The organism is Nocardia sp. CA-135953 (genome assembly GCF_050955735.1).
Lineage (GTDB): Bacteria > Actinomycetota > Actinomycetes > Mycobacteriales > Mycobacteriaceae > Nocardia.
Window position 1 is genome coordinate 1,715,043 of record NZ_CP192082.1, and the last position, 57,671, is coordinate 1,772,713.

The following is a 57,671-nucleotide window of genomic DNA, read 5'->3' on the forward strand; positions in this document are numbered from 1 at the left end:
GGTCACGCTACCGAATTGCCTTATGTCTTCGGCAATTTCGGCACCTTGAACCACGATCCCACCTTCTGGCTCGGCGGCCGCAAGGTAGCGATGGAAGTCTCCGGTCGCATGCAACGCCGCTGGCTCGCCTTCGCAACCCACGGTGTTCCGGCCGCCATCGACGGCTCCAAACACTGGCCGCCCTACCGCCCCGGCACCCGCAACACACTCCTGATCGACAACATCGACCGGGTAATCGACGACCCGGACCGCGACCTGCACACCGCCTGGGGTGAACAGGCCGTCGGCTTCAGCTGAGTCCCTGGGGACTACACGTCTGTGGAGAAGCGGATGCCGCCGTCCGGGATGTCGACGCCGGGCCAGATGCGGGCGCCGCGCAGTAGTTCGCAGCGGGCGCCGACGTTGGCGCCGTCGCCGATGACGGCGTCGCGGACGAGGGCGCGGGGGCCGATGCGGGCGCCGAAGCCGATGATGGAGCGTTCCACGGTGGCGCCTGCTTCGATGCGGGCGCCGTCGAAGAGCACCGCTCCGTCGAGGCGCGCACCTGCGCCGACTTCGGCGCCGCGCCCGACGACGGTGCCGCCGATGAGCAGCGCGCCCGGGGCAATGCCCGCACCCTCGTGGACGAGAGATTCACCACGCTGTCCGGGCAGGGCCGGGGAGGGGGCGATGCCGCGGACCAGGTCGGCCGAGCCGCGGACGAAGTCTTCCGGCGTACCCATATCGCGCCAGTAGGAGCAGTCGACGTGGCCCTGCACGCGGGCACCTTCGGCGAGCAGCGCGGGAAACACCTCGCGCTCCACCGACACCGGCCGCCCCGCCGGGATCTTCTCGATGTATTCGCGCCGGAAGACGTAGCAACCGGCATTGATCTGATCGGTCGGCGGATCCTGCGTCTTCTCCAGGAAGGCGGTGACGCGCCCCTCCTCGTCGGTCGGCACGCAGCCGAACGCGCGCGGATCGCTCACCCGAACCAGATGCAGGGTCACATCCGCATGCGTGGACTCGTGGGTGTCCAGGATCGCACCGAGATCGGTGCCGCCGAGCACGTCGCCGTTGAACACCATGATGTTGTCGGCGCGCAGCTTGGGGAGCACATTGCGGATGCCGCCACCCGTGCCGAGCGGTTCGGTCTCGGTGACGTACTCGAGGTCGAGGCCGAGGTCGGCGCCGTCACCGAAGTGTTCCTGGAAGACCTCCGCCTTGAACGAGGTGCCGAGCACGACGTGGGTGATTCCGGCGTCCGCGATGCGGGCGAGCAGGTGGGTCAGGAACGGCAGTCCGGCCGTCGGCAGCATCGGCTTGGGCGCCGACAGGGTGAGCGGACGTAACCGCGTGCCCTGGCCGCCGACCAGAATCACGGCGTCGGTGCCTGCATTTCCTGCCATCATGCTCCCTGTTCACAGTGGATCGTGTGCTCGGTGGTGCGCGTCACCGGACAGACACCAGTTTCAGTACCCAGCGACACGGGTTCGGCACTGTTGTGTGCCGAACTTGTGACGTTAGCTCTGGGCTTCCCGCGCCTGTTGACGCAGCGCAGATCGAACCGCAATTCGGGAACGGATCGCAAGTCCGGCCCGCAACGCCAACCGCAACGGCGCCTGCCACCAGTGCGGATGCCGATCGGCCTGGAATCGGTACGCGCTCGCGTGGTGCGCGGGCAGCATCACCTCGGGATGGCGTCCGGCCGCATGCCCCTTGGCATGGGTGACCTCGGCGTCGGGCACGAAGACGTTGTGCCAACCCGCCTTGCCCATCCGGTCGCCGAAGTCCACGTCCTCCATGTACATGAAGTAGCGCGAGTCGAAGCCGTCGATCGAATCGAAGGCCGCCCGCCGCACCAGCAGGCACGAACCGGACAACCAGCCGACGGCCCGCTCGGAGATCTGCTCGTTGTCCTGGCGGTAACGCAGGGTCCACGGATTCGACGGCCACACCGTGCCGAGAATGGCGTGTCCGGCGCCGTCGAGCAGTCCGGGCACCGAGCGTGCGGACGGGTAGACACTGCCGTCGGGTTCGCGCACCATCGGTCCGAGCGCGCCGGCGCGCGGCCAGCGCTTGGCGGCGGCGAGCAGTTTGTCGATGGAGTCGCTGCCCCAGCGAATATCCGGATTGGCGATGACGATGAATTCGACGCTCGGATCGATCTCCGCGACCGCCCGGTTGATCGCACCGCCGTAACCGATATTTCCGCCGGTCCGCAGCAGTCGCACGTGTGCGTTGGCCTCCGCCGCCAGCTCCGGCGCACCGTCCACCGAACCGTTGTCGGCCAGGATCACCTGCGGTTTTTCGCTGGTGGCAGCGGCCAGGGTGGTAATGAAGTGCTCGAGGTGCTCGCCCGGTGAATAAGTCACCGTGACGACGACAAGGCCACCAGGGGCAGCAGATCCGGAATCGTTCACGACCGCGCCTCGCTGACCCTCGGCTCCGTCGTGCGCGATTGCGCGCTGTGTTTTTGGTTCACTCGCTGTCGCTCCCTCACGGGCATGCAGCCTACTGTGACAACCCCGACAGCGCGTCCCCGAGTGCGACCTCCCACCGGCGCAGTGGAGTCAGTCCGGCATCGGCCCAGGAACGGTTGGACAACACCGAATATGCCGGGCGCCGTGCGGGTCTCGGAAATGCGGTCGAGTCACACGGGCGCACCCGAGTCGGATCCGCGCCGATTCCGGCGAATATCGCCCGCGCGAATTCGAACCAGCTGACCTGGCCGGCGTTGGTGGCGTGCAGCACTCGTGGCGCATCCGGCCGACCCGCCAATTCCAGGAGTCCGGCGGCCAGATCGGCGGCGTAGGTCGGGGAGCCGAGCTGGTCGTCGACCACGTCGAGGGTGTCGCGTTCGCGTTCCAGCCGCAGCATGGTCGCGACGAAATCGCTTCCGCGCCCGGTGTATACCCACGCGGTGCGCACCACGTGCGCGTGCGGCGCGGTTGCCAGCACGGCCTGTTCGCCGGCCAATTTGGATCTGCCGTAGACGGTGGCGGGTTCGGTCGGGTCCGCGGTGTCATACGGCTTGGCGTGAGTTCCCGCGAACACATAGTCGGTCGAAATATGGATCAATCGGGCATCCACCTCCGCACAGGCGGTGGCGAGTACCGCCGGTCCGGTCGCATTGACCGCGAAGGCGGCCTCGGGATCGGATTCGGCCTGGTCGACGGCGGTGTAGGCGGCGCAGTTCAGCACGACATCACCCGGTTCGAGTGCGGCGCGCACAGCATCCGCGTCCGTGATGTCCAATTCGTCGCGACCGAAGGCGTGGGCATCGGGTGCGCGGTGCAACAGTTCGCGTCCCAACTGCCCACCGGCACCGGTCACGACGAGGCGCGCGGCTACGGTCGATGAGGGCGATATCGCGGTCACGGGCACGAGTCTGGCACGCCGAGGCACCTGCGGTTGTGGTCCGCCGCAGTAGCCGTCGGTTAGCCTCGGGGCAAGCAAGACGGGGGCTATCGGAGGCGGGGCGGTCGAGTCAGCGACGTGTCGGCTTCCACGAACCGGCGCTGCGCAGTCGGTACATCAGCTGGGAGCGCGCGGGCAAGCGCAGCAGGATGCTCGGTTTCGGCGAGAGGATGCAGTGGTGCCGCAGAAGATGAGGGCGACAGCGTCGTCGCGACTACCCGCAGCCGGGAGCGGCCTGGGTCCGCTGCGCGCGTTCGTCGCGGCCGGCGCGGTGCTGGTCCTGCTCATCACCGGATTCGCCTGGCACAGCGTCGACTCGCTGATTTCGAATATCGAACGCATCGGCGGCCTCGGCCTCGGCGGCGGCAGCGACGGCGCCGTCGACATCCTGCTGGTCGGCGTGGACAGCCGCACCGACGCGCACGGCAATGCGCTCAGCAGCAATGAGCGCGCCATATTGCATGCGGGCGATGAGGTCGGCACCAATACCGACACCATCGTGCTGGTTCGCGTCCCGAACGACGGCCGCTCCGCCACCGCCATCTCCATTCCGCGCGACTCCTATGTCGACATTCCCGACATCGGCACGAGCAAGATCAACTCGGCCTACGGCACGACCAAAGAGGCTCAGCGCCGCAAGCTGATCAACCAGGGCGTCTCGGAGGCCGACGCGGAAAAGCAGTCCACCCAGGCCGGTCGCCAAGCGTTGATCAAGACAGTGGCCAACCTCACCGGCATTACGGTCGACCACTACGCCGAGGTCAGTTTGCTCGGGTTCGTGCTGCTGACCGACGCGGTCGGCGGGGTCGATGTCTGCCTGAACAATCCCGTGGACGAATGGATGTCCGGCGCCGACTTCCGGGCGGGTCGTCAGAAGCTCGACGGCCCACAGGCTTTGAGCTTCGTACGCCAGCGCCACGATCTGCCGCGCGGCGATCTGGACCGGATCGTGCGCCAGCAGGTCTTCATGGCGCGGTTGGTCGGCCAGGTCCTCAGCGCCAAGACACTGAGCAATCCGGGCAAGTTGCACAATCTCAGCGATGCGGTTGGTCGCACCGTCGTGCTGGACGACGATTGGGACGTACTGGCGTTTCTGCAACAGTTGAAGGATCTTTCGGGCGGTCAGGTCAGTTTCGAGACGATTCCGGTCGCCGATCTCAACGACACGACCAGCGATGGTGAATCGGTCGTCCGGGTGGATCCGAGAGCGGTGAAGTCGTATGTGGCGTCGCTGGTCGACGGCAAGTCGGAGGATCGTGCCGAGCCGACGATCGATCCGGCATCGGTGAGCGTCAGTGTGTTCAATGCGAGTGGGATCGGCGGGCTCGCGGGGCAGGTGGCACAGGCGTTGACGGCCAAGGGATTCCAAGAGGGAATGGTCGGCAACTACACCGGGTCCAGCGTCACCAGCAGTCGAGTGCTCGCGATGGATACCTCGAATCCGAAGGCCAAGGCGGTCGCGAAGGCGCTCGGCGGGCTGACAGTCATCGCGGACAGCACGTTGTCCCCGGATTCGGTCAGCGTCGTGCTGGCAAGCGACTATTCTGGTCCGGGCTCGACCGCGGGCAGCGTGTTCGACTTCTCCAGAACGTCGAGCACCGCAACGCCCGTACCGCCGGCTCCACCGATCGACGCAGGCCAGAACGGACCGAAATGCGTGAATTGACCATGCGTGAATTGACCGATGCGTGACCACGACCACGTGCTGACACTCACCGAGGCGGTACTCGATCCGATCCTCGAGCGCGACCCGGCCGGTCCGCGCGTCACCTACTACGACGATGCCACCGGCGCCCGGATCGAACTCTCCGGGCTGACCCTGGCGAACTGGGCGGCCAAGACCGCCAATCTGATCCGCGACGAATTCGGGCTGAGCCCGGGCGCGCGCGTCGCGGTGCTGCTGCCCGCGCACTGGCAGACCGCCGCGGTGCTGCTCGGCTGCTGGTGGGCGGGGACCGAGGTAGTGCTCGGGCCCGATCCGGATGCCGATCTGGCGCTGGCGACCGCCGAGCGATTGGACGAGACCGACGGTATTCCGGAGGTCGCCGCGCTCTCGTTGGATGCCTTCGGCATGCCGGTGCGGGATCTGCCGATCGGCATCACCGATTTCGCCACCTCCGTACGGGTGCACGGCGACCAGTTCATGCCGCGCGGCGCCGGGGTGGCGCTGGGCGGGATGCCGGTCTCCGAGGTGCTCGCCGAGGCCAGAAAATCCGCTGTGCTGCAAGGGTTTTCCGAGGGCGACCGGGTGCTTTCGAACACCTCCTGGGATACCCCGGCCGAATTGATCGATGGTTTTGTCTCGGTGCTGGCGGCGGGGGCCGCACTGGTGCAGGTGGTCAATCCGGACCCGGCGCTGCGCGAGCGGCGCATCGAATCCGAGCGGGTCACCGCCCAGCGCGGCTGAGCTCCTACCCTGGTATAGGTCGGCGTCCGACCATGGGACGTTCCACCCTGGCCGGGGAGTACGTACGGTGGAATTGTCGCGCAACGATGGGGTTGGTGAAGTGATGAAGCCGCAGTATTGGTTCCGGTGGTTATCGGTGCAGGGTGCGCCGCGGTTGGCCCTGCGCACTCAGGCGCGGCGCGGCGATCCGTTCGCCCAACTGATGGGCGGACCGGATGGTCTCGCGGATCCCTATCCACTGATCGAGCGGCTGCGCGGACAGGGGCGGCTGCAGCGCACCGCGATCGCGTGGGCGAGCTTCGACCATGAGCTGTGCCGAGTCGTGCTGCGGGACAACCGATTCGGTGTGCGCACCACCGACAGCTTCAATATTCCGAAGCCCCTGCAATTGCTCGCCGAGCGACTTCCCTTGCCGCCCAATCCGGTTGAGCCGCCGTCCATGCTGGTCATCGACCCGCCGGAGCATACGCGGATGCGCAAGCCGGTCGCGTCGGCCTTCACCCCGCGTGCGATCCGCCGATTGCGGGAACGGGTCGAGACCGTCACCGAGGAATTGCTCGGTGCGCTGCCCTCGGGCGGTTCGGCCGATCTGATCGCGTCGTATGCCGCGCAGGTGCCGATCGCCATCATCTCGGAAATGCTCGGCTTCCCGGAAAAGGACCGAAAGCTATTCCTGGACTGGGGCGATCGGATGACGCCGCTGCTCGATATCGGGATTTCCTGGCGGGCATTCCGGCGTGCGCTCGGCTCGATGGAGGTGATGAACGATTACCTCGACGGCCATATCGCGCGACTGCGCCGCGAACCAGGCGACGATATCCTCAGCAGTCTGGTCACCTCGGGTGAACTCGACGATTTCGCCCTGAAGGCGACCGCGAGCCTGTTGATGGGCGCGGGCTTCGAGACCACGGTCAACCTGATCGGCAACGGCGTCGCCCAATTGGTCACGCATCCCGAACAATTGGATCGATTGCGCGCCGAACCGGATCTCTGGCCGAATGCGGTCGAAGAGGTGCTGCGCATCGATGCGCCGGTGCAGACGACGGCGCGGATCGCATCGACCGACTTGGAACTCGAGGGTGTGCGGCTGCACAAGGGCAATACCGTGGTGCTGTCGCTGGCAGGTGCGAACCGCGATCCCGCCGTCTTCGCCGATCCGGATGTCTTCGATGTAGGACGTTCGAATGCCAAGGAGCACTTGACATTCAGTAGCGGCATCCACGCTTGCCTCGGTGCGAGCCTGGCCCGCATGGAAGCCACCTACGCGCTGCAATCCTTATTCGAGCGCTTCCCTGACCTGCAGCTCGATGGGGCGCCGCAGCGTCGGAAGTTGTTCACGCTGCACGGATATGAGCGGATGCCGGTTCGGCTCGGTCGCCGGGCCAGCACCCCGGCTCCCGAGCCGACGACGGTCTGAGGGCTATATGCCGTGCCGATGATCGCCCGTAACGGCCTCGCACACTTGCGCTTCGGTTTCGGCGGAGAACGGTTCGCGGTAGGCGGCAACGGCTCGACGGGTTTCCTCGGCGACCAGATCGGCGTTGATCTGAGCTCCGGCGGCCGCGCCTGCTGCTGAAGCCGCGCCGACCTGGGCCGTCAAGTCGGTGACATTGCCTGCGGCCCAGACGCCGGGCACATCGGTTCGACCGGTGGCGTCGGTCACAGGATCACCTCCTCGAAACGATCATGCCGCCCTGTCGCCGATACCGGCAAGCAAATTTGCCAATATGGCAATCTGGTTGGCATGGACAACGACCTCGGCCAAGCCCTCGACGCGGTCGGACCTCGGTTACGCGCGCTGCGCCGCCAGCGCGAAACCACATTGGCCGACCTCTCGACGGAAACCGGCATCTCGGTGAGCACCCTGTCGCGCCTGGAATCCGGTGCCCGCCGCCCGACCCTCGAATTACTATTGCCGCTGGCCAAGGCGCACGGCGTCACCCTCGACGAACTCGTCGACGCCCCACCCACCGGCGACCCGCGCATCCACCTGCGCCCTACCACCCGCCACGGCATGACCTATCTGCCCCTGACCCGGCGAGCGGGCGGCATCCAGGCCTACAAACTGGTGATCCCCCCGAATATCCGCCGCGAGCCCGACCCACGAACCCATGAGGGATACGAATGGCTCTACGTGCTCAACGGCCGCCTCCGCCTGATCCTCGGCGAACACGATGTAGTCCTCACCCCTGGCGAGGCCGCCGAATTCGACACCCGCGTCCCGCACTGGTTCGGCACAGCCGGCCCCGACCCCGTCGAATTCCTGAGCCTTTTCGGCAAACAAGGCGAACGCGCCCACCTCCGCACCACCCCTAAACCCCGCCCGAACTGACAAACCGCACTGCCCATCCGTACTAGCGATTTATTCCGGGCGGATTTTCCAGATGTAGCGGGTTTTGGGTCGGCCGGCTCGGCCGTAGTCGGATTTGCGGTCGACGAGGCCGTCGTCGGCCAGCTTTTCCAAGTAGCGCCAGGCTGTAATGCGCGAAACGCCGACCGTGCTGGCTGTGTCGGCGGCGGTGAGGCCGCCGGGGGCGTCGCGGACGGTGCGGGAGATTTCGTCCAGGGTTTGGGGGGCAACGCCTTTGGGAGCGGTGGCGCGTTGGTCGGAGGTACGTAGGGCGCCGAGGGCACGGTCGATGTCCTGTTGGGAGATGGCGGTTTCGCCCGCGGGCAGGGCGGTGCGGAATTCGCGGTAGCGTTCGAGTTTGTCGCGGAAGGCGGCGAAGGTGAACGGTTTCAGCAGGTAGAGGACCACGCCGTAGGAGACCGCGGTGCGCACCATGGCCAGGTCGCGGGCCGAGGTGATGGCAATGACGTCGGGGCGGGGCGCGAGGCCGGTCAGGGCGGCGGCCACCTGGAGGCCGCTGGCATCGGGAAGTCCGATATCCATGAGCACCAGGTCGATCGGCGCATTCTCGGCGGCGGCATCGGCGGCGGCGCGCATGGCCTCGCGACCGGTGTGCGCGACCGCGACCGCGCCGAAGCCCGGAATCCGTTCGACGTAGGCGCGGTGCGCCTCGGCGATCAATGGCTCGTCCTCGACGATCAACACTCGGATCATCGCGCACCCTTTCGTGGGATCGTCACGGTCACGGCGCTTTCCGGATCGCGTTCGGTGCCTATCACGCCGCCGTGCCGGTCGACAAGGCGATGGACCAGTGCCAGCCCGAGGCCATGATGATCGGCCTTGGTGGAGTAGCCGCGTTCGGCGGCGCGGGCGAAGGTTTGCGCCGACATTCCGGGCCCGCTGTCCGCGACGCGCACATACAGTGCCGAATCGTTCGCCGATCGCACCGAATCCAACGCCGTCGCCGGCTCGATGGCAACCGCCGGATCCGGTGCCAGCGCCGGATCAATCACGTCCGACGAATCCTGTTGACGCACAGTAACTTCCACCCAGCCAACCGAGCCGTCGGCGGCTGCGTCGATGGCATTGTCGATCAGGTTTCCCACCAGCGTCACCGTCTCCTGCGCGGACAGCGGCGCGGTCGAGTCGAGTGCCGTGTCCTCGGTGATCGTCAGCTCGATGCCGCGCTCGGCGGCCTGGTTCACCTTGCCGAGCAGCAGTGCGGCAAGTGCGGGATCACCGACCGAGGCGAGTAGCCGATCGATAAGGGCTTGGGACAGTTGAAGTTCCGCGGTCGCGAATTCCACTGCTTCTCGATAGCGCCCCAACTCGACCATGGTGATCACGGTGTGCAGCCGGTTGGCCGATTCGTGCGCCTGCGCGCGCAGCGATTCCGCGAAACCCCGCACCGAATCGAGTTCACCCATTACGGTGCGCAATTCGGTGTGGTCGCGAATGGTGATCACGGTGCCGATCGGCCGCCGCTCCCAGGTGACGACGTCCTGATTGACCAGCAGAATCCGATCCGTGGTCACATGCATCTCGTCGCGGACCACCTCCCGGCTCATCCGCTGCATCGAGATCGGCAGATCCGCGCGCGCGACGGGCCCATCGGGCAGATCGAGCAGCCTGCGCGCCTCATCGTTGACGACTTCGGCACCGTCATTGTTCGGACCGAACACCACCAGGCCCTCGTGGATCGAATGCAGCACCGCATCGTGCTGTTCGTACATCGTGCGCAACTCATGCGGTGCGAGACCGTGCGTCTGCCGGCGAATCCGGCGACTGAGCAGGAACGAACCCGCCGCCGCGACCACCAGCCCCGCCGCGGCCACGCCGAGAATCAACGGCAATTGCGTGCCGACCTGAGCGCCGATCCGCGCCCGAGTTACGCCCGCCGACACCAATGCGACGATGCGACCGTCGTCGTAGACCGGTGTGACCGCTCGAATGGAGGGCCCGAGCGTTCCGGAAAACGTCTCGGTGAACGTCTCCCCGGCCAGTGCCCGATCGATATTGCCGCTGAACGGCTGCCCGATGCGTTCGGGTGTGGTGTGGGTGTACCGGGTCCGATCCGGGGCCATCACCACGATGAAGTCCATCCCGGTCGCTATGCGGGTCCGTTCGGTCACCGGTTGCAGCAGGGCGGTGGGGTCGGCGGTGCGTAGCGCTTCGAGGGTGGAGGGTGCCTGTGCGACCGTCACCGCGACATCGGTGACCTCGCGCGAGGTGGTGACATCGCTGTGATGCCTGGTGTCCAGGACGGCTAGCACCGCCCCGATTCCGATGACCAACCCGAGCACCACGAGTTGGAGCACGAAGGCCTGTCCGGCCAGCGATCGCCGACCGCGTCCCCCGTGTTTGTCACCGCGCAACACTTTCTATCCCTCGTGCCATTTGAACGTAATGCACCAAAGCGTGACCGCGGTCACCTCGGGCAGCCAACATTGTGCACGTGAGGGCGTGAGTCACCTCGCGCCGGTACCACTTGAAGAGGACTTCACCCGCATGAGCGATAGCATCGACCGAACAACGGACACCGCCGAAACACCACCGCGGCCGGTGCCACGCGACCGCACCCATTGGCTCTATCTGGCCGTCATCGTCGCCGTCATCGCGGGAATTCTGGTCGGCTGGAAGGCCCCCGAATTCGGTCAGGACGTCGGCCCGCTCGGCACGATGTTCGTCAATCTGATCAAGATGATGATCGCGCCGGTCATCTTCTGCACGATCGTGCTCGGCATCGGCTCGGTGCGCTCGGCCGCCAATGTCGGCAAGGTGGGCGGGCTTGCGCTCGGCTACTTCCTGGTCATGTCGACAGTTGCGCTCGGCATCGGGATGGTCGTCGGCAACCTGCTGGAGCCGGGCTCCGGCATGAATATCGCCAAGACCGCGAGCCAGGGTGCGAAGCTGGCCGATCAGGCGCATGCCGCGGGCGGTACCTGGGAATTCATCCAGAGCATCATTCCGACCACGCTGTTGTCCTCGCTGACCGCAGGCAGCGTGCTGCAGGCGCTGTTCATCGCACTTCTCGTCGGGTTTGCGCTGCAGGCGATGGGCAAGACGGGCGAGCCGATCCTGCGCGGTGTCGCATCGCTGCAGAAGCTGGTGTTCCGGATTCTGTCGATGATCCTGTGGCTGGCCCCGATCGGTGCGTTCGGCGCGATCGCGAATGTGGTCGGCAAGACCGGACTCGATGCGGTCAAGCAACTCGCGCTGCTGATGGTCGCGTTCTACCTGACCTGTCTGGTGTTCATCTTCGGCGTGCTCGGCGTGCTGCTGTGGAGCGTGTCGCGGGTTTCGGTCTTCAAGCTGGTCCGCTATCTGGCGCGGGAGTACCTGCTGATCCTCGGCACCTCTTCTTCGGAGTCGGCGCTGCCGCGGTTGATCGCCAAGATGGAGCATCTCGGCGTCGAACGGACCACGGTCGGTGTCGTTGTGCCGACCGGATACTCGTTCAACCTGGATGGCACCGCCATCTACCTGACCATGGCGTCGCTATTCATCGCCGATGCGATGGGCAAACCGCTCAGCATCGGGGAACAGGTCGGCCTGCTGTTGTTCATGATCGTCGCCTCCAAGGGCGCGGCGGGTGTTACCGGCGCGGGTCTGGCCACCCTGGCCGGCGGATTGCAGAGCCATCGTCCCGAACTGCTCGACGGCGTCGGCCTCATCGTCGGAATCGACCGTTTCATGTCGGAAGCCCGTGCGTTGACCAACTTCTCGGGCAACGCCATCGCCACGGTGCTGGTCGGCACCTGGACCAAGACCGTCGATGTGGACCGAGTGCACACGGTGCTGGATCGCAAACTGCCCTTCGACGAGCGGACCATGGTCGACGATGACCACGGCCCGCGGCCGCAGCAGGACGACGCCAAGGATCTGGTTTCGGCCTAGCTGTACTCGTATAACGAAGGGGGCCCGCAGGATCTGCGGGGCCCCTTCGTGGTGCCGGTGGGATCAGTCGGCCCACTTCTCCTGATTCAGGTAGTGCTGGGCGATCGCGGTGGCGTGGCCGTTCTCGGCCTTCAGCCGTTCGCGATTTCCTTGTGCGAGGCCGGATTCGACGCGCGCACGGCGGACTTCCACTCGTCGATGATGCGACCGTATTCGGCCTCGATCGGGGGGACCGTAGGACGCGGGCCCTCGGGCGTTGATGGAACCTCGGTAGATTGTCTAGCGCTGCTAGAATTTTGCCCATGACCACGCAGAGCCGCAAAGAACGCGAACGCGCCGAACGCCATCAGCGCATCATCGACACCGCACGCGAACTCGCCGAAACATCGGGCTGGGAGGCGGTGACCGTGCGCCGCCTGGCCGAACGAATCGAATACAGCCAGCCGGTGCTCTACAGCCATTTCGCGGGTAAGGCGGCGATCGTGTCGGCCGTCGCCGAGCAGGGAATCGTCGAACTCACCGCCCATCTGCGGGAAAGGCGAGCGGCCGCGACGGATCCTGCCGCGGTACTCGAGGCCGTGGTGCGCGGTTATCTGGACTTCGCCACCGAGAATCCGGCCCGCTATGACGCGATGTTCGTCCTCGATACCGAACTCGACTTCGGCAACGACGCACCACAGGCGCTGCGCGATGCGTTCGGTGAGATCCAGAGCGCATACGCGCCGTTCGCCGGCGAGTTCGACCTACAGGCGGGCACCGAGGTGGTCTGGAGCACGGTGCACGGCATCGCCACCCTGGATCGCAGCGGTCGCCTGGTCGATGACCTGCGCGAGGAGCGCATCCGGGTGCTGCTCGGCCAGTGGACACATCAGTGATCCATACCTCGCTCGGGTGACGGCACGACCCGGGTCGGCCCGGCAGAATCGAGGTATGCCTGATGTCGTCGTGGTCGGTTCCGGTCCCAACGGTCTCGCCGCGGCGGTGATCCTGGCCCGTGCCGGTCTCACCGTCGAGGTGTACGAGGCGCAGGCCACCGCGGGCGGCGGGAGCCGAACCGCCGAGCTGACGCTGCCCGGATATCGGCACGATGTCTGCGCCGGTGCGCATCCGATGGCATTGGCGTCGCCGTTCTTTCGCGCCTTCGATCTGGCCGCGCACGGTGTCGAACTGCTCGCGCCCGAGGTGTCCTACGCGCATCCGCTCGACGGCGGCACGGCCGGGTTGGCGTGGCGCGACCTGGACCGCACCGCCGCCGGTCTCGGCCGCGACAGCGCGTCATGGCGTGCGCTCTTCGAGCCGATGGTTCGACACTGGCGGCAGGTCGTGGATTTGGCGATGTCGGATCTGCGCCGTCCGCCGGCCGACCTGCTGACCGGACTACGCTTCGGACTGCGGGTGCTCGAGCAGGGTTCGCCCCTGTGGAACCTACGATTTCGTGAGCAGACGGCACCGGCACTGCTGACCGGCGTTGCCACGCATGCGATCACACCGCCGCGCGCCATCCCCGCGGCCGGCGCGGGCATGCTGCTGGCGACACTCGCGCACGCCGGTGGCTGGGTGCTGCCACGCGGTGGCAGCCAGGCCATTCCGGATGCGTTGATCGCCGAACTCGAACGCCTCGGCGGCAAGCTCGTCACCGGGCACCGCGTCGAATCGCTCGACGAATTCGGCGGCGCGCGTGCGGTTGTGCTGGATACCGCGCCCGCCGAACTGCTGCGGATGGCGGGGCACCGGGTACCGGATCATTACGCAAAGGGGTTGCGCCGCTTCCGTTATGGCGGCGCGGCCTGCAAGGTCGACTTCGCGCTGTCCGGGCCGGTGCCATGGCGGGCACCGGGCTGTGAACTCGCCGGGACACTGCATCTGGTGGGTACCCGCGCCGAGGCAATGGCCGCCGAAAAGACCATCGCCGCAGGACAACACGCGGATCGTCCGTATGTCCTCGCCATTCAGCCGGGCGTGGTCGACCCGACGCGGGCACCGGCGGGCGGCCACACGCTCTACACCTACGCCCATGTCCCGAACGGCTCCGCCCGCGATATCAGCGCCGCCGTCATCGCCCAGGTGGAACGCTTCGCCCCGGGTTTCACCGACCTGATCCTGGCCAAGAATGTCGTCACCGGCGCCGAAATGCCGACGCACAATGCCAACTACATCGGCGGCGATATCTCCGCGGGCGCGATGACCCTGCGCCAGTTCGCCTTTCGCCCGGTCCCGCGCTGGAACCCATACGCCACACCACTACCCGGCGTCTACCTCTGCTCCGCCTCGACCCCGCCCGGCCCCGGTGTCCACGGCATGTCCGGTTTGCATGCCGCGCGGCACGTGCTGCGCAAGGAGTTCGGCGTTCACACCGACCCACTGGATCTGCTGCGCACACCGAATCGCTCCTGAGCATGCACTTTTCGTGGGTCGGACCGCGCGGCAGAACGCGCGGGCGATCATCGAATCAGGCCCGCGTCCGGTACAGGTCGGGCTCCAGATACATCACCCGCGCGGCGGGCACGGCCGCCCGCACCCTGGCCTCCGCGTCATCGATGGCCGCGGCGATGTCCTCGATATCCAGATCGGGCACGATCGAGATCTTGGCCGCCACCAGGATCTCCTCCGGCCCGAGGTACTGCGTCTTGAGGTGGATCACCCGGTCGATGCGCTTGCCGTCGACCAGGTTGGCCCGGATCGCCTTGTCCTCCTCCGCCGTCGCGCCCTCACCGATGAGCAGGCTCTGCATCTCCACTATCAGGATCAGCGCGATGACGCCGAGCAGTGCGCCGATGGCGAGAGTACCGATGCCGTCCCAGACCGGGTCATCGGTGAGCATGGTCAGCCCGACCGCCGCGAATGCGAAGACCAGACCGACCAGCGCGCCGGTGTCCTCCAGCAGCACTACCGGCAGTTCCGGACTGCGCGAATTGCGGATGAACCGCCACCAGCTCGAATTGCCCTTGAGCGGGATGGATTCCCGCATCGCCGTCATAAAGCTGAAGCCCTCGAGGCAGATCGCGATGAACAGGATGACGATCGCGACGATCGGATTACTCAGCTCCTCCGGATGCTGAACCTTGTGGATGCCCTCGTAGATGGCATAGATCGACCCGAGGGTGAACAGCACCAGCGCCACGATGAACGAATAGAAGTAGCGATTGCGCCCGTATCCGAACGGGTGCAGTTCATCGGCATCCTGTGCGGCGCGGCGCTGGCCGAGCAGCAGCAGTCCCTGGTTGGCGGTGTCCGCGACCGAATGCACCGCCTCGGCCAGCATCGACCCGGAACCGGTGACGAATGCGCCGACGAACTTCGCCGCCGCGATCCCCGCGTTCGCCGACAACGCGGCGAGAATCGCCTTTTTGCCACCACCAGCCGACATCTGGGTAGGTCCTCCTGTGTCCGATTCGCAGCGCGTGCGGCGCTGCCGTTTTCGCGGCCCCCTGGTTTCTCGCGTCCGACCCTTTCGAGCGACCTGCGAGCAGTCGCCAGCGGCGCAGCCGAGACTCGCGACTTCGTCGCATGCGTTTCGGCCACTCGGACGCGAGACGGGCCGCGAACGTCGCTTATAAGACTCGCTCCGCTGTCGTCCGGTTAGGAGGCCCGTCGAACGAACAGCCTAGGGCAGCTGACGAACAAACTGGGCGACAGGTCAGTTCCTGCCACCGACGCAGGCGCAGAACAACTGGGCGTCGCCGTCGACGGCCTGGGCGCGAATCTCGGTGTCGGCCGCCGATATCCACGCCGCCGCGCCGCGTTCCAGTACCAGCTCGCTCACCCCTTGCAACAGCCGCACAGTCCCTCCGGTGCACAGCACGATTCCCGGCCCGGCGGATGTCAGCGGTACCTGCCCTGATCCCGCAGTCAGATCGAACCGCCGCAGGGCGAACTCCGTCGCGGGTGTCCGGTAGTGCACCGACCCGTCACCGGCCGGTTCCGGTAGTACCACCGGCAGATCGATCGGCTCGAAGTCCAGCACCCGCAGCAACTCCGGCACATCGACATGCTTGGGCGTGAGACCGCCGCGCAGCACATTGTCGGAATTGGCCATGATCTCGACGCCGAGCCCGCGCAGATACGCGTGCAGATTGCCCGCCGCGAGGAACAGTCCCTGTCCCGGTTCCAGCGTCAGCCGATTGAGCAGCAGCGCGGCCAGCACACCGGCGTCGCCCGGATATGCTTCGGCGAGTTCGAGTGTGGTGCGCGCCTCAGCGGTGAACTCCCGGGCGCCCTTCACCGAGAGATAGCGCACGCATCCGTCGAGCACCTGGGGGAGCAGTGTGCCGAGGACATTCTGCGGCAGTGTGATCCAAGTCGTGAACAGCGTCCGCAGTCCGGCCGAGTCGGGTTGGGCGGCAAGCAGATCCGCATATGAGCGCAGTCCAGGCACATCCAGTGCGCGCAGCAGCTCGACCGTGCGATGTGGATTCCGGAATCCGGCCAGCGCCTCGAACCGGTCCAGCGCGACAACCAATTCCGGCTTGTGGTTCTCGTCGCGATAGTTGCGCATGGGCGAATCCAGTGGCACCCGCGCGTGGTTCTCGCGCTCGAATCCGGCCCGCGCCTGCGCCGAACTCGGATGCGCCTGCAGCGATAGTGGTTCCTCGGCGGCCAGGATCTTCAACAGGAACGGCAGTCGCCCGCCGAATTCCGGTGCGGCGGGCCCGAGTTCGCGCTCCGGATCTTCCGCCACCAATTCCAGTAGGGAGCGGGTGCTGTTCGCCAAGCGGACATGCGCCGGATCGGCGGGATGCGCGCCGAACCACAGCTCTGCCTCCGGATGCGCGGAAGGGACCGGTCGGCCGCACAACTGAGCGAGTGCGGTGCGTGAACCCCAGGCATAGGAACGCAGCGCACCAACGAGTTCGTGCACTAGTAGTGTCCCCCGTCGAGCTGTTCGGTGGACTGTGTCGCACCACTGCGCGAGCCGATCAACCGCAGATAGGCGGCGGCCATCTCCAAGCGCAGTGCGAGCACCGCGAGTTGTTCGAGTTCGCTGGCATGGGCGATGGTGCCGGGCAGCGGCGCGCCCGAATCATCCACTCTGGCCGGCATGGGCGCGGCGGGATCGGTGAGCGAGGTGTGCAGCGGTTCGATATCCGCGCTCACCAGATCGGCGTCGACCAGACCCGATCCGTTGCCGCCGAAGACGGCGAGCCGGCGCCGCGCCGCGGCCTGATCCAGATCCGCGCTGAGCACGAACACCCGGATGCGCTCCACCGGCGCCGGTCCGTCGAGTTCCTCGTCGTGGAACAGCGGATCGAAGTTCGGCGCGGATTCGCCTGCGGCCTCGACCATTCGGGGGTTGGCGGCCACGGCCTCGGCCAGATCCACCGCAGTGGCGACCTTGCCCGCCGACTGCAACAGCACCTCGGCGCCGTGCTCGGCGAGTTCACTGGCGGCCGGGGAGTCCCCGGCCAGCACGACGGCGCGCTGCTGCATGCGCGCGGCCAGCGTCTTGGCCGGATTGTGGAAGACCTCGTTGTGCGGCCCGTCGCGCAAGGCCTCGGCATCGAGCACATCGGCCAGCTCGGTCAGATCGGGTACCGCAGCGCCGGAGCGGGTCGGATCGACGATGCGCAGCACCGCGATACAGGCCGCGAGGAAGCGCAGTAGACGATTGTGGTCCAGTACCGGAATCCGCGGCTCCAGCAGTGAGGTACGCCCGGCCGCCGCGGCCCGCAGCGGACCTTCGTGCGGCGCGGCGACCACGACCTCGGCGCCCCGGCGCTGTGCCCGGTCGACCGCATCGATCAGCCGGGGATCGCCCGCGTCGTCACCCGCGACGAGCACCACGTCCAACGGGCCGACCCATGGTGGAAGGGCAGCGACCGGGACCACGGGTAGGCCGGCACGGTCGCCGAGTGCGGCGACGATCAGACTCGCGGCGCGTGCGGCCCGGCCCGAGCCGGAGACCAACACCACACTGCGTGGTCGCAGATCCGCGAGGCGCGCGAGTGCGTCCTCGCCGACTGCTGCCGCGGTCGCGCGTACCTGCGCGCCGCCGGATGCCGCAGAGCGCAGGGCGCCGCCGACATCGGCGGCCTCGAGCGAAGCGGCATCGTCGAGGTCGAGCACCGGTGTTCCAGCGATCATCGGGCGTCCCACCTCCCCTCATCGCGCTGTGTGCGGTCCCGCCCTGCTCCCACCCGGGCTGTCGACTCGGAGGGATCGACACGGGCGCCCGGGTCGGGCGAATCCAAGGTCTGTAATTCCACTATTCCAGCCAGGAGCGAACGATGCTCAGAATCGCGGTATCGGGCTGAGCCGTCCCCTTCCTCGTGCGTCGAATCGTGAGCCTGCGCGTCCATTCCGGCTGTGATTCCACTATCCCAGTCAGGACCGGACGATGCTCGGAATCTCGGTATTGGGTCGAACCGTCTACTTCCTCCCCGCTCGCCGAACCCAGCGCAAGTGACTGTCACGTCGTGGGTATGTGGTTTCGTCGGCCGTGGTTGCACTGTTGCGGTCGGGATCGGAGGATGTTCAGGATCTCGGTATCGGGCTGAGCCGTCTGCTTTGTTCGTCACCGAGTCGTGGATGTGTGGTTTCGTCGGCCGTGGTTGCACTGTTGCGGTCAGGATCGGACGATGGCGAGGATCTCGGTCACGAGTGCGTCCACTTCCTCCGTCGACCGGGCTTCGACATTGAGCCGCAGCAACGGTTCAGTATTCGACGCGCGAAGATTGAACCAGGCGTCGTCGGCGAGCTGGACGGTGACCCCGTCCAACCGGTCGACCGATATGGCCCGATCTCCGAATGCGTCCACTACAGCCATCGTCCGCTCCTTCGCGTCCGGCACTGTCGAGTTGATCTCTCCGGACGCCGCATATGTTTCGTACGACGACATGAGCTCCGAAATCGGCCGGTCCTTCTCACCGAGCGCCGCGAGCACGTGCAGGGCCGCGAGCATGCCGGAATCGGCGCCCCAGAAATCGCGGAAGTAGTAGTGCGCGGAATGCTCACCGCCGAATACCGCGCCGGTGGCCGCCATCTCCTGCTTGATGAACGAATGCCCGACCCGGGTGCGCACCGGGGTGCCGCCGAGTTCGTGCACGAGTTCGGGCACCGCGTGCGAGGTGATCAGGTTGTGGATGATGACCGCGCCCGGTTCCTTGGCCAGCTCACGCTCGGCGACCAGGGCAGTGATCGCCGACGGCGAAATCGGATTGCCGTTCTCGTCCACCACGAAGCAGCGGTCGGCGTCCCCGTCGAAGGCGAGGCCGATATCGGCGCCGGACCTGCGGACCAGCTCCTGCAGATCGACCAGATTCTTCGGATCGAGCGGATTGGCCTCGTGATTGGGGAACGAGCCGTCCAGCTCGAAGTAGAGCGGGACCAGGGTCAGCTGCGCCACGGTGCCCAGCACCTCGGGCACGGTGTGCCCGCCCATGCCGTTACCCGCGTCCACCGCGATGGTGAGCGGGCGGATATCGTCGAGATCGACCAGCCCGCGCAGGAACTTCGCGTAATCGGCCAGCAGGTCGACTTTCGTGGCGCTGCCCGGCGTCCCGTCGTAGCCGGGAACCCCATTGACCACCTCGTCCTTGATCGTCGCCAGACCGGTGTCCTGACCGACCGGAAGCGCCTTCGCTCGGCACAGCTTGATGCCGTTGTAGCGGGCCGGATTGTGGCTTGCGGTGAACATCGCGCCGGGACAGTCGAGGTCACCGGAGGCGAAGTAGAGCTGATCGGTCGAGGCGAGCCCGATGTGCACCACGTCGAGGCCCTGGCCGAGTATGCCGTCGGCGAAGGCGGCGGCCAGTGCCGGGGAGGACTCGCGCATATCGTGTCCGATGACCACACGGGTCGCGCCCTCGGCGCGCATCAACCGCGCGAACGCGGCCCCCACATCCTTGACGAATTCTCCGTCGATCTGTTCACCGACGACCCCGCGAACGTCATAAGCCTTGATCACCGCGTTCACGAATTCGGCAGAGCGGGCCACAGTCATGGTGACCACCCTAGTGGCTCGCGCCGACGCCTCTGACACGGTCCCGTCCCGACTGCTAGCTGGGCGGGTCCGGGAGTACTCGGAGGTGTCCGCGCCGGCCGGTGCGCGTGGCGCGCGGTGCGGGCGGGGCGTAATCGGAGTAGCCACGCTGCTCGTGCTCCGGTGGACGGCGGCGCAGCCCGGCCTCGCGAACCGCTTCGGCCAATGCCGTCAGATCATCGTCATCGGGTGTGCTGGAAGAGAATCCGCCTTCGTGGCGAACCATTTCCCAGCCCTTTGGTGCGGTGATGCGGGAAGCATGTGTTTCACACAGATCCCAGGAATGCGGTTCGGCCACCGTCGCCAGTGGCCCGACCACCGCGGTCGAGTCGGAGTACACGTAGGTGAGCGTCGCAACAGCGGGATTCTTGCAACCTGGTCGGCAGCAACGACGCATGGGGATCACGCCGATGAGAGTAACGCGCTCGACGTTGCGATGTGCTCAGACACGCTGAGGATTCGGCGTTTTCGGGCGAGTTCATCCCCGCTCGGCGGTGTGTTCGTCACGCGCCTTCGGGATCGATGAGGTCCGGATCGACGCCGAGATAGGTAGCGATCTGCTGGACGAGGACCTCGCGCAGTAGATCGACCAGATCGTCGGGATCGCCCGCGCGCAGTTCGAGTGGCTTGCGGAACAACACAACTCGGGCGCGGGTGGCCACCCCGTGCCGGTCCACACCGGCCGGAATGAGTCGCGAGAGCGGCACCGGCCCGTCGGCCACCACCTCGTCCGGCCAGGTGACCGAATCCGGGTGCAGCGGACGGATTTTCGGCACGTCATCGACAGCGATATCGAGCTTGGTGAGTCGATCGTGCCACCGGGTGTCCAAGGGCGCGAAGGCCTCGAGGACCAGCCGGTCGAACTGCTGCCCCCTGGTGCGCCAGGCCGGCACCGTCGGTGGGAGCATCGGCCCGCGCACCCCGCGTCCACGACGGATCACCGATCGTGCGGTCGGTGGACGACGATTGCGGGAACGGGCCATGACTAAAACTTAGTCAGCCCGCCTCTGCTATGTGCACCCGAGGCGGGCCGACGCGAAGTTCTAGCCGATGCCGCGCTTCAGGCGGCGCCGCTCTCGTTCGGAGAGGCCGCCCCAGATGCCGAAGCGTTCATCGTGTGCGAGCGCGTATTCCAGGCACTCGTCGCGTACCTCGCAGCCCATGCAGATCCGTTTGGCCTCACGGGTCGAGCCGCCCTTCTCGGGGAAGAACGCCTCCGGATCGGTCTGTGCGCACAGGGCACGTTCCTGCCACTGCTCTTCGATCGATTCGAACATCTCGTCGAAGCCCGTCACGACCAAGCTGAGCCGGGGTGCGGTCACTCCGTCGGTCATCTCAGGCCCGATCCGGTCCGGTTCGATCCGACCGATCTCTGCGCAGACGCCACGTGCTGCGCCTGCTGTGGAATCGGTTTGCGATACGCCGCCCGGCATGCCCGAAGGGGCCAGCTCATTGGCCATCGCTCCGCCTCCTCACTGTGTGTTAGCGCAGATTGATTCTTTCCGCCGGACCAACACGCACACCGACGGCCGTACCCCGCGACGTTGTCCCGCGGACATCCCCGAGCTTGCCACTCCGGTGCGAACACTTGTTCGAAAAGCCGTCCGCGCCTTGAACTCTCGCGCGAACCCGAAATGACATGACTGTGATTAGACACGCCGAACGTGTCGATGGTCAAGTCGCCGTCGCAATTCCGTTACTATCCGCTACCACTTTCCGTTGCTGATCTTGAACGCGGAATAGCAAATGACCGGCAAATATGGTGCGAACCGCCGCCGCTCCGGCAGGGCATAGGCTGTGTCGATGTGACTCCACAACAAGCGGACACCGCTCCCGCAAGTGGGCCCAAGATCGCCGTCCTGGTTGGCGGGGTCGGCGGCGCGCGCTTCCTTCAGGGCGTCCGGGAATTACTGCCCGACGCGGATGTTTCCGCCATCGTCAATGTCGGTGACGACGTCTGGATGCACGGCCTCCGGATCTGCCCCGACCTCGATACCTGCATGTACACCCTCGGTGGTGGGATCGATACCGAACGCGGTTGGGGCCGGGTCGCCGAAACCTGGCACGCCAAGGAAGAACTGGCCAAATATCATGCCCAACCCGATTGGTTCGGTTTGGGGGATCGCGATATCGCGACGCACTTGGTTCGGACCGAAATGCTGCGGGCCGGGTACCCGCTCTCCGCGGTCACCGAGGCGTTGTGCAACCGGTGGCAGCCGGGCGTAAAACTCATCCCGGCTACCGACGATCGCTGCGAAACGCATGTTGTTGTCAGTGACCCCGACAACCCTGGCGAACGCCGCGCGATCCATTTCCAAGAGTGGTGGGTTCGCTATCGCGCGGACATCCAGACGCACGGATTCGCCACAATTGGGGCCGATGACGCCAAACCGGCGCCAAATGTGACACAGATCATAGCCGAGGCCGATGCGGTGTTATTGGCCCCGTCCAACCCCGTGGTGAGCATCGGCGCGATCCTCGCGGTGCCCGGCATTCGCGGCGCACTGCGCACCACCGAGGCCAAGGTGATCGGCATCTCCGGCGTGATCGACGGGAAGCCGCTGCGCGGTATGGCCGATGAATGTCTCTCGGTGATCGGCGTGGAAACCACCGCCGAGGCGATCGGGCGCCACTACGGCGCGCGCTCGGCCACCGGCATCCTGGACGGATGGCTGATCCACAGCACCGATACCGCGGATGTACCCGGTGTCGAAGTGCGCAGCGTGCCGCTATTGATGACCGATCCGCCGACCACCGCCGAAATGGTGCGGGAGGCGCTCGACCTGGCTGGGGTGAGCGAGCGCAGCGAGCGAACCAAAGACGCAGCGCCGCCGGTCATGGCGGCACCGAGCGTTGGCGAGGTGAAGCCATGACTACGCAAGAGCCATTTACGGAACCGGCCGATCACGGGGCGGGAGAGTTGCGGATCCTGCCGATCACCGGGCTGCCGGAATTCCGGCCCGGCGACGATCTCGCCGAACATATCGCCGCCGCCGCGCCCTGGTTGGTCGACGGCGACATCCTGGTCGTCACGAGCAAGATCGTCGCCAAGGTCGAGGGCCGCATCGTCGAGGCGCCGCTGGATCCGGAGGAGCGCGATACCGCGCGCCGCGCGCTGGTGGAGCAGGAGGCGGTACGCGTACTCGCCCGCAAGGGTCGCACGCTGATCACCGAGAACAAGCTCGGCATCGTGCAGGCCGCCTCCGGGGTGGACGGATCCAATGTCGAGCAGGGTGAGCTCGTGCTGCTGCCATCGGATCCGGACGGGAGTGCGAAGGCTTTGCGCACCGCGCTGTCCGAGCGGCTCGGGGTGGACGTCGCGGTGATCGTCACCGACACCATGGGCCGGGCCTGGCGCAACGGTCAGACCGATACCGCCATCGGCTCCGCCGGATTGCGGGTGCTGCACGACTATGCGGGCGCGGTCGACGGGCAGGGCAATGAACTGCATGTCACCCAGGTGGCGGTGGCCGACGAATTGGCCGCCGCCGCAGATCTGGTGAAGGGCAAGCTGGGTGGTGTTCCGGTCGCGGTGGTGCGCGGGCTGCCGATCACCGATGACGGCTCCTGCGCCGCGGATCTGCTGCGCGGCGGCACCGATGACCTGTTCTGGCTCGGCACGGCCGAGGCGATCGAGCAGGGGCGCTCCGAGGCATTGCTGCTGCGTCGCTCGATCCGTCAATTCGCCGATACCCCAGTCGATCCCGAACGCATCCGCGCCGCGGTCGCGAAGGCGCTCACCGCTCCCGCGCCGCATCACACCCGTCCGGTGCGCTTCGTCTGGGTCCGCAAGCCCGGTCTGCGCGCGCAACTGTTGGAGGCCATGGCCGAGCGGTGGCGGGCCGACCTCACCGCGGACGGTCTCGATCCGCAGCGGGTGCAACGTCGCATCGCCCGCGGTCGCATCCTGCACGACGCACCTGAGGTGATCATCCCGTTCTGTGTGCCGGACGGCGCACACGACTATCCGGATGAGCGGCGGCGCGGCAACGAACGCACCATGTTCACCGTCGCGGTGGGCGCGGCGGTACAGGGCCTGCTCGTCGCACTGGCCACCGAGGGCATCGGCAGCTGCTGGATCGGCTCGACCATCTTCGCTCCGGAGACCACCCGCGAGGTTCTCGGCCTTGCCGACGACTGGAACCCCTTGGGCGCCATCGCAATCGGCCACCCTCTGGAAGAACTCACCCCCCGTCCGGTCTTCGGGCCGGGCCCCGGCCTTGTCGAACTGTGAGCGAGCGTCAGCGAGTGAACGATCAACACAGCGTGCAATCGCACACGGCGGAGCCGAGCGCCGGCGAGGCGCAGTCGTGAGCGCGAGGTCGCTGCACGCCTCGGCAACACGGTTGCTGGAGGCGTGGAAGCCGACGGGGGTCGATGCCTCGCTGCGCGAGGCGATGCTCGCCTTCCTCGGATCCGCACCGCGCGGGTGTCTGCGCGAGCACGCACCGGGTCACATCACGGCCTCCGCCGTCGTCTTCTCGCACGACGAGCGCGAGGTGCTGTTGACGCTGCACCCGCGGGTCGGCCGCTGGATCCAACTCGGCGGGCACTGCGAGGAGGGTGACGAGACGGTGGCCGATGCCGCGCTGCGCGAGGCGACCGAGGAGTCCGGGATGACCGGCCTGCGCATGGATGCCGAACTATACGGTGCGCAGGCCCATCCGATCACCTGTTCGCTCGGCGTCCCGACCCGCCACCTCGACCTGTTGTTCCGCATCGTCGCGCCGCCCGGTGCGGTCCCGATCCGCAGCCATGAATCCACCGATCTGCGCTGGTGGCCGATCGACGCACTGCCCGACGACGCCGACGTTCTGCTTCGCTGAATCTCGACAGCTCGGCCGCCGTGTCATCCCGCCCTCGAGGGATGACACGGCGATCGTCGTATCGGGCGCACCGCGCTGTCCGATTTGCCGTTTCCGTCAGAGTTTACAAATTGATAAATTTGTCTAGACAGAAGACAAGTTGATCTCTAATGTCCAAGTAAGTGGTACTGCACATCACATGTGATGTGCCGCTCGGATGAGGAGACAACGATGTCCACGGAAACCCATGCGCCTGGCCGCCCGGCCGCAGCGACCGATTGGCGCGATCGCAAGCGATACATGTGGCTGTGGGGGTTGTTCGCGCCGACCGGCCTTTTCACCATCGGCCTTCCGCTGATCTGGGCATTCAACGAATTCGGCTGGCACGGGCTGGCCCAAGTGCCGTTCTGGCTGGGCCCGGTGCTGGTCTACGTGATGATCCCGCTGGCCGATATCTTCTTCGGCCCGGACGGCGACAATCCGCCCGACGAGGTGATGGAGTACCTGGAGAACGACAAGTACTACCGCTATCTCACCTACCTGTACCTGCCGTTCCAGTACGCGACGCTGATCTTGGGGTGCTACCTGATCAGTGCGGACAACCTGAGCTGGCTCGGCATCGACGGCGGGCTGCACATCGTCGACAAGATCGGCCTGGCCATCACCATCGGCATGATCGGCGGCATCGGCATCAATACCGCGCACGAACTCGGCCACAAGAAGGTCGATCTGGAGCGCTGGCTGTCGCGGATCGCCCTGGCCCAGTCCTGCTACGGCCACTTCTATATCGAGCACAACCGCGGCCATCACGTGCGTGTCGCCACGCCTGAGGATCCCGCGAGTTCCCGTGTCGGCGAATCGTTCTGGGCCTTCTGGCCACGCACGGTACGTGGCAGCTTCATCTCCTCGTGGCGGCTGGAGAAGACTCGGCTGGATCGGCTGGGCAAGAAGTCGTGGAGTCTGCGCAACGAGGTGCTCAGCGCCTGGCTGATGTCGGTGGCGTTGTTCGCGGTCCTGCTCGCGGTGTTCGGGATCGGCCTGCTGCCGTATCTGATCCTGCAGGCGGTCGTCGGCTTCAGCCTGCTGGAGGCGGTCAACTATCTCGAGCACTACGGACTGGTCCGCCAACGCACCGCATCCGGCCGGTACGAGCGGCCCGCTCCCGTGCACAGCTGGAACAGCGACCACATCGTCACCAATATCTTCCTGTACCACCTGCAGCGGCACAGTGATCACCACGCGTACCCGACCCGCCGCTATCAGACGCTGCGCAGTTGGGACGGTGCGCCGAATCTGCCGAGCGGCTATGCCAGTATGATCCTGCTCGCCTATTTCCCGCCGCTGTGGCGGCGGGTGATGGACAAGCGGGTGCTCGCGCATTACGGCGGCGATATCACCCGCGCCAATATTCATCCGGCCAAGCGGGACAAGGTGATCGCGCGCTACGGCACGGCCGCATCGGAGGTGTGATCATGAGCAGATTTCGTTGTCCCGTCTGCGATTACGTCTACGATGAGCTGAAAGGCGCACCACACGAAGGGTTTCCGGCAGGCACGGCGTGGGAACAGATACCCGACGACTGGTGCTGTCCGGACTGCGGTGTGCGCGAGAAGATCGACTTCGAACCGATGGAGGTTCCCCAATGACGGAATACAAATTGTTTCAGTGCATCCAGTGCGGCTTCGAGTACGACGAGGCCAAGGGCTGGCCGGAGGACGGGATCGAGCCGGGCACCCGTTGGGACGACATTCCCGACGATTGGACCTGCCCGGACTGCGGCGCCGCCAAGGCCGACTTCTTCATGGTCGAGATCGAACGGTCGTGAGTTTTGACTGCGGCAACCACCCGTGACAACCTCGCGGGTATGCCGCGCAACGGACCCAGAGTTTCCTATCAGGAGGCCGCGCGGGAACTTCTGCGTACCTCTGTCCTGGATTCGATGCGCGAACTGCTCACCGAGCGGGACTGGTCCAAGATCACCCTCGGTGATGTAGCCACCCGAGCCGGTGTCAGCCGGCAGACCCTCTACAACGAATTCGGTTCGCGCGCCGGGCTTGCGCAGTCCTATGCGCTACGCCTTGCCGACGATCTGGTCGATCACGTCGGCTCCGCGATCGACGGCAATATCGGCGACGCGCGCGCCGCATTCGGAGAGGGGCTGCGCGATTTCTTCCAGGCCGCCGCCGCCGACCCGCTGGTCCAGTCGCTGGTCGCCGGTGAGGTGAAGCTGGATCTGTTGCGGCTCATCACCCTTGATGCCGAGCCGTTGCTCGAACATGCGACCGCTCGGCTGTCCATCGCATTCGAGCACAGCTGGGTGCAGGCGACGGCCGCCGAATCAGACGTGCTGGCACAGGCTTTGGTGCGTATCGCGCTGAGCTACATCCCCACCCCGCCCGCGGCCGGGCGCAATGCGCCCGCCGAATTGAGTGCCGTCTTCAGTCCGTACGTCGAGGCGATTCTCGCCGCGCGCGAACAGCGTTGATCCCACCGCTGGGATTTGACCGTTTGCGGTGAGTATGCCCTGATCATGGCTACAGATGCAGGGTGCTCAAAACCAACTGCCACGCATCTAACGATTGACATCTTCCGACGCCACGCCGCTGTGTAACGGTCGTAAGGTCTGTATGTATTGTCAAGCGTCGGAGTTCGGGTACTTATTTAGCGGGGGCAAACGTGCAAACGCTTGGCAAACCGGCGGGGTCGCCCGACCCCAAACGCCATCTGTGGGTTCTCGGCCTGATCGCTCCTGCGATCGCTTTGTTGCCATCGCAGCTGGTCTTGCATACCGGTGCCCCGGTCTTCTGGTGGATCGGGCCGATCATCGTATTGATCGTCATCCCGGTGCTGGACTGGGTCGTCGGCGTGGACGGCAGCAATCCGCGCGACGAGGATTACGAGTTGCTGTCCAACGATCGGTACTACCGCTGGTGCACCTATCTGTTCCTGCCGGTCCAGTTGGTCGGCCTGATCATCGCCGCGGTCATGTGGTCGAGCGACGAGCTGGCCGTGCTCGACAAGCTCGGGCTGGCAGCGACTCTCGGCTTCGTCAGCGGTATTGGCATCAACGCGGCGCATGAACTCGGGCATCGGGTCGAACATCTGGAGCGCTGGCTGGCCAAGATTTCGCTTGCGCAATCCGGATACGGACATTTCTTCGTCGAGCACAACCGCGGCCATCACGCGCGGGTGGCGACGCCGGAGGATCCGGCCAGTGCCAGGATGGGCGAATCGCTCTGGGAGTTCTTGCCGCGCAGTATTTCCGGCGGATACCGCTCGGCCGTCCGGCTCGAACGCGAGCGACTCATCCGCAAAGGTAAACGCTGGTTCAGCATGGACAACCAAGTCCTGCAGGCGTGGGCGATGAGTGTGGTGCTGTTCGGCACGCTGTTGGCGATCTTCGGCTGGCATGTGCTGCCGTATCTGGCGCTGCAGGCGGTGATCGGCGTCATGCTGCTGGAGACGGTGAACTACATCGAGCACTACGGACTGCTGCGGGCCCGCCGCCCCAACGGCCTTTACCTGCGCTGCTCGCCGCGCGACAGCTGGAACAGCGACCATTTGGTCACCAACGTCTTCCTGTTCCATCTGCAGCGGCACAGCGATCACCACGCGAATCCGGGGCGCCGCTACCAGACCCTGCGCAGTTCGATGCAGGCGCCGCAGCTGCCCGCCGGATACCTGTCCATGATCGTGTTCGCGGCCATCCCGCCGCTGTGGCGACACATGATGGATCACCGCGTACTGGCCCATTACGGCGGCGACATCACCCTCGCGAATATCCAGCCGCGTAAGCGCCGTCGGATCCTGATGTCCCATGGCGTGACCGCCTAGTCCGGCGGGCGCGCTCAGCGGTTAGCCTTGACCCGGTACTGACGAACCAGGAGAGGCTGATAGAGGCAGATGACGACCTCAGAACTTCCCGCACGCACGTCCCTGACCGCCGATGTCCGCAACGGCATCGATTACAAGGTGGCGGACCTGTCACTGGCCGAATTCGGTCGCAAGGAGATCCGCCTCGCCGAGCACGAGATGCCCGGTCTGATGGCGCTGCGCCGCGAGTACGCGGAGGTGCTGCCGCTGCGGGGTGCGCGCATCTCGGGTTCGCTGCACATGACCATCCAGACCGCCGTGCTGATCGAGACGCTGACCGCGCTGGGCGCCGAGGTCCGCTGGGCCTCCTGCAATATCTTCTCCACCCAGGACCATGCCGCCGCCGCGGTCGTCGTCGGACCGCACGGCACCGTGGACGAGCCCAAGGGCACCCCGGTCTTCGCCTGGAAGGGCGAGACCCTGGAGGAGTACTGGTGGGCCGCCGAGCAGATGCTGACCTGGCCGGGCGAGCCGGCCAATATGATCCTCGACGACGGCGGTGACGCCACCATGCTCGTGCTGCGCGGCGCGCAGTTCGAGAAGGCGGGCCTGGTGCCGCCGGAGGACGAGGACCACTCGACCGAGTACAAGGTCTTCCTGAACCTGCTGCGCGAGCGCTTCGAAACCGATAAGACCAAGTGGAGCAAGATCGCCGCATCGGTGCAGGGCGTCACCGAGGAGACCACCACCGGCGTGCTGCGGCTCTACCAGTTCGCGGCTGCGGGCGAGTTGGTGTTCCCGGCGATCAACGTCAACGACTCGGTCACCAAATCCAAGTTCGACAACAAATACGGCACCCGCCACTCGCTCATCGACGGAATCAACCGGGGCACCGATGTTTTGATCGGTGGCAAGAAGGTGCTGATCTGCGGCTACGGCGACGTCGGCAAGGGCTGCGCGGAATCGCTTGCGGGACAGGGCGCCCGGGTGCAGGTCACCGAGATCGATCCGATCAACGCGCTGCAGGCGCTGATGGACGGCTACGACGTCGTGACCGTCGAGCAGGCGATCGGGCACGCCGATATCGTCATCACCTCGACCGGCAACAAGGACATCATCACCCTCGACCACATGAAGGCGATGAAGGACCAGGCCATCCTCGGCAATATCGGTCACTTCGACAACGAGATCGATATGGCGGCCCTGGAGCGTTCCGGCGCAACGAAATTGAACATCAAGCCGCAGGTGGACCTCTGGACGTTCAAGGAGTCCGGCAAGTCCATCATCGTGCTGTCCGAGGGCCGGCTGCTGAATCTCGGCAATGCGACCGGACATCCGTCGTTCGTGATGTCGAACAGCTTCTCCAATCAGGTGATCGCGCAGATCGAACTGTGGACCAAGCCCGACGAGTACGACAACGAGGTCTACCGTCTGCCCAAGCATCTGGACGAGAAGGTCGCGCGCATCCACGTGCAGGCGCTCGGCGGCACGCTGACCAAGCTCACCAAGGATCAGGCCGAGTACATCGGCGTCGATGTCGAGGGCCCGTACAAGCCCGAGCACTACCGCTACTGAGCCGGCGCAGGTAGCGCCGAAAAGACCTGCGCCCCGCCGACCGAGCCCGGTCGGCGGGGCGCTGTCGTTCGGTGCCGTGGCCTGGCGGTAGCCTGCTCGCCATGGGCGTGTTGATAGCGGTCGAGGGCCTCGACGGCGCCGGGAAGCGGACGCTGATCGACACTGTTGTCGCGAACCTGCGCGCGCGGGGCCTGCGCGCGGAAACACTCGCGTTTCCGCGCTATGACCGGTCCGTCCACGCGGATCTCGCCGCCGAGGCGTTGCGTGGCGGCCATGGCGATCTCGCCGATTCGGTGCACGGCATGGCGCTGATGTTCGCACTCGATCGGGCCGCCGCGCGCGACGACCTGTCGAAGCTGTTGGCCGACAACGACATCGTGATCCTGGACCGCTACGTGGCCTCCAACGCCGCGTATTCGGCTGCGCGCCTGCATCAGTCGGCCGACGGCGAAATCGTGCGCTGGGTGGGCGAATTGGAGTTCGGCCGGTTCGAGTTGCCGGTGCCGACGCTGCAGTTGTTGCTGGACGTGCCGACCGAGGTCGCGGCCGAGCGTGCCCGGCTGCGTGGCGAACTCGACGACAGTCGCGCACTCGATGCCTACGAGCGCGACGGCGGATTACAGCGACGCACCGGCGAGGTGTACCGTGAGCTGGCCGAACGGGACTGGTACGGGCCGTGGTCGAGATACCGATCCGATGACGATCCGGCGACGCTGACTACTCGGTTGGTCGAAATTGTTGCTGGATAAGGTTGGATGTGCGGCGGGATTGCACCAGTGTTGGCGTGGCGGCCCGTTCCGAGCGCGAGAGATGACAACATAGTACTTATGAAGCCGAAGATTCTGGTCGTCGACGACGATATGGCACTCGCTGAGATGCTGACGATCGTCTTGCGCGGGGAAGGGTTCGACCCGCATGTGGTCGGCGACGGCACGCAGGCGCTGGCGGCGGTTCGGGAGATTCGTCCCGATCTGGTGCTGCTCGACCTGATGCTGCCGGGCATGAACGGTATCGACGTGTGCCGGGTGCTGCGGGCCGACTCAGGAGTTCCGATCGTGATGCTCACGGCGAAGACCGATACGGTCGACGTCGTGCTCGGTCTGGAGTCCGGTGCCGACGATTACATCGTCAAACCCTTCAAGCCGAAGGAACTCGTCGCCCGCGTGCGTGCGCGCCTGCGGCGCACCGAGGAGGAGCCGGCCGAGCTGCTCTCCATCGCCGACATCGTCATCGATGTGCCCGCGCACAAGGTGACCCGCGGCGGTGCGCAGATCTCGCTGACACCGCTGGAGTTCGATCTGCTCGTCGCGCTGGCACGCAAACCGCGTCAGGTCTTCACCCGTGAGGTCCTGCTCGAGCAGGTCTGGGGCTACCGGCACGCGGCCGACACCCGCCTGGTGAACGTGCACGTGCAGCGGTTGCGGGCGAAGGTGGAGAAGGATCCCGAGAATCCGGAGATCGTGCTGACCGTCCGCGGTGTGGGCTACAAGGCCGGACCCCCGTGAGCGAGCGCAGCGAGCGAACCGAAGACACAGTGTTCGCGAGAACGGCGCAGCCGAGCGCCAGCGAGGCGAAGCCGTGATCGGTGGCGACGCGGATCGTTCGACCGCCTCGCCCGGTGTGGTGCAGCGCCTCGAACGGTCCCTCGCGCCGGTGGTCGCCTGGCTCAAGGAAGTCGGCAGCGCACTCGGTCATGTTTGGCGGCGTTCGCTGCAATTGCGCGTCATCGTGTCCACACTCACCCTGTCGCTGATCGTCATCACGATCCTCGGCGTGGTGCTGACCAGTCAGATCACCGATCGGCTGATCGACGCGAAGATCAACGGCGCGGTCGAGGAGATGGATCGCGCCCGCAATACGGTGGAGAGCCAGCTCGCCGGTGTGCACGATATCGGCACCCAGCAGCAGCGGCTCATCGATGCCCGCAACGCGCTGTCCAACCGCGGCGGGACCGGCCAATCCACCGGTGTCGCAGGCAGTTTCGATTCCGCGCTGAGCATTGTCGGCGGTACCCCGCAGCAGCAGATCTCGACCGGGCCGATCCAGGAGGTGCCCGAGGAACTGCGCCGCTTCATCGCGCGCAACCAGGTCAGCTACCAGTTCGCCACGGTCGCGGATCCGGACGGCTACCACGGCCGGGCGCTGATCGTCGGCAGCCCGAGCGCGGAGATTCCGACGCTGCAGATCTACCTGATCTTCCCGCTGACCAATGAGGAGCGCAGCCTGTCGCTGATGCGCGGCACCATGTTGATCGGCGCCGCCGTGCTGCTGGTGCTGTTGGCCGCGATCACCGCACTGGTCACCCGGCAGGTGGTGCTGCCGATCCGCTCGGCCGCGCGGATCGCGGGCCGTTTCGCCGACGGCAGGCTCAAGGAACGCATGCTGGTGCGCGGCGAGGACGATATGGCGCGGCTGGCTCAGGCCTTCAACGAGATGGCCGAGAGCCTGTCCAACCAGATCAACGAGTTGGCGGAATTCGGAAATCTGCAGCGTCGCTTCACCTCCGATGTCAGCCACGAGCTGCGCACCCCGCTGACCACCGTCCGCATGGCCGCCGATCTGATCCACGGCAGCAGCGACGATCTCGATCCGGCGCTGGCCCGCAGTTCGGAATTGCTGGTGACCGAACTCGACCGCTTCGAGGGTCTGCTCAACGATCTGCTCGAGATCAGCCGTCACGACGCCGGGGTGGCCGAACTGCAGGTCGAATCGCTCGACGTGCGGATGTGCGCGCGGGCTGCGATCTCCACCGTGCGGCATCTGGCCAAGGAATCCGGTGTCGAGGTGGTCATCGATATGCCGGAGGAGCCGCTGGTCGCCGAGGTCGATCCGCGGCGGGTGGAGCGGGTGCTGCGCAATCTGCTGGCCAATGCGATCGACCACAGTGAGAGCAAACCGGTGCTGATCCGGATGCGCGGCGATGTGGACGCCAATGCGGTCGCGGTGATCGTGCGCGATCAGGGTGTCGGCCTGCGGCCCGGTGAGGAGAAGTTGGTCTTCAACCGGTTCTGGCGTTCGGACCCGTCCCGGATGCGGCGTTCCGGCGGCACCGGACTCGGTCTGTCGATCAGCGTCGAGGACGCCAACCTGCACGAGGGCAAGCTCGAGGCGTGGGGCGAGATCGGTGTCGGCGCGAGCTTCCGGCTCACCCTACCGCTGGTGCGCGGCAAGAAGATGGGCGCGAGCCCGCTGCCGCTGGAACCGGTGCTGCGCAAGGCATTGCCCGCGCCGCGGGTGGATCCCGAACCGGTCGAGGATCCGGCCGCCGACGCGTCGGAAGCCGACGCCACGGTCACCGAGTTGCCGGTGATCCGCGTCGAGACCAACGGTGGCGAAGCGCTCCCGAGTGGAACCGCGGAACCGACGGACACCGATGCGACGGACGCGAAGGACTCGAACGGTGTCGGTTCGATCGAACCCACCAATGGCACGGGACCGGAGACCGAGCAAACCGAATCCACCGGGCCGAAGCAGGCCGGGCACAGCGTGCCGGGTGACGGCGGGGACGTACAGTCATGAGGATGCGTAGCTGGTATCCGAGGCGCACCTCGCTCCGGCTGTCCGCGCTCGGTGCGGCGGCCGTAGCTGCGCTGTTGGTGCTCACCGGATGCGCGAGCCTGCCGGAATCCTCCGCACCGCAGGCGCTCGGCACCATCAATCGCCAGCCCACCTCCGACGGTCCGCCGCCGCCCATCGGCGGTCGGGATCCGGACCTGTTGCTCCGCGATTTCCTGCAGGCCACCGCGGATCCGGCCAACCGGCACCTGGCCGCACGGCAGTACATGACACCGTCGGCATCGGCGCAGTGGGACGACACGGCGGGCACGCTGATCGTGGACAGGGCCGATACCCTGCGCGAATCGCGCTCGGGCGATAAGGCGACCTATGTGATCCGGGCGCACAAGGTCGGCGAACTGGCCGCCGACGGCGCCTATCGGGCGATCGACGCGCCTTTGGAAAACAAGATCGAAATGACCAAGGTCGACGGCGAGTGGCGCATCGACGAGCTGCCCGACGGCGTGGTGATGGAGCAGACCGCCTTCGCCAAGTCCTACCGCCGCTACGTCCTGTACTTCATCGACCCGACCGGCACCACCGTCGTCCCCGATCTGCGCTGGATCTCGGTGGCCAAGAACCAGCTGGCGCAGCGCCTGCTCAGCCTGCTGGTCGAGGGCACCCAGCCCGCGCTCACCTCGGTCGTGCGCAATCAACTCGCACCACCGGTGACCCTGCGCGGCCCGATCACCAGGCCGAACAATGACGACAACGACGTCGGTGTCGGGCTCGGCGGCGTGCGCATCGATTTCGCCGGCGCTTCCGGGTTGTCCCCGCGCGATAAAGAACTCCTCGCCGGACAGGTGGTACTCACGCTGGCGGGTGCGGAAATTCTCGGACCGTACATGCTGCTCGCCGACGGCAAACCGTTCGACGATCGCTTCGCCGCCAACGGCTGGTCGGTCGCCGATGTCGAACAGCTGAGCCCAGCTGTCTACGCGCGCAACCAGATCGGGTTGCACGCGCTGCGCAACGGCTCGCTGGTGCAGGTCACCGACAGCGGGATGATCACACCGCCCGGCTACTTCGGTGCGGTGAACAATCTGCAGTCGGTTGCCCTCTCCCCGGACGGTCAATTGGTGGCCGCGGTCGCCGACGCCGGACGTCCGCCGCCGGAGCCGCCGCGCACACTGATGGTCGGCAGCTACGGCGGCAACGCCTTCCCGGTCGCCGAGGGCTCCACCATCAGCCGACCGTCCTGGAATGCCGACGGCACCGCCGCCTGGGCCGTGATCGACGGCGAACGGGTCATCCGCGCCGTCAACGATCGCGCCACCGGAAACGTCTCGGTACAGGATGTGGACATCTCGGCCCTGATGGCCTCGGCACAGGGATCGCCGCTGCGGCTGCCGATCACCGAGTTGCGGGTATCACGCTCGGGTGTGCGCGCGGCCCTCATCGCCGACGGCAAGGTCTATGTGGCGGTGGTCGAACGACGCCCGGACGGCAAATACGCGCTCACCTCACCGGTGCCGCTCGCGCTCTCGCTCAGCACCCGCGCGGTTTCGTTGAGCTGGCTCACCGCGGACACCATCGTCATTGCCAGGGAGGGCAATGTCGATCCGCTCTCGACCGTCTCCATCGACGGATCCCAATTCGCTCCGCAGACCAGCCAGAATCTGACCGCGCCGGTCCGGGTGGTCAGTGCCTCGCCGGAGACCGAGTACGTCGGCGACTCGCGGGCGGTGCTCCAACTGCAGTACAGCGAGCAGACCTCCGACCGGTTCTGGCGCGAGGTGCCCGGCCTCAACGGCGACAACTCGGTTCCGGTGCTACCCGGCTGATCGTCGGCACCGAAACGAGTACTGCGCCACCGATATTCGTGAATCTGTCGGTGGGTGGGCGCAGACTCGGGCGATGCGAACCCTGTTGGATCTGATCGTGGCGACGGCCTGTGCCGGATGCGGTGTGGCGGGTGTGGGCTGGTGTGCGGACTGTGCGGCCACCCTGGCCGGGCCGCCGATGCGGGTGCGGCCGCGCGCCGATCCGGATGTGCCGTGCTGGGCGCTGGCGCCGTATGCGGGCCCAGCGCGGCGGGCTGTGCTCGCGGCGAAGGAGCACGGGCGTCGAGATTTGGCCGAGCCGATGGGGCTGGCACTTGCCTATGCTCTGGCGCGACTGCGCGATGACGAGCGGTCGCTGGTATTGATCCCGGCACCGAGTCGGCGGGTGTCCGCGCGCCGCCGCGGCGGAGATCCGGTGGTGCGCACGACGCGGGCAGCGGCGCGGTGGCTGCCGGATAGCCGTGTGATATCGATGTTGCGGGTGTGGTGGGGTGTGCGCGATTCGGTGGGCTTGACAGTCGGTGAGCGACAACACAATCTGCGCGGTCGGGTCGTGGCCCGGCCAGGCACCGGAGCTGGGTCGGAAATCGCGGCGAATGCCGAGGTCGTACTGGTCGACGATGTGCTCACGACCGGCGCTACGGCCCGCGAATCGGTGCGCGCACTCGACCGGATCGGGGTGCCGGTACGTGCAGTGCTGGTGACGTGTTCGGCTTGACTCCGGGAAATTTGCGTGAACAGTGGCGGACCGCCCGTTGACGTACTAGCGTCGCGATCACACACCCGAACCGGGAGTTTGGAGGTGGCGCCTCGGACATCATGTGCCGAGAGATTGTCTATCGGCACGGCTCATCCCGCCGCACGCACGCTGGTCTGTGCGGCCATATCCGGGAGGTACGCGTGACGACTTCTTCACGACCTTCAGTGAAAGACGCCCTCGCTGTGAAAGAAACACAGGCCTCGGTGCTCGATGACAGCACCCTGGATGCGACAGAGCAATCCACAGCGGACCGACCTCGCGCCCCGCGCGGCGATGTCGTGGTGAAGGGCCGCAATGTGGAGGTCCCCGACCATTTCCGAATTTACGTCGCGGAGAAACTCTCCCGTGTCGAACGCTTCGATCCTTCGATATTCATCTTCGATGTGGAGTTGTTCCACGAGCGCAATCGTCGTCAGCGTAAGGCCTGCCAGCGCGTCGAGATCACCGCGCGCGGCAAGGGCCCGGTCGTCCGGGCGGAGGCATGTGCGGACAGCTTCTATGCTGCCCTCGAATCGGTGACCGCCAAGCTGGAGAGCCGGCTGCGTCGGACCAAGGATCGCCGCCGCGTCCACTACGGGGACAAGACCCCGGTCTCGGTGGCCGAGGCGACTGCCGATCTGATCGATGACTCATTGTTCGCTCAGGCGGAGGGCGCCACCGCACACGAGCATCCCGAGGCCGGACGTAGCCGGCACGAAGCCGAGTCCCCGGATTACGCGGCAGGCCCCGGCCATATCGTCCGAACCAAGATCCATTCCGCGACCCCGATGTCGGTCGACGACGCCCTCTATCAGATGGAGCTCGTCGGGCACGACTTCTTCTTCTTCCAGGACAAAGAGACCGACCGACCGTCTGTCGTCTACCGTCGCCACGCATTCGACTACGGCCTGATCCGGCTCGCGTAGTACAGCGCTTCCCTGGTTCTCCGGGTATTCAGCGCATCAGTTGAATGCCCGGAGAATATTGTTGTTGTCTGTGTAACAACTGATTTCGTAAGCACATGGGTAACTCATCGGGACGTCCAAACCTCAGCCAGGCTGTCGACCACCGGGTGGGTTTCGCTAGCGTGCTGCGGTGGATCCCGTTGTCCTGCACCGACTTCCCGGGGTCTTGCCGTCCCGGAGCCGTTCGAGAGTTCGCCGAGCGTAGTCGAATGGTGGTTGGGGTGGGGTTTTGGGCCGCCATTCGACTACCCCGGATGAGTCCGAAGCGCCATTTGACTGCGCTCGATCAGCTCAGGCGCGGAAGGTTTCGTGGTGGACTGCTTCGGTGAGGGGGCGGCCGGTGCGCCAGCCGAAGCGTTCGAGGTCGGGTACGCGTTGGAATTCGTCTACGGGGCCGACACACAGCCAGGCGACCGGGCGGACGCCGTCGGGTAGGCCGACGAGGTCGGTGAGGAATTCGGCGTCGTAGAACGAGACCCAGCCGACGCCGATCTGCTCGGCGGTGGCGGCCAGCCAGAGGTTCTGGATGGCGAGAACCGCCGAGTAGATACCGGTTTCGGGGACGGTGGCGCGGCCGAGGACCTGCGGTCCGCCGCGGTCGTGGTCGTAGGTGACCACGATGCCGGTGCCGCTCTCGGTAATGCCCTCGATCTTGATCGGGTCGAAGGTCGCCGCCCGATCCGGCGGCAGTGCGTCGCGGAATTCGATCCGCTTCTGTGCGACGTGGTCGGCGAACTTCCACAGCGTCGCATGCTCGCGCACCACGACGAAGTCCCACGGCTGCGAGTTGCCGACACTGGGCGCGCGATGTGCGGCATCGAGTATCCGCCACAGCGTCGCATCGTCGACGAGGTCACCGGTGAACTCGGCCCGTACATCCCGCCGCGTCCGGATGGCCTCGTAAACGCTCAGATCTTCAGCACACACACCCTCAGTCAACCAGCCGCAACCGGCGCTCCCGCCGAGGCCCAGGCGGATACCACGAGCCCGCCGCGCCAGGACTGGCCGGCCCATCGAAAGACGAAGGCGCCCACGGATTTCCGTGGGCGCCCTCGGTGCGACTGGGCGTCAGGCGACGGAAACGGCCCGACGGGCGAACCGGCGGCGCCCATCTTTCAGCGCCGTGCGCAGCCCGCGACGCTTACCGGTGACCGGGTCGAAGCTCGGCGTGGTGGAGCCGTCGAATTTGCGCTCCGAGGCGGTCTCGGGGGCGTCGTCGACGGTCGCCCGCAGGTACTTGTTCGGCAGCGCCAGCTTCAGGATGGTGCGCCAGGACTTGAAGTACTGCACCGGAAGCGAGCCGGTGGTGTAGGGCAGGTCGTACTTCTCGGCCAGGGCGCGCACCCGCACCGCGATATCGGCGTAGCGGTTGCTCGGCAGATCCGGGAACAGGTGGTGTTCGATCTGGTGGCTCAGATTGCCGGTCATGAAGTGCAGGACCGGACCGCCGGAGATATTGGCGCTGCCCAGCATCTGGCGCAGGTACCACTGGCCCTTGGATTCGCCGTCGATATCGGCCTTGGTGAATTTCTCCGCGCCATCCGGGAAGTGGCCGCAGAAGATCACCGCATTGGTCCAGACATTGCGGATGATATTGGCGGTCAGGTTCGCGGTGAGCGTCGAGAAGAAAGCGGGCCCGGTGAGCAGCGGGAACAGCAGGTAATCCTTACCGGCCTGCTTGCCGATCTTTACCAGCACCTCGCGGCGCTTGACCTCGAATGCGGCCCGTGCCGGCGAGCCCTCCTTCAGTCGGTGCACCTTGCCCAGCTCCAGATGCTGGATCGCGACGCCGTATTCGAAGAACAGCTGCAGCACCAGGTTGTAGACCGGATTGCCGATATTGAACGGCTTCCACCGCTGATCCCGGGTGACGCGCAGCAGGCCGTAGCCGATGTCGTCGTCCATGCCCAGCACGTTGGTGTACTTGTGGTGCAGGTAGTTGTGCGTTTGCTTCCAGTGCTTGGACGGGCCGGTGTTATCCCATTCCCAGGTGCTGGAGTGCACTTCCGGATCGTTCATCCAGTCCCACTGCCCGTGCATGACGTTGTGCCCGATCTCCATATTCTCGATGATCTTTGCCGTGCTGAGCAGGGCAACACCGGCGAGCCAGGCGGGCGGCAGGAAACTGGCGAACAGCACCGTGCGGCCGCTGATCTCGAGCGCGCGCTGCAGGCGGATGACATTGCGGATATACCGCGCGTCGCGAGCACCGCGCGAGGACTCGATATCGCGCCGGATCGCGTCGAACTCCGCACCGAGTGCCTCCACATCGGCTTCGGTGAGGTGCGCGTATTCCTTGACATCCGAGATCGCCATGGCGGTTACAGTACCGTAAGTTACGAGACCGTAGGTTGCCGGGACGGTCACCGGGGTGTGGCAAATCCCCCATTGCAAACGTGGCTGGAGAATGTTATCTCATGGCCGACGACGGCTGCGACGGATCGCCCGCTCGCGCATGGCCTTTCGCTGCAGCGTCGCCTTCTCCTGACGTGCCTTTTCCTGCAGCGCCAGCTTGGCCTCGCGCAGCACTTCCTTCTCGTGCCGAGCTTTTTCCCGCAACACCACCTTGGCCTCGTTCAGCGCCGAACGCAAGCCGCGACGCTTACCGGTCTCGGGGTCGACGGGCAGCCAGTGCGTCTCGTTCCACTTGTCGGCCCAGCGCTCGGCATTCGGCATCGACGGCATGGCGGGCAGCGAGATGCCGGCGAATTTGCGCTCCGAGGAGGTCTCCGGTGCGTCGTCGGCGGTGCGCTTGAGGAAGCGGTCCGGCAGTGCGAGCTTGTGGATGGTCCGGAAGGCAAGCAGATACTGCTTGCCGAGCGAGCCGGTGGTGTAGGGCAGGTCGTACTTGTCGCACAGTTCGCGGACCCGCTCGGCGATTTCCGGATACCGGTTGCTGGGCAGGTCGGGGAACAGGTGATGTTCGATCTGGTAGCAGAGATTGCCGCTCATGAAGGCCATGGCGGGTCCGGCCTTGAAGTTGGCGCTGCCGAGCATCTGGCGCAGATACCATTCGCCGCTGGTCTCGCCCTCGAGCTGTTCGATGGTGAATTTCTCGGCGCCGTCGGGGAAGTGGCCGCAGAAGATCACCGCGTAGGCCCACAGGTTGCGTACCAGGTTGGCGGTCGCATTCGCCTTCAGCGTGGACTTGAACGCCGGTCCGGTGAGTGCCGGGTAGATCAGGAAGTCCTTGGCCACCTGACGGCCGATCTTGCGACCGAAGTCTTTGTTCGGCACCGACATCAGCTGACGGCGCGGCGCACCGGAGAGTTCCTTCTCGATGCTCCAGTCGTGCAGTGCGATACCCCATTCGAAGGTGGCCGCGAGCAGGATATTGGCCAGCGGCTGGATCAGATGGATCGGCCGCCACTGCTCGTCGCGGGTCATCCGCAGGATGCCGAAGCCGAGGTCCTCATCCTTGCCGAGCACATTGGTGTAGGTGTGGTGCGAATAGTTGTGCGCCCGCCGCCACTGCACCGAAGGCCCGGTCATATCCCACTCCCAGGTGCTGGAGTGGATTTCCGGATCGTTCATCCAGTCCCATTGCCCGTGGCTGATGTTGTGCCCGAGCTCCATATTCTCGATGATCTTGGCGACCGACAGCAGAGCCGTCCCCGCCAGCCAGGCCCACCGGTTGCGGCTGCCGAACAGGACACCGCGTGCGAGCACTTCGAGCCCGCGCTGCGCCGTGATCGTGCGCCGGATGTACTTGGCGTCACGTTCGCCGCGGGACAGCTCGACGGAGCGCCGGATGGAATCGAGTTCCTGCCCCAGTGTTTCGATGTCGGCCGCCGTGAGATGGGCGAACGCCTTGATATCGGTGATGGCCACCGGGGTCCTTTCCCTGACTGGATGTACCTCGAGGGTACCTGTCGGATCCCCCCGAGGGTGCGTCTGCGAGTGTCGCTGTCTCAGACGTCGAGTGCGCAGTCGCCCGCCGCGGCCGAGATACAGGTCTGCACCTTGTCGCCCTCGCGGCGCTCGTCACCGTTGCGCAGGTCGCGGGCATGTCCGGAAGTCAGTGTGACGACACAGGTTTGGCAGATGCCCATCCGGCAGCCGAACGGCATCTGCACACCGACGGATTCGCCCGCTTCCAACAGACTGGTAGCGCCGTCGACCTCCACGGTGCGCCCGGTCTTGTCGAATGTGACCGTGCCGCCCTCGCCGACGGCCGAGCGCTCGATCTCGAAGCGCTCGACATGCAGCCGGTCGCTGATGTCGGCCGCACGCCAGTGCTGTTCGATCTCGTCGAGCATGGCGGCCGGCCCGCAGGCCCAGGTCTGGCGCTCGCGCCAATCCGGGAAGTGTTCGTCGAGTGTGGTGAGGGAGAACCGGCCCTGCTCGTCGGTGAGGTGCAGATGCGAGGAGAAGCTGGGGCGGCGATCGTGCAGATCGCGCAGTTCGGCCCCGAACATCACATCGTCGCGGGTGCGCGCGGAGTGCACATGTACGACATCGGTGACCACGTCGCGGCGATCCAGCGCGCGCAGCATGGACATGACCGGGGTGATACCGCTGCCCGCGGTGAGGAACAGCACCTTTTCCGGCGGCGGCGACGGCAGCACGAAACCGCCCTGCGGTGCGGCCAACCGGACGATGGTGCCCGCGGCGACACCGCTCACAAGGTGGCTGGACAGGAAACCCTCGGGCATCGCCTTGACCGCGATGGAGATCAGCCGCTTGCTGTGCTGTCTCCCACCCTGCTCCCGCCCGCGTCGTTCCGGATCGGTCCAGTTCGGCGGGCAGGTCAGCGAGTACGAGCGCCAGTGCCAGCGGCCGTCGACCAGAATGCCGATGCCGATGTATTGACCCGGCTCGTATTTCCAGTCGAAGCCCCAGCCCGGCTTGATGACCAGGGTGGCCGAATCGGCGGTTTCCTTGCGTACCTCGACAATTCGGCCGCGCAGCTCACGCGCCGACCACAGTGGATTCGCCAGGTGCAGATAGTCGTCGGGCAGCAGTGGCGTGGTGACGCGCGCGACAGCGCCGCGCAGTACGTTCAGCCGTCCACCGCGTTCGGCGACTTCCGCCGCCGGAGCCTCCAGCCACTCCCGGACCGTTCGCACCGAGAGTGCCGCTTTTTTCAAGACCATTGCCGCCGTTCGTCTCCCTGTCCTAGCGACCGGTGAAGCCGCCTCGCAGCCAGGTTACGGCATCGTAGGTTAGTGCGGGATGTGCAGGTTGCCGCGTCACGATTCCAGCTCGCCGGCGCTCGGCTCCGCCGTGCCCAGAAGGGCGCTGTGAGATCGGTTCACTCGCTGGCGCTCGCTCACAGCAATTCGAGCAGGAACGGCAGCTCCTGGGCGGCGTACCAGGCCAGCTGATGGTCCTCGGCATCACCGAGCACGAATTCGGCATCGGCGTCGCCGAGGTCGGCGGCATCGACGACATCGACCGCCTTGGCCACCTCGGGCTCGGCCTCGGCCAGGTCGACGTGCACCGAGGCGATCCGGTCGTAGCCGATCGTTCCGGCCAATCGCACCACCGCGTCGTCGAGGTCGGGGCGCAGCTTCGCACCGGTCACATCGGCGGCGATGACCGCGCGGCGATAGACCGGGCTGTGGTAGGTGGTGGCTGGGTCGTCGGCGTCGTCGGCGTCGTCGTCGGACGCCTCGGTGGCCTCCTCGCGCTCGGCGGCGAGCAGGCGCAGCGAGGCCCGCGCGGCCTCGGCCATCGCGACCTCGGCCAATTCTTCGTCGTCCCCGGAGGCATAGGCCTCGCGCAGTGTCGGCGTGACCGCGAAGGCGGTGCCGCCGGCGGGGCGCAGTTCCCGGTTCGCGACGAGCTCGCGCAGCATCGGCACGGTGGCGGGTATATAGACCCGCATGGTGTTCTCAGACGCAGGCACCGAGCATCTCCTCCATGGACTCGTGCACCGACGCGGCCAGCACGCCGATATCGGCCATCGCGTCGCGGTCGGCGTTGAGTCCGTAGAAGACGCGTCCGTCATAGGACGTGATCCCGATGCTCGAGGCCTGGTTGCGCAGCAGCGGCGACACCGGATACATCTCCAGCATCCGCGCGCCGCCGACATACATCGGGGTCTGCGGACCCGGTGCGTTGGTGATCACCAGATTGAACGTGTGCTCTGCGAACGTACTCGCCGCCCGCACACTCATCGCATGCAGGCTCGCCGGAGCGAAGCCGGCCAGGTGCACCAGGGTGCGCGCCCGCACGCCGCGCCGGTGCTTGCTGTTGGCCTCGGTGGCATGGGAGATATGCGATAGGCGCATCACCGGATTCGGTTCGCCCACCGGAAGGTCGATGAGGAACGAGGAGACCTCGCTGGTCGGTTTCAACTGGTCGTCGATGCCTTCGACATAGACCGACATGGGCACCACCGCGCGCAGCACGGTCGATTCGGTGAGCGCTTCACCGCGCGAGAGCAGCCAATTGCGCAGCGCCCCGGTGACGACGGCCAGGATCGCATCATTGATCGAGCATTCGAAGCGCTTGCGGATCTTGCGGTAGTCCTCCAGATCCGTGCGCACCACATCGAAGCGGCGGTTGCGCGAGGTCTTGGCGTTGAGCGGGCTGTCGGGTGCGCCGACGGTGGCCGCACGGACGGCCGAAACCATCGAATCCACCGCCTTGCCCGCGGCCTCGACCACCGAGAACGCGTGCGCGCTCGCGTCGCGCGCCACCTCGAGCGCCTCGCGCGGCTGCGCGGCCAGGTGGGTGAGCGCGCCGATCAGCAGTTCCATCTCGTTGGGTTCGCGCGGCGCCACCCAGGCGTCGTCGGCGATACCGCGCGGTGATGCGCTGGTATCGAGGATGACGTGCCCGATCTCGAGTGCGGTATCCCCGTCGACGAGCGCCGAATGGGTTTTGGTGAAGATCGCGGACCGGCCCTCGGCCAGGCCCTCGATCAAATACATCTCCCACAGCGGGCGGCTCTGATCGAGCGGTCGCGAAGCCAGCCGCGCAACCAGATCGTGCAGCTGGCAATCGTTGCCCGGCTCGGGCAGTGCGGAGCGGCGGATGTGATAGGTGATGTCGAAATGGCTGTCCTCGACCCAGACCGGGCGGCCGAGCGCGAACGGGACTTCGCGGACCTTCCTGCGATAGCGGGGGACCAGCGAAAGCCTGCTCTCCACCAGATCGACCAGTCTGTCGTAGTCGAGTGCCGTTTCCCCCTGTGCAGAGTCGCTACCTCGGACGATCGCGAGAGAGCCGATATGGATCGGATTGCTGCTCGACTCGAGCTGATAGAACGACGCGTCCTGCGGCGTCAATCTCGTGATCACGCTGCCCGGTGCTCCTTCCGATGTGGCTCCCACCCGAGCCGTCTCATCGCCCATTGTGGTCGCCCACAACGGTTCGTCCTGCCCCCTGTGGCATATCCAGCGATATTCGCGCACCCCCTTTACCCACGCCTGGTTCCGTGGAAGGCTGCGTTGGCTCGAGACCGGAGGAACTCGATTCGCACACATTAATCGGGGTGCCGCATAACGGATGCCTTTTGAGCTGCGCTGCCCCTTGGTGTCGTCACGTGCCGTCGGATGACGGGTCGTCCCTGGTAGGCAGGGCTCGCGGCGTCCGGCACGACGAACGACTACATCGTATGACACCCACGCTGAAACGGGTTCCGGTCCATCGGATTCCCAACCGATCCGAGCGCCGACACACGGGTACGGTGAAAAGAAACGGCTGACGCCTCGGCGGTAGCGGCGGATGCGGCGCTATGTCGCTGGTCATCGGCACCTAACATGGATGCCGCCATTACCATGAAGCGTGCTGCGGATTCCGCCGTGCTCGGCGGGGGCCGTGTGCACACTGCCCGCCCCGGGTGACGGCCGAACATTTGACACACCGACCAGAGGACTGACGAGACCCGTGCCTGCGCTGACACTGACGAGGTTGCTACGGATTGGTGAGGGACGCACGGTCAAGCGGCTCGCCCACCTCGCGGAAGAGGTCCTCGCGCTCGGGCCCGAGATCGAGGAGCTCACCGACCACGAGCTGCGTGCCAAGACCGACGAATTCAGGGACCGCTACGCCGACGGCGAAACGCTGGACGATCTGCTCCTGGAGGCGTTCGCGGTGGCCCGTGAGGCGTCCTGGCGGGTGTTGAACCAGAAGCACTACAAGGTGCAGATCATGGGGGGCGCGGCGCTGCACCTCGGCAATATCGCCGAGATGAAGACCGGTGAGGGCAAGACCCTGACCTGTGTGCTGCCCGCCTACCTCAACGCGATCTCCGGCGACGGCGTGCACGTCGTCACGGTCAACGACTACCTGGCCAAGCGCGATGCCGAGTGGATGGGCCGCGTGCACCGCTTCCTCGGGCTGAGCGTCGGCGTGATCCTGTCCGGTATGACCCCGGCCGAGCGTCGCGAGTCCTACAACTCCGACATCACCTACGGCACCAACAACGAATTCGGTTTCGATTACCTGCGTGACAATATGACCCACTCGCTGGACGATCTGGTCCAGCGCGGGCACAACTTCGCCGTGGTCGACGAGGTCGACTCCATCCTCATCGACGAGGCCCGCACCCCGCTGATCATCTCGGGCCCGGCCGACGCCTCCTCGAAGTGGTACGCCGAATTCGCCCGCATCGCACCGCTGTTGAAGAAGGACCTGCACTACGAGGTCGACATCAAGAAGCGCACCATCGGTGTGCACGAGGCGGGCGTGGAGTTCGTCGAGGATCAGCTCGGCATCGACAACCTCTATGAGGCGGCCAATTCGCCACTGGTGAGCTACCTGAACAACGCCATCAAGGCCAAGGAGCTCTACCACCGGGACAAGGACTACATCGTCCGCGACGGCGAGGTCATCATCGTCGACGAGTTCACCGGCCGCATCCTGGTCGGGCGCCGCTACAACGAGGGCATGCATCAGGCGATCGAGGCCAAGGAAGGCGTCGAGATCCAGCCGGAGAACCAGACCCTGGCCACCATCACGCTGCAGAACTACTTCCGCCTCTACGACAGGCTTTCCGGTATGACCGGTACCGCCGAAACCGAGGCCGCCGAGCTGCACCAGATCTACAGCCTCGGCGTGGTCCCGATTCCGACGAACAAGCCGATGGTCCGTGCGGACCAGTCCGATCTGATCTACAAGACCGAAGAGGCCAAGTTCTCGGCCGTGGTCGACGATGTCACCGAACGGCACGAGAAGGGCCAGCCGGTGCTGATCGGTACCACCAGCGTCGAGCGCTCGGAGTACCTGTCCAAGCAGTTCACCAAGCGCGGCATAGCGCACAACGTGCTGAACGCGAAGTTCCACGAGAAGGAAGCCGAGATCATCGCCGAGGCCGGTCGCCCGGGCGCGGTCACGGTCGCGACGAATATGGCCGGTCGTGGTACCGACGTCGTGCTCGGCGGTAACCCGGACATCATCACCGACATCATCCTGCGCAAGGAGGGTCTGGATCCGGTGGAGACGCCGGAGGAGTACCAGGCCGCGTGGTTGCCGACGCTGGAGCGGGTCAAGGAGCAGACCGCCGAGGATGCCGACGCGGTGCGCGATGCCGGTGGTCTGTACGTGCTCGGCACCGAGCGCCACGAATCGCGGCGTATCGATAACCAGCTGCGTGGTCGTTCCGGCCGTCAGGGTGACCCGGGTGAGTCCCGGTTCTACCTGTCGCTGGGTGACGAGTTGATGCGGCGCTTCAACGGCGCCGCGCTCGAGGCCATCATGACCAGGCTCAACCTGCCCGACGACGTGCCGATCGAGGCGAAGATGGTCTCCAAGGCCATCAAGAGCGCGCAGACCCAGGTCGAGCAGCAGAACTTCGAGATCCGCAAGAACGTGCTCAAGTACGACGAGGTGATGAACCAGCAGCGCACCGTCATCTACGGCGAGCGCAACCGGATCCTGCGTGGTGAGGACATGGAGGGCCAGGTCCAGGAGATGATCACCGATGTGGTCAGCGCCTATGTCGACGGCGCCACCGCCGAGGGCTACGTCGAGGACTGGGATCTGGACAAGCTGTGGACCGCGCTGAAGACGCTGTACCCGGTGAGCCTGGACTACAAGGAGCTGACCGGTGAGACCGGTGTCGGCGAGGCGGGCGATCTGACCAAGGACGAACTGCTCGAATCGCTGCTCGAAGACGCGCACGACGCCTACGAGAAGCGCGAACAGCAGATCGACGGTCTGGCAGGCGAGGGTTCGATGCGCAATCTCGAACGCCAGGTACTGCTTTCGGTGCTGGACCGCAAGTGGCGCGAGCACCTCTACGAGATGGATTACCTCAAGGAGGGCATCGGCCTGCGTGCCATGGCGCAGCGCGATCCGCTGGTCGAATACCAGCGCGAGGGCTTCGACATGTTCGCCGCGATGCTCGAGGGCCTGAAGGAGGAGTCCGCCGGCTTCCTGTTCAACCTGCAGGTCGAGGTGCAGCAGCCGCAGCCCGAGGGCGTCGCGGTCGATCGTGGCCTGCGCTCACCGGTCGGCGCCACCGCGCCGCGTCCACTGCCGACCCAGGAGGCGCCGGTCGGCAATGGTGCACCCGCGGCGTTGCGTGCCAAGGGGATCGGCGATTCCCGGGCCAATAACGGCTTCCACTATTCGGGTCCGGACGAGGGCGGCCACGCCGCGGTGCACAGTGACGCCGAGGAGTACGGCGACGGCGGCACTCGCCGTGAACGCCGCGAGGCGGCCCGCGCGCAGGCCAAGCCGAAGCGCGCACCGAAGACGCGTCGTCGGCACTGATTCGATCACGAAGGCGCCCATGGACTTCGAGTCCATGGGCGCCTTCGTCGTCGGTGAAGCTGATCTTTTCGAGCGACCTGCAAGCAGTCGCTAACGGCGACGAGGGGTGGTGTGGCGGAGTAGCTTACGAGGCGTGGACCGGGACGCTGTCGAGAAATGGGTCGGTGGTTATGAACGGGCCTGGCGTGCGTCGGGTACCGCGATGCTCAGGGACCTGTTCACCCGCGACGTCGAGTATCTGGTGTCGCCGTGGGCGGATCCGATCGTCGGTCTCGAACCGCTCGAGGTGTTCTGGGAGGCCGAGCGCAGTGGGCCGGACGAGGCGTTCACGATGGCAGCCGAGGTTGTCGCGGTAGAGGATTCGACCGCCGTGGTGCGGGTGAGCGTGGAATATCGGTGGGACACGCTGTCGCGCTGGCGGGATCTGTGGGTAGTGCGGTTCGACTCCAACGGTCTGTGCGACCGATTCGAGGAGTGGCCCTTCGCGCCTGAACAGGCCGACGGGCACTGACTACCAGGATTCGATGGGCACAGACTACCAGGATTCGTTGGAGTTCAGCGCGGTCAGCAGCAGGCGGATCGCGGCGACGCGGCGCTCCTTGCCGGGCAAGGCATCCAGCGCGCATTCAGGGTCCGCCGGGGGACCGAGATGGGTGCAGCCGCGGGGGCAATCCTCGATGGCGGCGGCCAGATCGGTGAAGGCGGCGATGACATCGTCGGGCGTGATGTGTGCCAGTCCGAAGGAACGGACACCGGGTGTGTCGATGACCCAGCCGCCCTGCGGGAGCGGTAGGGCGACGGATTGGGTTGAGGTGTGTTTGCCCTTGCCCACGCCGGAGACCTCGCCGACCGCGCGATCGGCATCGGGCACAAGGCGATTCACCAGCGTCGATTTGCCGACGCCGGAGTGGCCGATGAAGGCGGTGAGTCGGTCGGTGAGCAGATCGAGGACCGGTTCGCTCGGGTCGTCGATACCGCCGTAGATGATGGTGAGGTCGAGATCGTCGAAGGCTGCGGCGAATTCGGATTCGGCGGCCAGATCGTGTTTGGTCAGGCACAGAATCGGTTGCAGGCCGCCGGCATACGCGGCGACCATGGCGCGTTCGACGAAACCGGTGCGCGGCGGCGGATCGGCGAGGGCGACCACGATGAACAGCTGTTCGGCATTGCCGACGACGATCCGTTCGAACGGATCGGTGTCATCGGCGGTGCGGCGCAGGACGGTTCGGCGTTCCCCGACGCGGACGATGCGGGCCAGGGTATCGGGTCTGCCGGACAGATCGCCGACCACGTCGACCTGATCGCCGACGACGATCGGGGTGCGACCCAGTTCCCTGGCCCGCATGGCGACGATCAGCTTGTCCGGATCGCCGCCGAGCACGCAACCCCAGCGACCGCGGTCCACCGAAACGACCATGGCCGCTTCCGCATCATTGTGCTGCGGACGGGTTTTCGTGCGTGGACGAGACGATTTGCCCGGGCGCACCCGGACATCCGACTCGTCGTAATCGCGTCTTCTCAGCGGGCCGCTCCCTGATCGGTGAGCGTGGGATCGAGCATCTGCTCCCACAGGCCGACGAATCCGGGCAGCGTCTTGGCCGTGGTGCCGATATCCTCGATCGCCACGCCGGGCACCCGGAGTCCGAGAATCGCACCGGCCGTTGCCATTCGGTGGTCGGCATAGGAATGCCAGTTGCCGCCGCGCAGCGGGGCCGGGGTGATCTCGAGTCCGTCCTCGGTCTCGGTGACATTGCCGCCGAGCCGGTTGATCTCGGTGGACAGGGCCGCGAGCCGATCGGTCTCGTGGCCGCGCAGATGGGCGATACCGCGCAGCCTGGACGTTGAATCCGCAAGTGCCGCAAGGGCGGCCACGGTCGGGGTCAACTCGCCGACATCGTGCAGATCGATATCGATACCGGCAAGGCGCTCCGGGCCGCGCACGGTCAGCACACCGTCGAACCGGGTGACGTCGGCGCCCATCCGAACCAGGATCTCCCGGATCACATCACCGGGCTGGGTGGTCAGGCGCGGCCAGTGCGGGATGCGGACCTCGCCACCGGTGACGGCGGCCGCGGCCAGGAAGGGCGTGGCATTGGACAGATCCGGCTCCACATCCCAGTTCACCGCGCGGATCGGCCCGGGTGCGACGGTCCAGGTCTGGGCCTTGCGGCTGTCGGCCGGGGCATCGACGGCGACCTCGGCGCGCCGCAGCATCTCCACCGTCATCTCGATATGCGGCATCGAGGGCAGTGCCTTGCCGTCGTGGTGCACCACGATGCCCTCCTCGAACCGGGCCGCCGACAGCAGCAGTCCGGAGACGAACTGGGACGATCCGGAGGCATCGATGGTGACCGCGCCGCCGCGCAGCGCACCCTTGCCGTGCACCGTGAACGGCAGTGCGTCACCCTCGATTTCCGCGCCGATCCGGCGCAGTGCTTCCAGAATGGTGCCGAGTGGACGAACCCGGGCCTGCTCGTCACCGTCGAAGGCGACATCGCCGGTGGCCAGGGCCGCGACCGGGGGCAGGAACCGCATGACGGTGCCGGCCAGGCCGCAGTCGACGGTGCCGCCGTGCAGCGGCGCGGGTGTCACGGTCAGCGTGTCCGCGTCGCCCTCGATCCGTGCGCCCAATGCGCACAGCGCACCGATCATGAGTTCGGTGTCGCGGCTGCGCAACGCGCCGGAAATTGTTGAGGGACCCTCGGCGAGTGCGGCCAGGATCAGGGCCCGATTCGTGATCGATTTCGATCCGGGCAGGGTCACGGTCGCGTGCACGGGGACATCGACATGGGGCGCTGGCCAGAAACTCACCCGTCCATCTTCGCCCATCGCGTCACCGGACACACGGGCTGGGCTGTGTTTATTGGCAGCGCCTTCGGCGCTGCGTGTTCGCGGCCCCCTGGTGTCTCGCGTCCGAGCCGTCGAGACTCGCGCCTGCGGCGCATCGCTTCGACGGCTCGGACGCGAGACGGGCCGCGAACGGTCGCTCGTAGGACTCGCTCCGTGGTGGTTGGTGACGGCGGATCGTTCAGCACCTGATGCACTCGCATCGGATGGTCGAATCCCGTGCGTGCGGCACATGTGCTTCCGCGGCTCGGACGCGAGACGGGCCGCGAACGGTCGCTCGTAGGACTCGCTCCGTGGTGGTTGGTGACGGCGGATCGTTCAGCACCTGATGCACTCGCATCGGATGGTCGAATCCCGTGCGTGCGGCACATGTGCTTCCGCGGCTCGGACGCGAGACGAGCCGCGAACGGGTCGCTCCTAAGACTCGCTCCGATGGGGTCACCAACAGCGGATCGTTCGGCAGCGATGCGTACGCGCCGGACGGTCGGGGGCCCCGCCTCCGGCGCATGCGCTTCGACGGCTCGGACGTGAGATGGGCCGCGAACGGGTCGCTCCTAAGACTCGCTCCGATGGGGTCACCAACAGCGGATCGTTCGGCAGTGATGCGTATGCGCCGGACGGTCGGGGGCCCGCCTCCGGCGCATGCGCTTCGACGGCTCGGACGCGAGACGGGCCGCGAACGGTCGCTCGTGGGACACAGCTCCGTGGTGGTTGGTGATGGTGGAGCGTTCGGCATCCGAGGTACGTGACGGATGGTCGAGTCCTGCGGGTGTGGTGCGTTCGTTTCGGTCTCTCGGAGGTGAGGCGGGCCGTGAACGGTCGGTCGTAGACTCGCTCCGTTGTGAGTCGGCAGTGTGCGGGGCTCGCCCGACATGCGAGCTCGGGGCCAACCTACTTGTGGCGTCCGTGCAGGATCGGGACCATGCGACGCAGCAGCTTCATGGTGGACTGGGTACGCGAGTAGCTGAGCAGTGCCATGCCGGGAATCGCGAAGCGCTGCACCGCGATCGAATGTGGCCGGGCGAATTCGCGCAGGCCGGGCTCGCCGTGGATGCGCCCGATTCCGGAATCGCCGACACCGCCGAACGGCAGCCCGGCGATGGCGGCGAAGGCGAGTACGGAGTTCACCGAGGTCGCGCCGACGCGCAGCCTGCGCGCGATCTCCAGGCCGTTCTTCTTCGAGTAGACCGCTGAGGACAGGCCGTATTTGGACTTGTTCGCCAGCTCGACCGCTTCGTCGACGCCGTCCACCGTGCGAATGGTGACGGTCGGGCCGAAGGTCTCCTCGGCCACTGCCTCGGAGTTCTCGTCCACATCGAGCAGCACGACCGGCTCGATGAACGGACCCTTGACCGACTCCGGCCCGCCGAGCACCGCGGTGCCGCCGTTCTTCAGCGCGTCATCGATATGGCGACGCACGATATCGATCTGGCTGGGCATGGTCATCGGACCGTAGGAAGCATCGGCGTCCGAGCCCGGCTTGATGTCCTTCAGAATGCGCTCGACCTCGGCGACGAATTCGTCGCGCACCGAGCGGTCCACGTAAACCCGCTCCACACCGGCGCAGGTCTGGCCACTGTTGGCGGTGGCGCCCCAGGCGACCGCATCGGCGGCGGCCTTCACATCGGCATCGCCCGCGACGATCACCGCATCCTTACCGCCGCATTCCAGCAGCACCGGGGTCAGCGATTCGGCGGCCGCGGCCATGATCTTCTTGCCGGTCGCGGTGGAGCCGGTGAACGCGATCTTGTCCACCCCCGCCTGAACCAGCGCTGCGCCTGTCGCGCCGTAACCATTGACCGTCTCGAAGACGCCCTCGGGCAGCTCCGGATTGGCCTTCTTGAACGCGTCGGAGAGGAAATTGCCGATGCCGGTGGAGAATTCGCTCGGTTTGAAGACGACGGTATTGCCCGCGGCCAGGGCATAGGCTATGGAGCCGTTCGGGGTGTAGACCGGATAGTTCCACGGGCCGATCACACCGATGACACCGAGCGGACGCTGCTCCAATCGCGCGGAGAAGTTCGCCATCAACGCGCCGGGGAAGATCTTCTTCGGCGACAGCACCTTCTTGGCGTTCTTGGCCGCCCAGGCGATGTGCTCGAGCGCGAGCATCAACTCGAGGAACGCGTCGTCGAGTGGTTTGCCGTTCTCCTTGTGGATGAGCGCGGTGAACTCCGCGGCGTCCGCGACCAACCGGCTCGACCAGCGCAGCAGATGTTTGCGCCGTACGTCGAAGCTCAGTGCGCCCCAGGTGGCGGCGGCGGTACGGGCCGTGGCGACGGCGGCGCGCACCGCGTCCGCTTCCGCGATGGTGTGGGTGGCTATGACCTCTCCGGTGGCCGGATCGACCGATGTCAGCGCCGTCTGTGGCGCCGCTGGGGTGGTCTCGATGGTTGTCACGGTTGGTCTCTCCTCTTGCCGAGATAAGTTAACGACCATTCTCTGAGATGATGCTATGCCACAACTCTCACCAGGTCACCCCTCCGGTCAATTCTTCCCGAGTCTGTCGGCGCCGCGTGCAAGTATCGAGATATGTGCGGCAGATATGCGACAACTACCGATCCCGGTCGGCTCGCCGCCGAACTGGACGCCATCGACGAGACGCCGGCCGCTGACAACGGCGGTGCCGCCAACTACAACGTGGCACCGACCACCCAGGTGCTGACCGTGGTGGAGCGCCATGAGCACGGCCACCCCGACGACGACCCCAGGTTGCGCGTCCGGCGGATGCGCTGGGGCCTGATCCCGGTCTGGACCAAGGCCGCCGAACCCGGCGTGCCGGTCAAGGGCAAACCGCTGTTCAATGCCCGCGCCGACAAGGCAGCGACCACGCCGTCGTTCCGCGATGCGGTGAAGTATCGCCGCTGTCTGGTTCCGATGGACGGCTGGTACGAGTGGTTGGTCGAACCGGATGCCGGGACCAAGGGCAAGGTCGCGAAACATCCGTACTTCATGGCGAATGCCGATGGCTCACGGCTGTATATGGCCGGATTGTGGTCGGTGTGGCGGGACCGTTCGCAACAGGAGAGCGAACCGCTGCTGTCGTGCACCATCCTGACCACCGACGCCGTCGGTGAGCTCACGCGGATCCACGATCGGATGCCGCTGCCCATGCCGCAAGAGAATTGGGCGGCCTGGCTGGATCCGGATCATCCGGCGCCGGCCACGCTGCTCGGGACGCCAACCGAGGAATCGGTGGCGGGCATTGTGGCGCGTCCGGTTTCGTCGCTGGTCAACAGTGTGCGCAATAACGGTCCTGAGTTGTTGGCGCCGTTGGACTCTCGGGCCGGTACGGAAAAGGCCGGGCAGATCAGCTTGCTGTGATCGCTCGGCCCGCCGTTCATCGACTCAGAGCTGGCACTTCACGCTGTTCGTCACGATATTCAGCACGCACTTGGCGATACCGCCGCCCAGGTCGATGACTTTGCGAGCCACGCCGCCGCCCAGGTCGATGACCTTGCCCGCGACGCCGCCGCCCAACTTCTCGGCCTTGTCGGCCTTCTCATCCTTCGTCGGGTTGTTGTTCTTCGGCCCGTCGTCGACGACATGCTCGTCGAACGGAAAGTCGTTGACGTCGATCACCAGGGGGCTGCCAGGTGCGGCGGTGGCCGTGGGCGCTAGCAGCGCGACCGGGCCGTTGGCGAGCAGGAGAACTCCGAACAGAGTGACGATCACGGTGCTGCACAATCGCTGGCGCGCGGACATTTCGCATCACATCCTCGAGTCGGACGATCTGGGCCCGTTCAGTAACGCACAAATGTTGCCGACGTGATGCGGATTTATCCGGATGTGACTGGTGCGGTTACTGCATCGGTGAGTCGGACCAGGTCCGCCGGTGCCAATTCGATCTCCAATCCGCGCCTTCCCGCGCTGCAGAGCATACGGTCCCAGGCCAATGCCGAGGCATCGACCACGGTGGGCAGCAGCTTGCGCTGGCCGAGCGGGGAGATGCCGCCGAGTATGTAACCGGTGATTCGCTCGGCCTTCGCCTTATCCGCCATGGCCGCCCTGGGCGCACCGAGCGCCGCGGCAGCCGCCTTGAGCGACAAGGTATTCGGCACCGGTAGCACCGCGACCGCGAACGCGCCGGTCGACAATTCGATCACCAGCGTTTTGAAGATCTGCGCCGCCGTCACCCCGACCTCGGCGGCGAGTGCGTCGACCGCCTCGGTGCCGTAGGAGTCGGCACGCGGATCGTGCTTGTACGCGTGCACGCGGTGGGCCACACCGGCCTTGGCCAGAGTGCGGATCGCCGGGGTCGAGGCTCCTGCCATGCCGGTCACCCTAATGGCGGTCCGCAACGCGTTTTTCGGTGCGGGAGTTCGCTATGGGAACACCGGCGCGCGCGGACATGTTGCATGCGATACGGAAGCCGCGCGGCGGTTGTACGACGTGAAGGAGAGGTCGGTGCCGGTTCTGCTCGAAGAACGTCCGGTGACGTCGCTGGAGTCCGATTGGCGGCGCTCCCGGCGCCCTACGTGGTTACGCTCCGCTACCGCCTCCGGGCGCGTCGAGAGCGCCGCGGGGGACTCTCAGTTCTCACTCGATCTGGTCACGCCTGTAGATTTGGCAGGTACGGCGATCGAAGGGATTGGTGTGACGAGCGACGATGACGTGGTGACCGACGGTGCGGTCGGCGCCTCGGTCGACGATACCGAGCTGGTGCAGCGATTCGAGCGTGATGCGCTCCCGCTGCTCGACCAGCTCTACGGTGCCGCGCTGCGCATGACCCGGAATCCGGCCGATGCCGAGGATTTGGTGCAGGAGACCTACGTCAAGGCGTTCCAGGGCTTCAAATCCTTCAAGGAGGGCACCAATCTGCGTGCCTGGCTCTACCGGATCCTGACCAACACCTACATCAACTCCTACCGCAAGAAGCAACGCCAGCCCGCGCAGTATCCGACCGACGAGATCACCGACTGGCAGCTCGCCGCCACCGCCGAGCACACTTCGACCGGGCTGCGTTCGGCCGAGGTGGAGGCACTGGACGCGCTGCCGGACGACGACATCAAGGCCGCACTGCAGGAGCTGCCGGAGGAGTTCCGGATGGCGGTGTACTACGCGGATGTCGAGGGTTTCCCATATAAGGAAATCGCCGACATCATGGGTACCCCCATCGGTACGGTGATGTCCCGGCTGCATCGTGGCCGCAAGCAGCTCAAAGGATTGCTCGCCGATGTGGCGCGCGAACGTGGATTCAACCGCAACGGCGCGGAACGCCAGGAGGTCAAGCAGGCATGAGCGAGCGTAGCGAGCGAATCAACGGCACAGCACCTTCCGGTGCGACGGAACCGAGCGCCAGCGAGGTGCAGTCGTGACGGAGCGTGACCCTGATATGGAGTTGGACTGCACGGCTGTGCTCGCCGACGTCTGGCTCATGCTCGACGGTGAATGTGACGATGCCACCCGGGCCCGGTTGCAGCACCACATGGATCACTGCTCACCGTGCATCGAGGCCTACGGCATCGAGGAGAAGGTCAAGAGCCTGCTGAGCCGCAAGTGCGGCGGCGATCGGGCGCCGGATTCACTGCGCGATCGGCTGAGTCTGGAAATCCGCCGATCCGTCACGGTCACGCGGGTCGAGACCACCGAGTAGTTCCGGAACAGAAAAAACACCGAGTGCCTACGGAAGATCATGGCCCTCGGTGTTTTTCGTCTGTTACGGCTCAGGCGTTAGGACGCTTGCCGTGGTTGGCCGCGCTTCCCTTGCGGCTGCGCTTCTTACGACCACGCTTACCCATAGGTAGTCTCCCTTCTGATCGAAGGCCATTCTTTCATGTGTGGTTGGCTGTAGTTTCAGCGGATACTGGCGAACGAGCGGATGAGGTGTCATGGCGGAGGAAGTGCTCTCGGAGCTGGTATCGGTCGTGCAGCAGGTTGTCGTTGCCGAGGGTGACGAGGTACACGAGGGCGACACCCTGGTGATCCTCGAGTCTATGAAAATGGAGATTCCGGTGCTCGCCGAGAGCGGTGGCACGGTGACCTCGATCGGCGTCGAAGAGGGCGATGCGATCAAGGCCGGGCACCTGATCGCCGTCATCTCTTAACTTCTGAAGCGGGTAGATCGAAAATGGCGACACTGAGTGAGCTGCTGGCCGAACACACCGACCTACCCGGCGTCGCCGTGGACCATCTGCAGCGGGTGGTCGGCGATTGGCAACTGCTCGCCGATCTGTCCTTCGCGGATCTGCTGCTGTGGGTAGGTGCGGGACCGATCGTCGACGGTGCCGATATCGTCTGCGTGGCACAGTGTCGCCCGACGACCGCGCCCACTGTCCATCCGGAGGACCGGGTCGGCGGAACGGCGTTGCAGACCGATCATCCGCAGGTGTTCGACGCGCTGATGACCGGCAAGATCGTGCGCGCGGACAGTGATATCGAGGCCGAGGGTGTCTACCATCCGCATCCGGTGCACGCCATCCGCGAGGCCATTCCGGTGCGCTGCGGCGACGATGTCATCGCGGTGCTCAGCCGCGATACCGATCTGCAGCGCTCGCGCGTGCGCAGCACGCTGGAGATCGCCTATGTCGCCTGCGCCGACGATCTGTGCCAGATGATCGCCGACGGCACCTTCCCGACCATCGAGGACCGCGCCGCGACGCACTCCAGTCCGCGTGCGGGCGACGGCTTCATCCGGCTCGATACCGAGGGCATCGTCGTCTACGCCAGCCCGAATGCGCTGTCGGCGTATCACCGGATGGGGCTGCAGTCGGATCTGGCCGGTCAGGATCTGGCCGTCACCACCCGGTCGCTGATCACCGATCCGTTCGACGCCCAGGAGGTCGTCGGCGATATCCAGGCCGCCCTGGCTGGACGCACCGGGCGTCGCATGGAGGTCGAGGCGCGCGGCGCCACTGTGCTGCTGCGCACCCTGGTGCTGCGCCCGCAC

At 66.1% G+C, this 57,671-nt stretch carries 55 protein-coding genes and 1 pseudogene (2 of these 56 cut by a window edge); 30 read left to right on the forward strand and 26 right to left on the reverse strand.

Translation table 11 applies throughout. The annotated features are described in order from the left end of the window. Positions 1–297, forward strand: the final stretch of a protein-coding gene (locus ACQPXH_RS07840) for a carboxylesterase/lipase family protein (protein ID WP_433601628.1). It extends 1,284 nt beyond the left edge of the window; 297 of the gene's 1,581 nt are visible here — the last part of the coding sequence; its start codon lies beyond the left edge, outside the window; the stop codon is at positions 295–297. 11 nt (positions 298–308) lie between these two features. On the opposite strand, the gene ACQPXH_RS07845 is transcribed toward ACQPXH_RS07840, so the two are convergent. The 3 genes from ACQPXH_RS07845 to rfbD all read right to left on the reverse strand — a co-directional run bounded on the left by ACQPXH_RS07845 (position 309) and on the right by rfbD (position 3,360). Further along, the gene (locus ACQPXH_RS07845; protein WP_433603360.1) at positions 309–1,388 is read right to left on the reverse strand and encodes a sugar phosphate nucleotidyltransferase; all 1,080 of its coding nucleotides are present in this window, start codon (positions 1,386–1,388) and stop codon (positions 309–311) included. 114 nt (positions 1,389–1,502) lie between these two features. Further along, the gene (locus tag ACQPXH_RS07850) at positions 1,503–2,402 is read right to left on the reverse strand and encodes a glycosyltransferase family 2 protein (protein ID WP_433601629.1); all 900 of its coding nucleotides are present in this window, start codon (positions 2,400–2,402) and stop codon (positions 1,503–1,505) included. Between the two features lie 91 nt (positions 2,403–2,493). Then, positions 2,494–3,360, reverse strand: coding sequence for a dTDP-4-dehydrorhamnose reductase (rfbD, locus tag ACQPXH_RS07855; protein WP_433601630.1), 867 nt, complete (start codon positions 3,358–3,360; stop codon positions 2,494–2,496). A gap of 229 nt (positions 3,361–3,589) precedes the next feature. Between rfbD and ACQPXH_RS07860 the strand changes: the two genes are divergently transcribed. From ACQPXH_RS07860 to ACQPXH_RS07870, 3 genes are all read left to right on the forward strand, one after another. Next, positions 3,590–5,065, forward strand: coding sequence for an LCP family protein (locus tag ACQPXH_RS07860; RefSeq protein WP_433603361.1), 1,476 nt, complete (start codon positions 3,590–3,592; stop codon positions 5,063–5,065). Positions 5,066–5,083: 18 nt separating this feature from the next. Further along, positions 5,084–5,806 (forward strand): TIGR03089 family protein, encoded by a 723-nt coding sequence (locus ACQPXH_RS07865; protein WP_433601631.1) that lies wholly within the window; start codon positions 5,084–5,086, stop codon positions 5,804–5,806. Between the two features lie 103 nt (positions 5,807–5,909). Continuing rightward, the gene (locus ACQPXH_RS07870) at positions 5,910–7,223 is read left to right on the forward strand and encodes a cytochrome P450 (protein ID WP_433603362.1); all 1,314 of its coding nucleotides are present in this window, start codon (positions 5,910–5,912) and stop codon (positions 7,221–7,223) included. A 3-nt stretch (positions 7,224–7,226) separates the two neighbouring features. Here ACQPXH_RS07870 and ACQPXH_RS07875 read toward each other — a convergent pair. Next, a pseudogene (locus tag ACQPXH_RS07875) lies at positions 7,227–7,463 on the reverse strand (thioredoxin reductase); the annotation flags it as partial. An 87-nt stretch (positions 7,464–7,550) separates the two neighbouring features. Here ACQPXH_RS07875 and ACQPXH_RS07880 point away from each other — a divergent pair. Next, a complete protein-coding gene (locus tag ACQPXH_RS07880; RefSeq protein ID WP_433601632.1) occupies positions 7,551–8,138 on the forward strand; it encodes a helix-turn-helix domain-containing protein in 588 nt (195 codons plus the stop codon). 30 nt (positions 8,139–8,168) lie between these two features. Here the strand turns inward: ACQPXH_RS07880 and ACQPXH_RS07885 are convergent, their stop codons facing one another. Both ACQPXH_RS07885 and ACQPXH_RS07890 read right to left on the reverse strand, forming a co-directional pair. Beyond that, positions 8,169–8,870 carry a response regulator gene (locus tag ACQPXH_RS07885; RefSeq protein ID WP_433601633.1) on the reverse strand — a complete coding sequence of 234 codons (702 nt, stop codon included), beginning with the start codon at positions 8,868–8,870 and terminating at the stop codon, positions 8,169–8,171. After that, positions 8,867–10,534, reverse strand: coding sequence for an ATP-binding protein (locus ACQPXH_RS07890; RefSeq protein ID WP_433601634.1), 1,668 nt, complete (start codon positions 10,532–10,534; stop codon positions 8,867–8,869). The genes ACQPXH_RS07885 and ACQPXH_RS07890 overlap by 4 nt, the downstream gene beginning before the upstream one ends. Before the next feature lie 130 nt (positions 10,535–10,664). On the opposite strand from ACQPXH_RS07890, the gene ACQPXH_RS07895 reads away from it, so the two are divergent. After that, positions 10,665–12,053: a cation:dicarboxylate symporter family transporter gene (locus ACQPXH_RS07895; RefSeq protein WP_433601635.1), complete on the forward strand. Its 1,389-nt coding sequence runs from the start codon at positions 10,665–10,667 to the stop codon at positions 12,051–12,053. 63 nt (positions 12,054–12,116) lie between these two features. Here the strand turns inward: ACQPXH_RS07895 and ACQPXH_RS07900 are convergent, their stop codons facing one another. Continuing rightward, positions 12,117–12,245: a hypothetical protein gene (locus ACQPXH_RS07900; RefSeq protein ID WP_433601636.1), complete on the reverse strand. Its 129-nt coding sequence runs from the start codon at positions 12,243–12,245 to the stop codon at positions 12,117–12,119. Positions 12,246–12,355: 110 nt separating this feature from the next. Here ACQPXH_RS07900 and ACQPXH_RS07905 point away from each other — a divergent pair, with 110 nt between their 5' ends. Continuing rightward, positions 12,356–12,928, forward strand: a complete 573-nt coding sequence (locus ACQPXH_RS07905; RefSeq protein ID WP_433601637.1) for a TetR/AcrR family transcriptional regulator — start codon at positions 12,356–12,358, stop codon at positions 12,926–12,928. A 55-nt stretch (positions 12,929–12,983) separates the two neighbouring features. After that, complete coding sequence (locus ACQPXH_RS07910; RefSeq protein WP_433601638.1) at positions 12,984–14,447, forward strand: phytoene desaturase family protein; 1,464 nt, start codon at positions 12,984–12,986, stop codon at positions 14,445–14,447. A gap of 55 nt (positions 14,448–14,502) precedes the next feature. Here the strand turns inward: ACQPXH_RS07910 and ACQPXH_RS07915 are convergent, their stop codons facing one another. From ACQPXH_RS07915 to ACQPXH_RS07945, 7 genes are all read right to left on the reverse strand, one after another. Continuing rightward, complete coding sequence (locus tag ACQPXH_RS07915; protein ID WP_433601639.1) at positions 14,503–15,420, reverse strand: cation diffusion facilitator family transporter; 918 nt, start codon at positions 15,418–15,420, stop codon at positions 14,503–14,505. 270 nt (positions 15,421–15,690) lie between these two features. Next, a complete protein-coding gene (manA, locus tag ACQPXH_RS07920; protein WP_433601640.1) occupies positions 15,691–16,911 on the reverse strand; it encodes a mannose-6-phosphate isomerase, class I in 1,221 nt (406 codons plus the stop codon). After that, positions 16,911–18,134: a tobH protein gene (locus ACQPXH_RS07925; protein WP_433601641.1), complete on the reverse strand. Its 1,224-nt coding sequence runs from the start codon at positions 18,132–18,134 to the stop codon at positions 16,911–16,913. The genes manA and ACQPXH_RS07925 overlap by 1 nt, the downstream gene beginning before the upstream one ends. Positions 18,135–18,615: 481 nt before the next feature. Continuing rightward, positions 18,616–19,986, reverse strand: coding sequence for a phosphomannomutase/phosphoglucomutase (locus tag ACQPXH_RS07930; protein ID WP_433603363.1), 1,371 nt, complete (start codon positions 19,984–19,986; stop codon positions 18,616–18,618). A gap of 61 nt (positions 19,987–20,047) precedes the next feature. Further along, positions 20,048–20,428, reverse strand: a complete 381-nt coding sequence (locus tag ACQPXH_RS07935; RefSeq protein ID WP_433603364.1) for a DUF3499 domain-containing protein — start codon at positions 20,426–20,428, stop codon at positions 20,048–20,050. 106 nt (positions 20,429–20,534) lie between these two features. Continuing rightward, a complete protein-coding gene (locus ACQPXH_RS07940) occupies positions 20,535–21,014 on the reverse strand; it encodes a metallopeptidase family protein (RefSeq protein WP_330249994.1) in 480 nt (159 codons plus the stop codon). A 60-nt stretch (positions 21,015–21,074) separates the two neighbouring features. Next, positions 21,075–21,308, reverse strand: a complete 234-nt coding sequence (locus tag ACQPXH_RS07945; protein ID WP_029901515.1) for a WhiB family transcriptional regulator — start codon at positions 21,306–21,308, stop codon at positions 21,075–21,077. A 528-nt stretch (positions 21,309–21,836) separates the two neighbouring features. On the opposite strand from ACQPXH_RS07945, the gene cofD reads away from it, so the two are divergent. The 15 genes from cofD to hpf all read left to right on the forward strand — a co-directional run bounded on the left by cofD (position 21,837) and on the right by hpf (position 37,228). Continuing rightward, positions 21,837–22,904: a 2-phospho-L-lactate transferase gene (gene cofD / locus ACQPXH_RS07950; RefSeq protein ID WP_433601642.1), complete on the forward strand. Its 1,068-nt coding sequence runs from the start codon at positions 21,837–21,839 to the stop codon at positions 22,902–22,904. Further along, positions 22,901–24,265 (forward strand): coenzyme F420-0:L-glutamate ligase, encoded by a 1,365-nt coding sequence (locus ACQPXH_RS07955; protein WP_433601643.1) that lies wholly within the window; start codon positions 22,901–22,903, stop codon positions 24,263–24,265. Before cofD ends, ACQPXH_RS07955 begins: the two co-directional genes overlap by 4 nt. A 76-nt stretch (positions 24,266–24,341) precedes the next feature. Next, the gene (locus ACQPXH_RS07960) at positions 24,342–24,857 is read left to right on the forward strand and encodes an NUDIX hydrolase (RefSeq protein WP_433601644.1); all 516 of its coding nucleotides are present in this window, start codon (positions 24,342–24,344) and stop codon (positions 24,855–24,857) included. A 210-nt stretch (positions 24,858–25,067) separates the two neighbouring features. Continuing rightward, a complete protein-coding gene (locus tag ACQPXH_RS07965) occupies positions 25,068–26,306 on the forward strand; it encodes an alkane 1-monooxygenase (protein WP_433601645.1) in 1,239 nt (412 codons plus the stop codon). 2 nt (positions 26,307–26,308) lie between these two features. After that, positions 26,309–26,482 (forward strand): rubredoxin, encoded by a 174-nt coding sequence (locus ACQPXH_RS07970; RefSeq protein WP_433601646.1) that lies wholly within the window; start codon positions 26,309–26,311, stop codon positions 26,480–26,482. Next, a complete protein-coding gene (locus tag ACQPXH_RS07975; protein WP_433601647.1) occupies positions 26,479–26,661 on the forward strand; it encodes a rubredoxin in 183 nt (60 codons plus the stop codon). Before ACQPXH_RS07970 ends, ACQPXH_RS07975 begins: the two co-directional genes overlap by 4 nt. Positions 26,662–26,700: 39 nt before the next feature. Continuing rightward, positions 26,701–27,321 carry a TetR/AcrR family transcriptional regulator gene (locus tag ACQPXH_RS07980; RefSeq protein ID WP_433603365.1) on the forward strand — a complete coding sequence of 207 codons (621 nt, stop codon included), beginning with the start codon at positions 26,701–26,703 and terminating at the stop codon, positions 27,319–27,321. A 191-nt stretch (positions 27,322–27,512) separates the two neighbouring features. Beyond that, positions 27,513–28,670 (forward strand): alkane 1-monooxygenase, encoded by a 1,158-nt coding sequence (locus tag ACQPXH_RS07985; protein ID WP_433601648.1) that lies wholly within the window; start codon positions 27,513–27,515, stop codon positions 28,668–28,670. A 69-nt stretch (positions 28,671–28,739) separates the two neighbouring features. Further along, positions 28,740–30,224: an adenosylhomocysteinase gene (gene ahcY, locus ACQPXH_RS07990; RefSeq protein ID WP_433601649.1), complete on the forward strand. Its 1,485-nt coding sequence runs from the start codon at positions 28,740–28,742 to the stop codon at positions 30,222–30,224. Between the two features lie 101 nt (positions 30,225–30,325). Then, on the forward strand, positions 30,326–30,973 hold the full coding sequence (locus tag ACQPXH_RS07995) for a dTMP kinase (RefSeq protein ID WP_433601650.1): 648 nt from the start codon (positions 30,326–30,328) through the stop codon (positions 30,971–30,973). Between the two features lie 78 nt (positions 30,974–31,051). Next, positions 31,052–31,729: an MtrAB system response regulator MtrA gene (gene mtrA, locus ACQPXH_RS08000; RefSeq protein ID WP_062984230.1), complete on the forward strand. Its 678-nt coding sequence runs from the start codon at positions 31,052–31,054 to the stop codon at positions 31,727–31,729. A 73-nt stretch (positions 31,730–31,802) separates the two neighbouring features. Then, complete coding sequence (gene mtrB, locus ACQPXH_RS08005; RefSeq protein WP_433601651.1) at positions 31,803–33,743, forward strand: MtrAB system histidine kinase MtrB; 1,941 nt, start codon at positions 31,803–31,805, stop codon at positions 33,741–33,743. Between the two features lie 2 nt (positions 33,744–33,745). After that, positions 33,746–35,563 carry an MtrAB system accessory lipoprotein LpqB gene (lpqB, locus tag ACQPXH_RS08010; RefSeq protein ID WP_433603366.1) on the forward strand — a complete coding sequence of 606 codons (1,818 nt, stop codon included), beginning with the start codon at positions 33,746–33,748 and terminating at the stop codon, positions 35,561–35,563. 73 nt (positions 35,564–35,636) lie between these two features. Continuing rightward, positions 35,637–36,281: a ComF family protein gene (locus ACQPXH_RS08015; RefSeq protein ID WP_433601652.1), complete on the forward strand. Its 645-nt coding sequence runs from the start codon at positions 35,637–35,639 to the stop codon at positions 36,279–36,281. Between the two features lie 245 nt (positions 36,282–36,526). Further along, on the forward strand, positions 36,527–37,228 hold the full coding sequence (gene hpf, locus ACQPXH_RS08020) for a ribosome hibernation-promoting factor, HPF/YfiA family (RefSeq protein ID WP_433603367.1): 702 nt from the start codon (positions 36,527–36,529) through the stop codon (positions 37,226–37,228). Positions 37,229–37,558: 330 nt separating this feature from the next. Here hpf and bluB read toward each other — a convergent pair whose 3' ends face one another. From bluB to ACQPXH_RS08050, 6 genes are all read right to left on the reverse strand, one after another. Continuing rightward, the gene (gene bluB, locus ACQPXH_RS08025) at positions 37,559–38,179 is read right to left on the reverse strand and encodes a 5,6-dimethylbenzimidazole synthase (RefSeq protein WP_433603368.1); all 621 of its coding nucleotides are present in this window, start codon (positions 38,177–38,179) and stop codon (positions 37,559–37,561) included. A gap of 156 nt (positions 38,180–38,335) precedes the next feature. After that, a complete protein-coding gene (locus ACQPXH_RS08030; protein WP_433601653.1) occupies positions 38,336–39,583 on the reverse strand; it encodes a fatty acid desaturase family protein in 1,248 nt (415 codons plus the stop codon). 99 nt (positions 39,584–39,682) lie between these two features. Next, positions 39,683–41,098, reverse strand: a complete 1,416-nt coding sequence (locus ACQPXH_RS08035) for a fatty acid desaturase family protein (RefSeq protein ID WP_433601654.1) — start codon at positions 41,096–41,098, stop codon at positions 39,683–39,685. 80 nt (positions 41,099–41,178) lie between these two features. Further along, entirely contained in the window at positions 41,179–42,363 is a 1,185-nt protein-coding gene (locus ACQPXH_RS08040) for a ferredoxin reductase (RefSeq protein ID WP_433601655.1), read from the reverse strand. Between the two features lie 176 nt (positions 42,364–42,539). Beyond that, on the reverse strand, positions 42,540–43,097 hold the full coding sequence (locus ACQPXH_RS08045) for a DUF6912 family protein (protein WP_433603369.1): 558 nt from the start codon (positions 43,095–43,097) through the stop codon (positions 42,540–42,542). A 7-nt stretch (positions 43,098–43,104) separates the two neighbouring features. Next, entirely contained in the window at positions 43,105–44,517 is a 1,413-nt protein-coding gene (locus ACQPXH_RS08050) for a WS/DGAT/MGAT family O-acyltransferase (RefSeq protein WP_433601656.1), read from the reverse strand. A gap of 589 nt (positions 44,518–45,106) precedes the next feature. Between ACQPXH_RS08050 and secA the strand changes: the two genes are divergently transcribed. Together secA and ACQPXH_RS08060 are read left to right on the forward strand one after the other, a co-directional pair. After that, positions 45,107–47,935: a preprotein translocase subunit SecA gene (secA, locus tag ACQPXH_RS08055; RefSeq protein ID WP_433601657.1), complete on the forward strand. Its 2,829-nt coding sequence runs from the start codon at positions 45,107–45,109 to the stop codon at positions 47,933–47,935. Between the two features lie 133 nt (positions 47,936–48,068). Continuing rightward, entirely contained in the window at positions 48,069–48,446 is a 378-nt protein-coding gene (locus tag ACQPXH_RS08060) for a nuclear transport factor 2 family protein (RefSeq protein ID WP_433601658.1), read from the forward strand. Between the two features lie 24 nt (positions 48,447–48,470). On the opposite strand, the gene rsgA is transcribed toward ACQPXH_RS08060, so the two are convergent. The 3 genes from rsgA to ACQPXH_RS08075 all read right to left on the reverse strand — a co-directional run bounded on the left by rsgA (position 48,471) and on the right by ACQPXH_RS08075 (position 53,221). Further along, positions 48,471–49,457 carry a ribosome small subunit-dependent GTPase A gene (rsgA, locus tag ACQPXH_RS08065; protein WP_433603370.1) on the reverse strand — a complete coding sequence of 329 codons (987 nt, stop codon included), beginning with the start codon at positions 49,455–49,457 and terminating at the stop codon, positions 48,471–48,473. After that, positions 49,454–50,764: a 3-phosphoshikimate 1-carboxyvinyltransferase gene (aroA, locus tag ACQPXH_RS08070; RefSeq protein ID WP_433601659.1), complete on the reverse strand. Its 1,311-nt coding sequence runs from the start codon at positions 50,762–50,764 to the stop codon at positions 49,454–49,456. The genes rsgA and aroA overlap by 4 nt, the downstream gene beginning before the upstream one ends. 909 nt (positions 50,765–51,673) lie before the next feature. After that, on the reverse strand, positions 51,674–53,221 hold the full coding sequence (locus ACQPXH_RS08075) for an aldehyde dehydrogenase family protein (RefSeq protein ID WP_433601660.1): 1,548 nt from the start codon (positions 53,219–53,221) through the stop codon (positions 51,674–51,676). A gap of 93 nt (positions 53,222–53,314) precedes the next feature. Between ACQPXH_RS08075 and ACQPXH_RS08080 the strand changes: the two genes are divergently transcribed. Next, positions 53,315–54,106, forward strand: coding sequence for an SOS response-associated peptidase (locus ACQPXH_RS08080; RefSeq protein ID WP_433601661.1), 792 nt, complete (start codon positions 53,315–53,317; stop codon positions 54,104–54,106). A 24-nt stretch (positions 54,107–54,130) separates the two neighbouring features. On the opposite strand, the gene ACQPXH_RS08085 is transcribed toward ACQPXH_RS08080, so the two are convergent. Both ACQPXH_RS08085 and ybaK read right to left on the reverse strand, forming a co-directional pair. Next, positions 54,131–54,487 (reverse strand): hypothetical protein, encoded by a 357-nt coding sequence (locus ACQPXH_RS08085; RefSeq protein ID WP_433601662.1) that lies wholly within the window; start codon positions 54,485–54,487, stop codon positions 54,131–54,133. 74 nt (positions 54,488–54,561) lie between these two features. Continuing rightward, entirely contained in the window at positions 54,562–55,056 is a 495-nt protein-coding gene (gene ybaK / locus ACQPXH_RS08090) for a Cys-tRNA(Pro) deacylase (RefSeq protein WP_433601663.1), read from the reverse strand. A gap of 322 nt (positions 55,057–55,378) precedes the next feature. Here ybaK and ACQPXH_RS08095 point away from each other — a divergent pair, with 322 nt between their 5' ends. Further along, positions 55,379–56,023, forward strand: coding sequence for a sigma-70 family RNA polymerase sigma factor (locus tag ACQPXH_RS08095; protein ID WP_433601664.1), 645 nt, complete (start codon positions 55,379–55,381; stop codon positions 56,021–56,023). Between the two features lie 73 nt (positions 56,024–56,096). Next, entirely contained in the window at positions 56,097–56,378 is a 282-nt protein-coding gene (gene rsrA, locus ACQPXH_RS08100) for a mycothiol system anti-sigma-R factor (RefSeq protein WP_433601665.1), read from the forward strand. A 70-nt stretch (positions 56,379–56,448) separates the two neighbouring features. Here the strand turns inward: rsrA and ACQPXH_RS08105 are convergent, their stop codons facing one another. Next, entirely contained in the window at positions 56,449–56,523 is a 75-nt protein-coding gene (locus tag ACQPXH_RS08105; protein WP_095887907.1) for a 50S ribosomal protein bL37, read from the reverse strand. 90 nt (positions 56,524–56,613) lie between these two features. Between ACQPXH_RS08105 and ACQPXH_RS08110 the strand changes: the two genes are divergently transcribed. Both ACQPXH_RS08110 and ACQPXH_RS08115 read left to right on the forward strand, forming a co-directional pair. Next, the gene (locus ACQPXH_RS08110; RefSeq protein WP_433601666.1) at positions 56,614–56,829 is read left to right on the forward strand and encodes a biotin/lipoyl-binding carrier protein; all 216 of its coding nucleotides are present in this window, start codon (positions 56,614–56,616) and stop codon (positions 56,827–56,829) included. Positions 56,830–56,852: 23 nt separating this feature from the next. Continuing rightward, a protein-coding gene (locus tag ACQPXH_RS08115; protein ID WP_433601667.1) for a sensor histidine kinase crosses the window boundary here: on the forward strand, positions 56,853–57,671 show its 5' portion. The gene runs 696 nt beyond the window's last position; the window shows 819 of its 1,515 coding nt (coding positions 1–819); it begins with the start codon at positions 56,853–56,855; the stop codon falls past the right edge of the window.

Coding starts and splice junctions, on each gene's coding strand:
- ACQPXH_RS07885 (WP_433601633.1), bottom strand. CDS start 8,870: ATGATCCGAGTGTTGATCGTCGAGGACGAGCCATTGATCGCCGAGGCG.
- ACQPXH_RS07965 (WP_433601645.1), top strand. CDS start 25,068: ATGTCCACGGAAACCCATGCGCCTGGCCGCCCGGCCGCAGCGACCGAT.
- ACQPXH_RS07945 (WP_029901515.1), bottom strand. CDS start 21,308: ATGTTCGAATCGATCGAAGAGCAGTGGCAGGAACGTGCCCTGTGCGCA.
- ACQPXH_RS07935 (WP_433603364.1), bottom strand. CDS start 20,428: ATGCGTCGTTGCTGCCGACCAGGTTGCAAGAATCCCGCTGTTGCGACG.
- ACQPXH_RS07865 (WP_433601631.1), top strand. CDS start 5,084: ATGCGTGACCACGACCACGTGCTGACACTCACCGAGGCGGTACTCGAT.
- ACQPXH_RS07980 (WP_433603365.1), top strand. CDS start 26,701: ATGCCGCGCAACGGACCCAGAGTTTCCTATCAGGAGGCCGCGCGGGAA.
- ACQPXH_RS07910 (WP_433601638.1), top strand. CDS start 12,984: ATGCCTGATGTCGTCGTGGTCGGTTCCGGTCCCAACGGTCTCGCCGCG.
- aroA (WP_433601659.1), bottom strand. CDS start 50,764: ATGGGCGAAGATGGACGGGTGAGTTTCTGGCCAGCGCCCCATGTCGAT.
- ACQPXH_RS08030 (WP_433601653.1), bottom strand. CDS start 39,583: ATGGCGATCTCGGATGTCAAGGAATACGCGCACCTCACCGAAGCCGAT.
- ACQPXH_RS08040 (WP_433601655.1), bottom strand. CDS start 42,363: ATGGTCTTGAAAAAAGCGGCACTCTCGGTGCGAACGGTCCGGGAGTGG.
- ACQPXH_RS08015 (WP_433601652.1), top strand. CDS start 35,637: ATGCGAACCCTGTTGGATCTGATCGTGGCGACGGCCTGTGCCGGATGC.
- ybaK (WP_433601663.1), bottom strand. CDS start 55,056: ATGGCAGGAGCCTCGACCCCGGCGATCCGCACTCTGGCCAAGGCCGGT.
- ahcY (WP_433601649.1), top strand. CDS start 28,740: ATGACGACCTCAGAACTTCCCGCACGCACGTCCCTGACCGCCGATGTC.
- ACQPXH_RS07870 (WP_433603362.1), top strand. CDS start 5,910: ATGAAGCCGCAGTATTGGTTCCGGTGGTTATCGGTGCAGGGTGCGCCG.
- mtrA (WP_062984230.1), top strand. CDS start 31,052: ATGAAGCCGAAGATTCTGGTCGTCGACGACGATATGGCACTCGCTGAG.
- ACQPXH_RS07845 (WP_433603360.1), bottom strand. CDS start 1,388: ATGGCAGGAAATGCAGGCACCGACGCCGTGATTCTGGTCGGCGGCCAG.
- ACQPXH_RS07995 (WP_433601650.1), top strand. CDS start 30,326: ATGGGCGTGTTGATAGCGGTCGAGGGCCTCGACGGCGCCGGGAAGCGG.
- lpqB (WP_433603366.1), top strand. CDS start 33,746: ATGCGTAGCTGGTATCCGAGGCGCACCTCGCTCCGGCTGTCCGCGCTC.
- ACQPXH_RS07925 (WP_433601641.1), bottom strand. CDS start 18,134: ATGATCGCTGGAACACCGGTGCTCGACCTCGACGATGCCGCTTCGCTC.
- ACQPXH_RS07860 (WP_433603361.1), top strand. CDS start 3,590: ATGAGGGCGACAGCGTCGTCGCGACTACCCGCAGCCGGGAGCGGCCTG.
- ACQPXH_RS08110 (WP_433601666.1), top strand. CDS start 56,614: ATGGCGGAGGAAGTGCTCTCGGAGCTGGTATCGGTCGTGCAGCAGGTT.
- ACQPXH_RS07880 (WP_433601632.1), top strand. CDS start 7,551: ATGGACAACGACCTCGGCCAAGCCCTCGACGCGGTCGGACCTCGGTTA.
- ACQPXH_RS07970 (WP_433601646.1), top strand. CDS start 26,309: ATGAGCAGATTTCGTTGTCCCGTCTGCGATTACGTCTACGATGAGCTG.
- ACQPXH_RS07895 (WP_433601635.1), top strand. CDS start 10,665: ATGAGCGATAGCATCGACCGAACAACGGACACCGCCGAAACACCACCG.
- ACQPXH_RS07915 (WP_433601639.1), bottom strand. CDS start 15,420: ATGTCGGCTGGTGGTGGCAAAAAGGCGATTCTCGCCGCGTTGTCGGCG.
- ACQPXH_RS08045 (WP_433603369.1), bottom strand. CDS start 43,097: ATGCGGGTCTATATACCCGCCACCGTGCCGATGCTGCGCGAGCTCGTC.
- ACQPXH_RS08075 (WP_433601660.1), bottom strand. CDS start 53,221: ATGGTCGTTAACTTATCTCGGCAAGAGGAGAGACCAACCGTGACAACC.
- ACQPXH_RS08080 (WP_433601661.1), top strand. CDS start 53,315: ATGTGCGGCAGATATGCGACAACTACCGATCCCGGTCGGCTCGCCGCC.
- ACQPXH_RS08085 (WP_433601662.1), bottom strand. CDS start 54,487: ATGTCCGCGCGCCAGCGATTGTGCAGCACCGTGATCGTCACTCTGTTC.
- ACQPXH_RS07905 (WP_433601637.1), top strand. CDS start 12,356: ATGACCACGCAGAGCCGCAAAGAACGCGAACGCGCCGAACGCCATCAG.
- ACQPXH_RS07955 (WP_433601643.1), top strand. CDS start 22,901: ATGACTACGCAAGAGCCATTTACGGAACCGGCCGATCACGGGGCGGGA.
- ACQPXH_RS07940 (WP_330249994.1), bottom strand. CDS start 21,014: ATGGCCCGTTCCCGCAATCGTCGTCCACCGACCGCACGATCGGTGATC.
- ACQPXH_RS07975 (WP_433601647.1), top strand. CDS start 26,479: ATGACGGAATACAAATTGTTTCAGTGCATCCAGTGCGGCTTCGAGTAC.